Below are 56,826 nucleotides of genomic sequence, written 5' to 3' on the forward strand. Positions count from 1 at the left end.
TGAGTGGTACCTGCGTCAGATGCTGGGTAGCGCGAACATCTCAGGCGGCAAGCTGCTGCACTTCATGTCCGGCAACCTGAGCCACCAGATCGAACACCACCTGTTCCCGGATCTGCCGTCCAACCGGCTGGCCGATATCGCGGTGCGGGTGCGCGCCATGTGCGACAAGTACGACCTGCCGTACACCACCGGTTCGCTGCCGGTGCAGTACTTCAAGTCGTGGCGCACCATCATGAAGCTGTCGCTGCCGAACAAGTACCTGTTCCGCAGCGCCGATGACGCCCCGGAAACCAAGTCGGAGAAGGTCTTCGGCGGCGTCGCGACGGTCGACCCCACCACCGGCCGCCGCACCGGCCTGCGCACCGCCCTGGCCCAGGGCCGCAAGCGCCTGCGCCGCCGCGAGCCCGCCCTCGTCGGCTGACCCGAACAGCACGTGAGTGTGCCCCCGCCCTGACCGGTGGGGGCACAGCCATATCAGGGGCGGTTTCGGGGCGGGGTGTGGATCCCGGCCAAAAGCATGCCGGGATGACGAGGGGGCATGCGTGCCAAGACTGCGGTGCGGGCGTGTGTGGGCTGCCAGGAAGGCGGGGTGTGCGGCCTGGTTCACTGGTCGGCGTGTGTGCTGAAGGTCCGATAGCCCCCGAAGAATGTCTCAGCGTCTACGACGCCATCCGCCTGCGCCGCGATGTCCGCGCGGAGTTCACCGGCGAAGTCGTGGACGACCCCACGCTATTGCGGATTCTCGAAGCGGCGCATCGTGCCCCCAGTGTCGGCAACTCCATGCCCTGGGATTTCATCGTGATCCGGGATCGGGCGATGCTGTCGAAGTTCGCCGATCACGTCGCCGATAAGCGCCGCGAATTCAACGACGCCCTCCCCGCCGATCGCTCGGAGACGTTCAACCCGATCAAGATCGAGGGCATTACCGAATCCGGCACCGGAATCGTGGTGACCCACAATCAGGCTCGCGGCGGCACGCATATCCTCGGCCGCGCGACGGTCCCCGAAACCGGCATCTACTCGACGATCCTCGCCATCCAGAACCTATGGCTCGCGGCTACCGCCGAGGGCATCGGCGTCGGCTGGGTCAGCTTCTACGACACCCCGGTCCTGGCCGATCTCCTCGACCTCCCCGACCACATCAAACCGGTCGCCTGGCTCTGCGTCGGCCCGGTCACCGAATTCCAGCAGATCCCCGACCTCGAGCGCTTCGGCTGGCGCACCCGCCGCCCCCTCGAATCCGCCATCCACTGGGAGCGTTTCACCCCCGGCCAGGGTGCCGACTAGCGATCCCCGTCATCCCGCAACAACGACCTCCGTCATCCCGGCGCATTTTTTGGCCGGGATGACGGGGGAGATTCCCTTCCCGCGCAACGTTTCCGGACGCGGCGTCAGCGTGCCGCCCGTGGGGCGGCGAGCCATGGCACGTGCTGGGTCAGACGCGTTCGAGGACTGCCGAGGCGCCGATGCCGCCCGCGGCGCAGATGCCGAGGAGGGCGGTGGATTTGCCGGACCGGGCGAGTTCGTTGGCCATGGTGGTGACCATGCGGGCTCCGGTGGCGCCGAAGGGGTGGCCGAGGGAGACCGAGCCGCCGTGGATATTCAGGGTGGCGGGGTCTATCTCGCCGACGGCGGTGTCGCGGTCGAGGCGCTGTTTGGCCCAGTCGGTGCTGGCCAGGGCCGAGACGACGGACAGGGTCTGGGCGGCGAAGGCTTCGTGGATATCGACGAAATCGATGTCCGCCAAGGACAATCCGGCCTTGTCGAGGGCGCGGGGCATGGAGATGGCGGGCCCGATCAGCACCTGGTCGCGGGGGTCGACCGAGACGTAGCTCCAGGAGCGGAAGGCGGCCAGGGGTTCGAAGCCGAGGGCGCGGGCCTTCTCCTCGCTCATGAGCAGCACCGCGGACGCGCCGTCGGTGAGCGGGCTGGCATTGCCCGCGGTGACGGTGCCGCCCTTGGCGAATACCGGTGCGAGCGTTGCCAATTTCTCCACGCTGGTGCCGGGCCGGACCAGGCCGTCGCGGGTGACGGACTTGCCCTCGGGCGTGGTGACGGACAGGACTTCGCTGTCGAACCGCCCGGATTCGATGGCGGCGGCGGCGCGATGGTGTGAGCGCGCGGCGAACTCGTCCTGCGCGGCGCGCGAAATGCCGTGGATGCGAGCCATTTTCTCGGCGCTCTCACCCATGACCTCGCCGGTGGTGCGCTCCTCGATCTTGGGCCGGCGCGGCACCAGATCGATGAACGGCGCCAATTGCGCTGCGGCCGTGAGGTAATCCTTGGCCTTGGGCTTGCCCAGCGCGAGCGGCGCGGCGGCGTGCACCACCTTCTGCGGCAGCTTCACTTCCGCATTGCTGGTGGAGTCACTGCCACCGGCGATCATGATGTCGTATTCACCGCGTTCGATGGCCGCGGCCGCCGAGGTGACGGCCTGCAGCCCCGAAGCGCACGCCCGTGTGACGGTGTACCCCTCGCACCCCGGATCCAATTGCAGATCCAGCGCGATCTCGCGCGCGATATTCGGCGCGGCACTGGGCAGGATCACCCCGCCCCACACGATCGCCTGGACGAGTTCCTTCGACAGCCCGGTCCGTTCGAGGAGTCCGCGCACGGCGATATCCGCGAGGTCGATGGAGTCCATCCGGGTGTAGTCGCTGAACGCCCGCACGAACGGGGTCCGCGCACCGGACACGATTACTGCGCGACGAGCGCCCTTGTTGCTCACGAATCAGTTGTATCTGATACGAGTTGTAACAGCAAGGGACCGGGGCTTGGGTGAAGCCCCGGTCGAACCAGAGTTCACCTGCCGCTATGCGAGACGGATTATCCCGTAGTCGAAGGCGTGGCGGCGGTACACAACCGACGGTCGGTCGGTCTCCTTGTCCTGGAACAGGAAGAAATCGTGGCCGACGAGCTCCATCTGGTAGAGGGCGTCGTCAACCGTCATGGGGATGGCGGGATGGGTCTTGGTGCGGACGACGTGTCCCGGACCGGCTTCGCCGTCCAGTTCCTCGGCCGCGTGATCATGCACGCCGGACGACCCGTTCGGTGACATGAACAGCGAATCGTCGATGAGCCCGGCCGTCGCTTGCGACACCGAGATCGGTGTCTTGTCCCCATGATGTACGCGACGACGGTCCTTGAGCCGGCGCAACCGGCCCTCCAGCCGCTCTACCGCCAATTCGAGGGCGGCGTAGAAGCTGTCCGCGCAGGCTTCGGCCCGGACGACGGGCCCCTTGCCGCGGGCGGTGATCTCTATTCGCTGGCAGTTCTTACGCTGACGACGATTGCGCTCGTGGGTGAGCTCCACATCGAACAGATAGATACTGGGATCGAAGCGCTCGAGCCGAGAGAGCTTGTCCGCGACGTGGATTCGGAAATGTTCGGGTACGCCGCCCTCGCCGAGCGTGCGTCCCTTGACGACGACTTCCGCCTGGGTGGCCCCGGTGGGTTGGTCGTCTGGAATGAATTCGTCCAGCAGCGCAGTGTCTGCGTTTTTCGCTGAAGGTCGTGAAGATGTCGTCACGCGTACCTCCCGGATCTGGCCGCACAATCCGCTCGTGCGGCGGGATTGAAACGTGTGCCGATCGAAATCGCTCGGCACATCTTGGTCCGAGGCGCCACCTCCAAACTTCGAGTTCGGGTGTCTGATCGCCACGCTAGTTCGCCAGCGACCTGTCCGCCAGTGTTCACGCAAATTTCGAAGAATCAAGCGTGGCAGGTAACCAGCGCGGCACGAACGGTCACTCGCGCCTCGCGTAGCGCACGGACCGATTCCGTCACTGTGGCACCGGTGGTCAGGACGTCGTCGATGAGCACTACCTCGGCATTTGCCGGAAATGGGAGGGTTTGGGCACGGCTCGGCGCTACGATGATCCGCCCCCGCAGATTGTGCTGGCGGTCGCTGCGATTCAGGCCAACCGAATCGCGCACACCTGGTCGTAAACCCAATACGCGCACCAATCGGCAATCGGGCAGCCAACTCGCCGCGACGTGCGCGGAACGCAGGACCGGGTCACCGCCGCGCCTGCGAGCAGCGGCCCTGCGGGTGGGTGCGGGGATCAGAATCAGCGGCCGAGTGCCGTCGCGTAAAAGATCCAGCCCCCTGGCCAGGGCCACCCCCATCGAGTGTGACAAATCGGCGCGGCGCTGTTCCTTGGCGGCCAGCACCGCGCGGCGCGGCGCACCCCGGTAGGGCGCGAGCGCCCAGCACGGCACGCCGGGATCGGCCCTGGGGCGCAGGCGAATCGGCGGACCGGACAGCGCGGCCGCGCAATCGGCGCACCACGCCGTGCCACCTGCCCCGCAACCGCCACAGGCGCGCGGCAGGATCAGATCCAGCAGTTCCCCCATGGGGTCAGTGTGCGCCTAGCCGGGCAGGACCGGGACCGCATTGCCGCCGAGACCCGGAACTTCGCGCCAGTAGTATTCGCCGCCTTCGGGATTGCGGGTCAGTTCCAGCACCGCGCGCGAGTCCGCGACGTATTCGTGGTCGGGTGAGACGCTCACGACGCGCACCGGCGGGGTGAGGTTCTGGGTGGTCTGCGGGGTGAAGCCGGAGCCGTCCACCAGGACGCCCGCAACGGGGTCCACATTGCCTTCTCGCGTGACAATGACACGCTCATCGGTCTGCCAGTCCACCGAGACGGCATTGGTGCTCAAACCGACCGCCAGGGGCAGCGGCGCGGTGAGCGCGAACTTGGTGCTCGACTGCGGTGACACCACCGCGACGTAGACCTTGCCGTTGGCGATCAGGGCCGCGCGAGCCCCCGAGGGCGAGATGCGCAGTTCGGTGATCGGCCCGCGCGGTGCGTTCGCATTGGCTGCGGCCGCGGTCAATTCGGTGATGTCCACATCCTGCACCGAGACATTGCCGGTGCTGCGATCGTGCACCGCGCGGATCACCCGATCACCGTCCACCACGGTCCACGCGGAGGTGCCGTCGGCGGGCCAGGAGGGCCGGGTGAAGGTGCCGCCGGTGGCGACCGGGAAGCCCTGTCCGTCATAGGTGCCGATGATGAGGGTGCGTTCCGGTTCCGGTTCGGGGCGGCCGGATTTGGCGACGGCGGCGACCAATTGCCCGTCCGGGGACAGCGCCACCGATTGCAGGGTGTGCGTGGTGCCGAAGAATCCGGGCGCGGCGGTGATGCCGTTCTCGGTGACCGCGACCAGTGAGCCGTCTCGGACCGCGTGCAGTCCGGCGCGGTTGTGCGCGATGGCGTCCGGGCTCATGGCTTCCACGTCGGCGCGGTTCCAGCCGGTGGCGGCGTAGCGGTCGTCGAGGGGTTTGCCGTCGGCGAGCAGGATGTACGGGCCGAGTACTTCCGCGCCCGCGAGGGTGAGCACGATCTGGGTTGCCAAGAGCTCCTTGGCCTTCGGGTCCAGCGCGGACGCCCCGGCCAGATCGACGGTCACCCCGCCGGCGCCGACCCCGACATTGTCGGTCTCGCCATTGGCTTTGGTGATGGGCCCGCGCAGGGTGACCGGGCCGGAGAGCGGATTGCGCACGGCCGGGGCCAGCGCCTCCTGGGAGCCCTCGACGAGCAGGTCCATGAGTCGTTGCGGCAGTTGGTCCTTGCGCGCGGAGATCCAGCGCAGGTCCGGAACCATGGCCATTCCGGCGAGATTCGGGAAGAACAGCGAATACCGCTTATAGGACTTGGCGAACGCGTTCTGTTCGATGATGACGCCGGGCGGTAGTTCGTCGACGCGCCATTCGCCGTCGACCTTCACCATTTCGACCTTGTTCTCCAGGGTGCCGTCGCTGGCGCGGTAGGCGCCGTCGGCGGCGAGCTCGCCGATCTTGCGGGCGCGGATCACATAGGTGGCCGAATCGGCGGTGCGGGATTCGCGCAGGGTGTCCGGCCGGTCCACGACGGTGGTGCCGGCCGCGTCGTCCCAGCGCACATTGGCGGCGGGCGAGAGGAATTGCCGCGCCGCCTGATGCCGATTGGTGGGATCGGAGGTGGCCTGAAGGAAATCGCGGAGTAGCTGATCCGGTTCTCTGCCCGAAATGGGCGGTGTCGGACCGGCACTGGTGGGCTGGCGGTCCAGCGTTCCCAGGGCCTGCGGTGCGGAGGAATCCGGTAGGTTCGCGCACGCGGTGAGGCCCACCAGGCATGCGACAACCACCAGCGCCCTCGCGAGGCGCGATTGCAGTCCCGCCTCTCCGCGCCTTCTGCCGGTCGCCGGGCGCGGCGAGACTCCGACTCCGGACCGGCGGTAGCTCCTACGGTTGCGTCCTGGGGTGGTTGGGAAGTTACCCACATCTCGCGAGATCAGTGGGTCACGTTCCCTCATGTTCCTCCATCCCCAGAATCCGCGTGCACTGTGCCATCGGTGGAGCCGGTTTTCGGTGAGCCGTTGCCATCAGGTGTCAGTGGTAGTGCAGTTTGTGGATCGTCACCGGGTTCGGACTCCGGTGTGGGAGTGACAGTTTCGTAGGGTTCGGCGACGGCGAGTTCGTAGGGTTCGCCGGTGGCCGGGTCGATGGGTTCGGCGGCAGCGAGTTCGGATTCGGTCGGGGTGGAATCGGTGTGGTCCGGGGTGGCTTCCACGGTGCCGATATCGAGGGCGAGTTGTTCGGGGGTGATGCCGCCGCGAGTCTTGGCCGGTTCCAGCGGGAGTGGGCTGACGCCGAGTTTCCTGCTGCGCACCAGCGGCAGGGTGAGGCGGAAACTGGCGCCGACGCCGATCTCACCCCAGGCCTCGAGTTTGCCCTCGTGCAGGTTGGCGTCCTCGACGCTGATGGACAGGCCCAAACCCGTTCCGCCGGAACGGCGCATCCGCGAGGGGTCCGAACGCCAGAAGCGGTTGAAGACCAGTTTCTCCTCACCGGGCCGCAGGCCGACGCCCTGATCGCGCACCACGATGGCGACGGCATTGGCATCGGTGTCGCCGCGCATGCGCATGAGGACGGGCTTGCCCTCGCTGTGATCGATGGCGTTGGCGAGCAGATTGCGCAGCACTCGCTCGACGCGGCGCGGATCGACCTCTGCCACAAGGGGTTCCTCGGGCATGTCGACGACCAGTTCGACGCCGGATTCCTTGGCCAGATGCCGCACGGTGGAGACCGCGGCCCGCGCGCACATGCGCACGTCGAGCGATTCCACCTGCAGCTCGGCCACACCCGCGTCGTGGCGGCTGATCTCGAGCAGATCGTTGAGCAGTCCTTCGAACCGATCCAGTTCGTTCACGAGCAGTTCGGCCGAGCGCGCGAGCGCCGGATCGAGGTCATCGCTGGAACCGTGGATGAGGTCGGCGGCCATGCGCACGGTGGTGAGCGGTGTGCGCAGCTCATGGCTGACGTCGGAGGTGAAGCGGCGCTGGAGGTTTCCGAACTCCTCGAGTTGGGTGATCTGGTTCGACAGACTCTCGGCCATCTCGTTGAACGACATGGCCAGCCTGGCCATGTCGTCCTCCCCTCTGACGAGCATTCGCTCTTTCAGACGGCCGTCGGCGAAGCGGGAGGCGATCCGGGCGGCGGATCGAATGGGCAGCACGACCTGCCGGGTCACCAGGGCGGTGATGGCGGCGAGCAGCACCAGCAGCACGATGCCGCCGATGAGCATGGTGCCGCGCATGAGGTCGAGGGAGCGTTTCTCATTCGTGAGCGGGAAGATCAAATAGATTTCCAGCGTCGGAATGTCGGCCGCGGGGCTGCCGATGACCAGTGCCGAGCCGCGATAGCCGTCCGGATCGGACACCGTCGCGAACTGGTAGCTGACCTGGCGCTCCTGCACGAAATGCCGTAGCTCCGGGGGTATTTCCTGAATCGGCCCGGCACTCAGCTCCGATTGCGAGTCCCCGACCATGGCCAGCGCGGAGTCGTAACTGCCTGCCGCGCCGCCGGATTGGGAGCCGCCGCCCCCGGCCAGGGCGCGGCGGGCATCCTCCAATCGTGCCAGCTGGGTGCTGGAGTCGTGCACGCCGGTGAGCGTGGCCTGCACCGTATTTCGGGCGCGGCCCATCTCCTCGACGGCCGCGTTGATCTTCGCGTCCAAGAGCCGGTCGGTGATCTGCGAGGTGAGCACGACTCCGAGAATCGTGATCACGATCAGCGACAGGGTCAGGGTGGACACGACAACGCGCAGTTGCAGCGAACCACGCCACACGTGGCCCAGTCGCTCACCTACGGTGCGAAACCAGGCCACCACTACTGCCAGCCACCGCTGTACGCGGTTTCTGGAGCCAGCGATCACGGCGGTCCGGCCTTGTAGCCCACACCTCGTACGGTCAGCACGATCTCAGGGTTTTCCGGGTCCTTCTCCACCTTGGCGCGCAACCGCTGTACGTGCACATTGACCAGGCGGGTATCGGCGGCGTGCCGGTATCCCCAGACCTGTTCCAGGAGCACTTCACGGGTGAACACCTGGCGCGGCTTGCGGGCGAGCGCGACCAGGAGATCGAATTCCAGCGGGGTGAGCGAGATCTGCTGACCGCCGCGGGTCACCTTGTGCGCGGGCACATCGATGACTATGTCCGCGATGGACAGAAGTTCTTGCGGCTCTTCCTCGGTGCGGCGCAGGCGGGCTCGCACGCGAGCAACGAGTTCTTTCGGCTTGAACGGCTTGACGATGTAATCGTCGGCGCCAGACTCCAACCCCAGGACGACGTCGACCGTATCGGTCTTCGCCGTCAGCATCACGATGGGCACTCCCGAATCGGCTCGCAATACCCGGCATACGTCAATTCCGTTCATGCCGGGCAGCATGAGATCCAGCAACACGAGATCCGGGCGCAGCTCCCGGACCGCTGTCAGCGCCTGCGTGCCGTCACCGACGGTGTGAGGATCGAATCCCTCACCCCGCAAGACGATCGTGAGCATCTCAGCGAGAGCCATATCGTCGTCGACGACCAGAATCTTGGGCTTCATAAGACTATGTTGTCACCTCTCCGGCTCCAATCAGGCCGCCACGCCAACACTCGTGACCTGTCGGCGCACATCCAACCCTATCCACCAACGATTTCCGCGAGCCGCGCGACAAGTGTTGCCGGATCGTCACCGCTCCGATGCACCCACCACGTTCCGTGCCAGTTGGTTTCGGCAAGCTCACGGTAGACGCTTCCGGTGCGGCGTTGCAGCCCACCATCTTTTTCATAGGCGTCGAGTGCGCGAGTCGCGTCCTGCGCGCCGCGTTGCCGGGCGCGCTCTTCCGCCAGTTCTACCGGAACATCCAGGAGAATCTGGACATCTGGGACAGGTAGGGCGAAGCGTGTGAATTCCAATTCGGCTATCCAGGCCACGATTTCGCCGGAGGCGTCCTCTTTCAACCGCGCGGCGGAGTAGGCCGCGTTGGAGGCGACATAGCGGTCCAGTAGCACGATGTCGTTGTCCGCCAGCAGTTTCGAGAGTTCGTCGCGTGCGTCGGCGCGATCGCGGGCGAACAGCAGCGCCATACCGTTGACCGAATCGGCGAGATCACCGTGCCGTCCGCGCAGGGCCTCGGCGGCCAGATCCGCGTACACCGAGACGCCGTAGCGCGGGAACGCCAGGGTCGCCACGCGCAGGCCGCGGGCGCGTAGGCCAGTGACGACAGCATCGGTCAGCGTGCGTTTACCCGCACCGTCGAGCCCTTCCACCGGAACCAGCGCACCCATGGCCGCGAGCGTACCGAATCCCCCCGACATGGGCTCCCGCGGTTACCTGCGGAATGTCGCTATAGTCCGGCAATGGGGTTTTCGAGGGTGGGATCGAAGCAGCTCGGGCACGCTTTTCTGATCTTGGGAGTGGTGTTCGCCGCGTCCGCGTGCGGGGACGGCGGCGAAAAGCCGGTCCCGTCGTCGAGCTCCGCGCCGTCCCATACCGACCCCGGGCGGGCTTTCGACCTGCAAGCCCATCGCGGCGGGCGCGGGATGACCATCGAGGAATCGCTGCCCGGGTTCGCCAAGGCCATCGAACTGGGCGTGAGCACCCTCGAACTCGATATCGTGCTGAGCAAGGACAAGGTCCCATTCGTCTGGCACGACCCGAAAATCCTGCCGGAGAAATGCACCGACACCGGCCCGGCATTCCTCGACGATCTCCAGTTCCCCTATGTCGGAAAACCGGTACACGACCTCACCTCCGCCCAAATCGAGAAACTCGACTGCGGTAAGAAGCTCGCCGGTTATCCGGAGGCGCAGGAACTTCCGGGCAACAAGATCGCCCGCCTGCCCCAGGTCTTCGATCTGGTGAAGACCTATCCGGGCGCATTCGACGCCCTGCGCTACAACATCGAAACCAAGATCGAGGCCGAACACCCCGAACAATCCGCCACCCCAGCCGAATTCGTCGATGTCATCCTCGGCGCGATCGAGGGTGCCGGAGCCACTTCGAAAGTCGAGATCCAAAGTTTCGACTGGCGCAGCCTCCCGCTGGTGAAGGCGAAGAATCCGACCATCCCCACGGTCGCCCTCTATGACAGTTCCACCTTCAAACCGGAAAGCCCGTGGCTGAGCCCGATCAGCTACGACGACCATCCCGACGACCCCCTGGCGGCCATCAAGGCCCTCGGCGCGGACATCTCCTCCCCCAGCTACCTGAACCCCTCCGACAGCACCGCCACGCCCGGCGACGCGAATTTCAAGCTCACCACCACCGAGGCGTATGTGGCCCGCGCCCACGCTCTGGGTATCAAGGTGATCCCCTGGACGGTCAACGACAAGCCCTCGATCGCCCTCGTACTGGACCAGGGCGTCGATGGCATCATCACCGACTACCCCAACCGCGCCCGCGAGGTCATGACCGAGAAGGGTTATCCGCTGCCCCGCGCTTTCCGCAAGTGACAGAAATGCATCCGCTTCACCCGATAGGGTCGGGCCATGCAGCACCGCCATGTCACGCGAATCACCTTGGCCGCCATCGCGATAACCGCCGCGGTAGCGACTACCGGCACCGCCGCCGCCTCCGCGCCCGGTATCGACCCCGCCGCGCCGATCGCCGGCACCGGCAGCAGCTCCGGCTCGGCCGCCCTCAGCTTCCTGGACCCGATGATCTGCACCCTGTCCGGCGGTCACTGGATCCGCTATCAGGGCGACCTCGAATGGGGCTGCTATTCGGGCACCTAGAGCCCCGCAGACCCATCCGACGAAAACTGAAACGCACATGATTCATCTCTTGTAGGGTGCGACGCACTGGTTTCCCCTGCAAGGAGCACACCTGATGAATTCCCGCTTCGCACACCACATGCCGCGTGCCGCGGTAGGCGCGTTCGCCATCGCCGCCGCCATCGCCACCGCGGGCACCGCCGCCGCGGCCCCGGTCACCCTCGACCCGGCCCCCAACGCCGCCCCGGTCGCCACCAACAGCTCCCCCACCGGCTCCGCCGACTCCGCCTCCGGCGGCTCCGGCTCCAGCAACGTGGGCGGCACCGGCTCCAGCGCAAGCGAACTCATCAACGCGGCCCTGTGCACCCTCAAGGGCGGCAAGTGGGTCCCGATCCTGGACATCTGCCTGTAGGTCGCGGCCCCGACCTAGGAACGGCCACCGCCCGCCAGTGCGACCGGTGGCCGTTCGCATATCCGCACCCGGGAAACCCGGGGCACCCGTTGGACATCACCCCCCTGCGCCGCCGACCCTCCCGACTCGGTGGGCCGCTCAAGTCCCGATCGGGAACAACGAAATCGATTCCGGCTCAATACAAATCGCCATCCCCACGGTGACCCCGAATCCTGGATCGGGCTCGATCAGCACGGATCCAGCACCGACCTGCAGCGCGAAGACCCCATCGTCGTAGACACGCGAAACCGTCCCCCGAACGGTCAAGCAACCATCGACCCGTTCGATCCCGCTCACGGCGTCGGCCCCATCGATCGCGACGATAGAATCGATCGAGTCGATATCCATCTCGACATGCACTTGCGTTCCGGCACAGATGGATTCGCTACCCATCCAGATGGCAGGCCACGACCCACCATCCACCCGAAACCGCGCCTCGCCACCGGGTTCCGCATCCGACAACACTGTCACCCGCAACGAACCGATCCTTCGATCGCGCGTCGAAACGATGTGGCGACCACCGAGTTGATCAATCGGACCACTGTGTTCAGTTGTGCGGTAGGCGGGGCCAGGCGGCCGCGGCGAGGGTGCGGACGGTTCGGCAGGCATCGGTGGCGGTTCCGGTGCCGGTGTGGGGCAGTTGGACGTACAGGCGGGTTACCTCTACGAATTTCGAGACGTCGTCGTTGTAGGCCGCGGTGTAGTTGGAGTGGCTGCCCAGCCAGGGGTCCCAGCTGCGGCCGTAGAAGGTGGCTCGGCAGGTGGGCTTCTTCGACGAGGGTTCTATGACGGTGTTCCGGCCCGCGATGGTTTCGTCGGTTCCGGTCGCACGCGAATCGGAGGCGGACATCAGCCCGGAGGACACGGTGATTCGGTAATCACCGGTGTCCCAACGGCATTCGGAGACGGGACCGGCGGGGGATTTCGTTACCGACGCGGCTTTGGTCGCGGCGGTGATCTCCGCGTTTTCGAGGCGGGTGCAGGGATCGACGCCGCCGATCGAATCCTTGGGATAGGAGATCCGATCGCCCCGGTTGTTGTCGAGCGCGTCGACGACAGCGTTGGTGGCGGCGTCCCGAATCTTGCACAGCGTCTCGAGGCTGTCCGACTGCTGCATCGAGAAGGTGTCGACGCTGAGCCGCACACCAACCCCGTCAGCGCGGAAGACATACTGCAGGCACTTGGGCTGCCCGGCATCGGCGGTGGTGACCACCTGCAACGATCCGCGCTGGAAAGTCGTGGTCAATCTCCCCAACTCGCCCTGCACCATCCGCCCGGCCTCCAGATGCACGGACACCGCATTCCCCGCCCCGGATGCCTTGGACCGCTCCAACTCCACATCACAGGTACTGAATCCGGACGGCTCGATCCGAATCATCGGCGCCGACGCCCCCTCATCCGCGAACTCGGCGAACTGCTTCGGCTGCAGATACGAGCAAGGATCAAGCGTCAGCAAATTATCGAACCCACCGCCCTTACCGCTCACACTGGTTTCGCTATCCCCACCATCCCGCAGCACAGCGAAGTACACCCCCACACCCGCCGCAATCGCAACCGCCGCAACAACTCCGAGAATCAGCGCCAACCGCCCCTTCCCCGGAGGCGTACCCCCGGGCGCATTGAAAGGCGGCTGCCCAAACCCCTCCTGCGGCCCATACGCCGGCTGACCACCGAACTGCTGCGGCGAAAACCCCTGCGGCTGTTGCGGATACGGCTGCTGCGGCCCCGAATATCCTTGCGGCGGTGGATAAATCCCCTGCTGCGGAGCAGCATTCTGACCAAACGGCGGAGTACTCACAACGTTCCCCCACCCATCCGCGCACCAACCAACAACTCGCCCATAGCGACTTCCCCCTCCAGGACCGCATCCGAAACCGCCCCGATCCTGTCCGGAATCGCCCACGTTGTCCAATCAGCCCGGAATGCTCGCGACCCTGACCTCCCCGGAGAACAGATTCTCGAGCAATACGGACCTGTCCGGCGAGTAGATCCAGAACTCGGGAATACGCTCCACGATCTCGCGAAGATGAACTGCCAGTGCAGATCCCGAGACTTCCACACTCGGAAGCGTCAAAGTTCCCCAGAGAAAGACATAGGAACCCGACCCCGCCATGAATCGATCCACCAAAGCTTCGATCTCCAAATACTCACCAACCGCAAGAACAAGTTCCTCCGGAGTCCGACTCCAATCAACAGTGCCGTCCATCTTCCTCGGGAATCTCCCCAGGCTGCCACACTCATACTCGCGGTCCCGACCAAAGTCGAGAAGCGTCACCCCTTCTCTCCCAACCCATTTCAACAGCCGCCCACTACCAGCCTCAGCACGAACAACACGGACCATGGATTTCGGCAGATGATGCGGGCTCATACCGTACCCGCGCTCGGCATTCCCCGACCCGCCCACAACTACTTCCTCGACCGCTTCTTCGGCGGCTGCACCCTGATAAACGTCTGCGGAAGCTCGCCCTCATCCCAGAGCTTGTCGAGCTTCGGGAGAAGTTTCGCGAGGCTGCGGCGATAGATCTCACGCTCCGGCTCCGGGAGGGGTTCTATGGGGTCGGAGTACGTGAACTCGCCGCTGTCGGCGCCCGTCCAGCCCTTGAAGCGCCGACAGAGTTTGCACCATGAGTACGTAATCAAAACCGAACGACTTGCCCCGCCGTATCGATAGACATACGTCCGCACCCCGACCAGTTCGCATGCGGGGCATTCCCTTTCGGACTGATCATCGACAAAGCTGGTTCCGAAATCAAGCTTCGCAACCTCATGACTGTCGTACTGCCTCATCGGCCATCCCCCACCGCGACGCCTGGTCACAACCGTGCAAGCCCCTTCGGAACGTCCCGAACACCGTCGAGGAGACCATCTGTACTTCGCGGATCAATGCGCACCCACAGGCACCGCATGGATCTGCCCAGTTCACAGCGCCGAAAGCTGGCATCAGGATCACCATGCTAGTCCCAGTTTTTCAGATTTCGCCTGACAACGCTTAATGATTAGTCGGAATATATTCCTTGACCCAAACCCACTCTTCACCTATCTCGAGAAGCCTGGAAAGCGCTACTTCAAGACACATTTTCAGCGTGCGCTCCTCGGCGCGAACGAATCCAAATTTCTCAGGAATTCCACTACCCGAGATCACCACCGTCCAGCACTCGCCATTCTCTGCATATCTCTCATGATCCGCTTTCAACAACATCGACACCCCACAAGCGGCGAGCCTTTGCATCAGCTGTTCAATTTCCAACATTCCACATCTCGTCTGTAGATCTCTGGGCTATCCAAGCCTTCCGGCCATTACAGCCGATAGGAACGTGTCCCATTGAGCTGCGTCGACACCGATAACCGGCTGCGCGGCAAGATCATTCGTCGGCTCGCGGCGGTACTTGCTGTCTCGGATCAGAACGAAGTTGTCTTCCAGACAGACCTCGACGCAGTTTCCACCGCCGCCGTCCCCGCTGTAGCTACTCTTCCTCCAGTTGCGGCGACCGGAGGGCCGCGCGGTCGAATCAGGGAGTCTGGTCCCGGTCAGCGCATCATCCATAACGACTTCCAGCATAGGCGCGTGGGCGCCACCTCACCGGTCCGGTTTCCGCAGCGCCGCGACCGAGTCTGCGGGGGTGAGCGCGACAGCATCGAGCCGATCGAAAGCTGCCGTGAACCGAGTTATTCCATCATCCTCGACGTAGATGACCCCGGCGGGCGTCTCAACGCACGCCAGCGTCGGATATGGGTCCGGCAAATCGAAGATCTTGAACGATCCATCCGGCGCGGCATGTGCGCCAACGGATTCCGGGAGCACGCGAACTACGACATTGGATCGCTCAGCCAAGTTCGCAAGGTGTGCAAGCTGTTCCGCGCGTACTCCAGCACCACCAATCGGACGCCGAAGAATCGATTCGTCCAGGATCGTCGTCAAATGCACCGGCTTCGGTCGGCTCAGCACCTGTTGGCGAATCATCCGAACCTCGAGCCAGCGATCGACCTGAGCGTCGGAGGCATCCGGATCGACAGCCCGGATAACCGCCTCCGCGTACGCAGGGGTCTGCAAGAGCCCGGGTATCACCACCGTATTGAACGACTTGATCTCCGACGCTCGCGCTTCCAGCCACGCATAGTCGACGATCGATCGGTCGACGTCTTGCGTGTACCCCTCCCACCAACCCTTCTGCCAGACATCGAGGCTCAGCCTGCGCAGCGACTCCCGAACATGCTCGTCCCCAACGCCATACAGCGTGAGCAACTCCTGTACGTCGTCCGTGCGCGGCGGAAACAGCCCTGCTTCGAACCGGCTGACCGTCGACGAATCCCGCTTCAGATATGCCGCAGCCTCTTTGAGAGTTATGCCCGCCTCGTCCCGATAGCGTCGAAGCAGCTGCCCAAGCCACTGCGCCCGAAGCGTCGGCCCCTGCCCACCTGCCACAGCACACCTCCGAAGCGACCCGCGATCTTGGCCCAAACCCTACCTTGCAAGAGCATTGCAAAATTGCACGACTCGAGCAAAACTGAGTGTCTAGTCCAAATCCGCACCTTGGAGTGGTCATCATGACGCACTTGCCCTCAAAGGATTTGATTCTCGAAGCCTGCTCAGGCCACGTCCACGAACCCCATCCGATCCTGCTGGCCGCCTACGAACTCGCCAGCCTCCATGAGGCGAGACCGACTCTCGACTACCCAGCCGCAGACGAAATCGATTGCTGCCGTAGCCAATTGATCCACGACATCGACGTCTGGGTCGCGCAGACCCTCCCCGCCACCTTGGCCGCGCCCAGCATGCACACCGAAACCATCGGCACCGTGGTGGACCGCCTCGCCGAGCTCTCCGTCGTCGCGTTCACCGCCCTGCGTACCAACACCACAAACCAAGAACTGCACCGAGCCTGGCAATGCCTGGCCGAACTCGCCCTCGGCTACAACGACCTGACACACGACCTCATGACCGGCCGCCGCCGACTCCCAACTCCCAAGCCGAACGAGGAAACCCAATGACCCCCTTGATGATCCTGTTCTTCCTCGGCATGGCAACCGGAGGCTTCACAACATGGGCTCTCGAATTGTTCCATCCCACAACCAAACCCATCGATACTAACGGATGGACTGTCGCGAGTATTACCGCCCGCATTCAGCAGGAGCGGCCCAGCCACACGGTGACGCGAATTCCAGGAAAGCACCGCAGATGGGGTGGCGCTGAACTCGGGAACTGAGCCGAGCTACTCGCGCCCAACCCATCCACCCCAGCGCCTGATCATAATCGCGCCAGTTCCTTCAGAACATCTCGAACGTTGTCGATGAGTCCCTCGTCGGTGATGTCCCCGGATTCCCGCAGGGAGTGATCGATGGGGTAGTCCGCCAAGTCGTAGAACACTCGGGTGAGCAGCCGCTCGAATGGCTCTCGTACCCGCTCACCGTTATCGAGCGAGCGCCGTCGAGCGTCGTACCACGATCTGGCGAAGGTCGGGCACGTAATCTGTCTGCAGGCAAGGGATTTCATCAGACTCAATTGCTCGGCGACTCCGCTGCCCGGTGGGACGTCGGCGGGTTTGGCCCACGTTCGCATAGCTTTCCGAGCAAGCTGAACCTCCGGCCGAGGCTCGTGATCGATGTCCACGTTCTCGACGTATTCATCGCCTCGGAAATCCCACCTCCCCGTCAACGGCCGGACTCCGATCAACCTGCCGCACGCAATCAGCACCTCACACTCGCCGAGCTCGAATTCACAGTTCGGGCATTCACACGCATAGCCTTCGACAACAGCGGTTTCAGCCGTGGCGTCACCGATTCCGGCAGCCGCCCAAATCAGCTCGTCGCCGATCTCGTATCTGTACTGCCGCACCTGGCCATACTTGAACTGCACCTCGCGGGTCCCAACGCACCCGCAGGCACCGCATTGATCTGTCCAATTAACGGAGTTGAAAGCGGAAATCAGAAACCTCTCGCGCAAAGGAACAGCGGAACAAACCACTCTCCGCAGAGACTATTGCGAACTATTCGTACACACACGCCGCATTGAAGATCATCCCGATCAACGACCAGTCCGGAGTTTCCGGCACTTCCAGGCCATTATTCGCAAAGAATCCAGGGCTGTCATTTATCCAATATGCCGCAGCTTTCATATAGGCAACCGCCGTGGCATTCTCAAGAGGCATAGCCCCACTCTCCACCCGTTCGACCAACGCGAGAATATGCCTAGCCAGCTCTTCCCTCGAATTTATCTGCGGAGTAAGAGACTCAGATTCCGTCATTTTCTTGACCACACTTCCTCTGTTTGCCGTACCAAAATAGATTCTCCACCCGTTTGCGTGGTAAATTTCCACGCCTCGCCCAGAGCTTCCTCAACTGTCGCCATCCTGAACGGTACCGTCATTCCAGCTTTCTGGAACGCAATTAGGCGACGATTGTCGAGTGTAAACAGATCACCGCCTCTTGCCACAAGTCTAATTGGTGGGAAGTCGGCAGGATTGAGCCAACCAGATCTTAGGCCAGAGGCGACATGTTCGATGGTCATGCCGTTCGAGAAATGAGAACTAGCCGTCTTCTGAGAGAACTTCACGAGTTCGGGCTCAATGCCGGGCCTGTACTGATTGCCGAAACCTGAACATCCCACCGGGACCAACCCGAGCGGATCCGTCCACGCGGTCGGGTTGTGAGGGTAAGCGTTCGGGTTGGGAGCCGGCGCGAGTCCGAGTGGGTCCTGTGTGAGGAATCGTCCGGTAACTGGGTCGTAAGTTCGGTGCAGGTTGTAGTACAAGCCGGTTTCTGGGTCATGGATCTGGCCAGGGAACCGGAGGGGCGTGTCGGCATTGCCGCGCCATGAGGTCGTCCCCCAAAGTTCGGTCGTTGCGGTGGAGACGATTTCGGCACTGTCAGGATCGACGAGCTCGACGGGTGTGCCGACCACATCAGAGATGATGGCGTAGAAGGCACGGTCTGCAGCCCGATCTGTGGTCTGTGTGATCGGAACCCGTGAGGTCGGCTGGTAGTGCCAGCGAGTAGTCGCACCGGCGGTAGCCTGCTCAACCAAATACGTCGAGTCCCAGGTGTAGTTGGCACGTTCGTCGACAGTGCCGTCGGAACTGACGCGTCGTTTGCTGGTGCGGCGTCCCAAGGCGTCGTAGGTGTAATGCCAACACTGACCGTCGGGGGTGGAAACGTCGGTGAGCTGGTCGAAAGCGTTGTAGTGAAAGTGCCAGATGTCCGGTTTGCGCGACAGGCGGGTTCGGGTTTTGCGGATCAGTCGACCGGCGGCGTCGTAGTGGTAGCGGGTTCGCCCGTCACGGATCAGGAGATTGTCACGGTATTCGCGGTTCCCGGAGGTGTGCGGATCTGTTGGAGCGGAGGAGGTGTCGGAGGTTGCGATACCGGCAGCCGCAGACTCGGGGGATGGAGTTCGACTGCTGAGGATATTGCTCAGTGGGTCGTAGGTGTATTGCTCTGCGACGGTGTCGTTTCGGGTGAGGGTTTCGACTCGTCCGAGGGGATCCAGGTCGTATCGGCGATCGGTAGGACCGGCATTCAAGTGGAGGGTCGTGTGGGCGGTGATGTATCCGTCTGGACGCCAGGAATATTTGTCACTGCGGAGGATGCGGGCGGGTTCGGGTCCGAGGTTGAGAAGCGCACCGGGGTTCGCGGAGACATCGTTGCGAATGACCAGTCCGGCGGGATCGTAGGCACGGTCTACCGCGAGTTCGCCTGTCTGCCAGCGGGTTAGGCGTCCGACGGCATCATGGGTGAAGGCGAGGTCGTGGCCGTCGGCGATCATGCCCGACGTGAGACCGAGGTGGTCGTAGTGCCAACGGGTTTCCGCTCCGGAAGGGAGGGTTCGGCCGACACGACGACCGAATCGGTCCAGGGTGAGGACCATTGGGTGTTGGTCGTCGAGTTGTTGCGTCGCGAGTTGCCCGGTCGGCGTGTGGCTGAATCGAAGGGTGTGGGTCGTGTTTGCGGCGTTGCCGTTTACCGCGGTCAGGAGACGCCCGGCGGGATCATGGGCGTAGTGGATCCAGTCGCCGGAATCGGCGGTGACGGCGGTCAGTCGGCCGAGGATGTCGTAGGTGTTGTGACGGGCGATGCCGGTCGCGGGTGTGACAGTGGCGGCTCGACCAGCAAGGTCGTAGGTGTAGCCGGTGGCCGCGCCGGTGTAGTCGGTCTCGGTTACCAGTTGTCCGGCAAGGTTGTAGGCGTAGCGCCAGGTTTGGCCATTGGGGTTGGTGACCGTTGTCGGGCGGAGTTCGGTGTCGTGGGTGTAGGCGGTGGTGGCACCGGCTGGGTCTGTGCGCGCGGCGAGGAGGTCGAAGGCTCCGTAGCGGTAGGTGGTGCGGCCGCCTGCGGGGTTGGTGTGGATGAGGATGTTGGCTTCGCCGTCGTACGTCCAGGATTCGGCGTTGCCGTTGGGGTCCGTTTGGCTCAGCGGTTTGCCGTCGGGGGTCCATGTGGCGATTGCGGTCGCGCCGAGAGGGTTGGTCGAGTGGATGACTCGGCCGAAAGCGTCACGGTTGAAACGGGTTTGGGCGCCAGAAGCGTCGATGATGAGGGTGGGGAGTCCTGCGGCGTCAACTTCGACGGTCGTCCTGGCGCCGGTAGGTTCGGTGATCGTGGCCACGGAACCGTTGGGGTGGTGTGTGTACTCGGTGCGGGCACCCAGCGGATCCACTTCGGCGCTGAGGTTGCCGATCGCGTCCCATTCACGTTGGCGCACAGTGCCGTCGACATCGACGATTCGAGTCGGGCGGTGATACGTCGGGTATTCGAGGGTGAGGGTCGCACCGTCGGGGCGAGTGATGCCGGAGACGTCGCCGTACGGCGTGTACGAGTAATGAGTCGTCGCACCGTCGGGAGCGATTACACGCAGCGGGTTGCGGTCGGTGTTGTAGTCGAAGCGGGTGTGGGCACCATCAGGGGTGACCAATTCGCGGAGGCGGAGGTCGGTGTCGAAGGTGCGGTGGGTTTGGGCGCCTTGGGAATTGGTGACCGTGGTGACGCTGGTGCCGTCGGGTTGAGTGGCGTAGGCGAAGGTGCAGCTCATCATGTCGGCGGTGCCGACTTGGCGGATGATGCGGCCTGCCGCGTCGTAGGTGTTGTGCATGCTGTTGGTGTTGGAGTCGGTCCAGGAGAGCATGCGGTGGGCGGGGTCGTAGGTGTAGTGGGTGGTGCCGTTGTGGCAGTTGGTTGCGGCGGTTAGTTCGCCTGCGGTGTAGGCGAAATGCTTTACGGGGATGGTGGTTCCGGCTTTGGTGTCGATTACGGCCAGGCTGGTGATGCGGCCGGAATCGGTGGTGACGCGGACTCGGTAGCCGCCGGAGTGGGTGATTTCGGTGGGGTTGCCGTCCGCGTCGTAGTGGAAGCGGATGTGGTTGTTGTGGCGGTCGGTGAAGGCGGTGAGGGCGAAATTGCCCAGGGCCGTGTCCAATCCGCCCATACTTGGGTCGGGGGCGAAGTGGAGGAAGACTTCGCGGTCGGGGTTCCAGATGCGGTAGCCGCCGGATTCGGTGCGGGTCAGGCTCCAGCGCAGTGCTGTTGAGTGTGGGGCGGTGGGCTGGTCGGTGACCGGGTGGGGGTAGGTGAGGACCAGGCCGTCTTCGCCGAGGAGGGTTACGGCATGGTCGGTGACCACCAGGCGGGTGTCGAGGGTGGCGGACCAGGAGGGGCCGAACCAGCGGCCCAGGCGGTAGTTGGAGCGGTGGCGGCGGACCAGGATCAGGGGGAGGACGCCGGGGAGTTCGAGATCTGTTTCGGGGACGAAAAATTCGCCGGTCGCCGCGTCTACCGGGTCTTGGCAGCCGTTGACGTCCTCGGCATTCTGGGTGTTCGCAACCTCCTGATTCGTGCCCTCGGAGAGCTGAGTGGCGTCGGACGCCGCGCGTTCAGCCGGTGAGTGCTCCTCGGGCTGGGACTCACGACCGGGGTGCTCGGCCGGAGGTTCACCGTTGTGCTCCGGCGCGGGCTTACCCTCGTGCTCGCCGTTCGGCTTACCCTCGTGCTCGGCGTTCGGCTTACCCTCACGCTCGGCGTTCGGCTTACCCTCACGCTCGGCGTTCGGCTTACCTTCATGCTCGGAAGTTGGCTTGCCGTCGTGCTCCGTCGCCGGTTTGCCACTATCGGTGTTGTCCCGGGGCGAATTCCGTTCCGGCTGTCCCGAATTCGGTTCCTTCCCGGAAGGATTCGGCTCATGGGTCGGCTCGAGGGGTTTGGCGACCTCATGTGCCACGGGACTTTGCTCGTGCGGACCCGCGCCGCGGCCGGTCTCCGCCGACGGGCGTTCGGCGGCCGGTCGTTCATGTTGTCCGGCAGCGAGATTCGTCGGCCGTTCCGCGCCGTTGCCGGACAGTCCGGCGCGGGCGGGTTCGGTCACCGGCCGCGGGCTGACTGCTGCCGGGAGCGTCACGACGTTCGGGTGTGACACCTGCGGGGCGGTCGGCGGCGGGAGCGTTGCGTGGGCTGCTCTGGTCGCCCGCGAGACCAGTGGGGGCGCGATCGACGGGTGCGGGGCGGCCATCGGTGGTGGCCTTGGCGGGGGAATCGGTTGTCGCCGCCCGCGATTCGACCGCGGCCGGTGTCTCGGTGTGCGGGCGGGCCGGGTTCGCGTCGGTGCCCGCCGGTGCCGATTCCGCGCGAACGTTGTTGAGTTCGTTGGCGTGTGAGCCACCGGCCAATTCCTTGCCGCCGGTGGCGGCGGGTTCGGCACCGGCCGGGTGCGTGGGTTGCACGCCCTCCGGATGTGGTTGTTGCGCTTCGGTTTTGATCTCGGGCTTGAGCCCGCTCGGTTCGGAAGCCTGCGGGCGCGGCGTACCGCCTTCGGCATTGAGTGCCTCACCGTGCGTGCGCCCGCCGCCACGAACCCCGTGTGCGGCCCCCATGCCGAATCCGGCCGCGAGCATCGACGGATCAAGTTTGGTATTGACCTTGCTCCAATCGAGCCCGCCGTTCGCGAGCTGACTGCCGACCTGCCAGCCGATATCCGTGCCGTACATGCCGAGACCACCCGCCAGCCCGGACAATCCGCCACCGAGGAAGCGCTGTGTGCCCAGACCCAGTGGGGTGTGGCCCAAGAGCGATGTCAGGCCGGGCTTCACGCCCGCCGCGACCGCGCCGCCGATCCCCCCATTCGAGCGCGGTACGGGCGGCCTGTGAGACATCGATGTTGTTCCGGTGACCGTCCAGCACCTGGTAGCCCTGAATACCGGTGTCGAGCGCCAACCCGGCACCACCGGCTTTCAAAGCCGTGATGCCGATTTCCTTGAGGTACGGCTTGATGATGTTGCGCAGCCCGGCCTTCGCCACCTGCGCCGCCAACTGTCGCGCACCCTGCTCCGCGGCCAGCGTGACGGCTTCACGTCCGGCCGCCAGCGCGACCGGCACCGCCGCGGATCCCCATGGCCAGGCCGCAATCAGGGAGATCACACTGTACGCCGTGATGGCGGCGAACGTCGCCTCCATGATCTTGGTGTATTCGACCTCGGTCCCGGCCTCGCGCGTCTTCTCGCCGAGATCCTCGAGCCCTTTGGCGAGGTTGTGCACCGATTCCGGGTTGTCGCCGAACAGCTTGGCGAATTCGGCCGCGACCTTGTCCGAGCCGTCGCCGATATAGAACTTCTGCGCGGAATCGGTGGCGGCCTTGATATCCGGGATCAATGCCTCGAGGTCGGCCGCCGCCTGTTTCCAGGCATCGCCGAGGGCCCACAGATCGTCTTCGTCCCCGTCGGGATACGCCATCCCGAAATTCAGCATGGTCAGGATCCACGGCGGAATCCATTCCCACATAGACGTCACTTTTGACATGAGCCCCCGCCCCCGAACCGAAAGTTATTGCAGGTCGGGCCGGTCGCATCAGCGACCGGCCCGATCAGGTTGTGCTACAGGGTATTCGACTCAGTAGCGGTAGTGCTCGGGCTTGTAGGGGCCTTCGACGTCCACGCCGATGTATTCGGCCTGGTCCTTGGTGAGCTTGGTCAGCGTGCCGCCGAGCGCCTCCACGTGGATGCGGGCGACCTTTTCGTCGAGGTGCTTGGGGAGGCGGTAGACCTCGTTGTCGTATTCCTCGGGCTTGGTCCAGAGTTCGATCTGGGCGATCACCTGGTTGGAGAAGGAGTTCGACATGACGAAGGAGGGGTGGCCGGTCGCGTTGCCGAGGTTCAGCAGGCGGCCTTCGGACAGGACGATGATGGCGCGGCCGGTGTCCTGGAACGTCCACAGGTCGACCTGGGGCTTGATGTTGAGGCGGTGTGCGCCCGAACGCTCCAGGGCGGCCATATCGATCTCGTTGTCGAAGTGGCCGATATTGCCCAGGATGGCCTGGCCCTTCATCGCCTTCATGTGATCGAGGGTGATGATGTCCTTGTTGCCGGTCGAGGTGACCACGATGTCGGCGTCGGCGATGGCCTGCTCGACGGTGACCACGTCGAAGCCGTCCATCAGCGCCTGCAGCGCGTTGATCGGGTCGATCTCGGTGACCTGGACGCGCGCGCCCTGGCCCTTCAAAGACTCCGCGCAGCCCTTGCCGACGTCGCCGTAACCGCAGATCAGCACCTTCTTGCCACCGATGAGAACGTCGGTGCCGCGGTTGATGCCGTCCACCAGCGAGTGCCGGGTGCCGTACTTGTTGTCGAACTTGGACTTGGTGACCGAGTCGTTGACGTTGATCGCCGGGAACGACAGCTCACCCGCGGCGGCGAACTGGTACAGCCGCAGCACGCCGGTGGTGGTCTCCTCGGTGACGCCCTTGACGCTGTCGGCGATCTTGCCCCACTTGCCCTTATCGGCTTCCAGGCTCGCGCGCAGCAGGTTCAGGAACACCTTGTATTCGTCGGAGTGCGTCTCGTCCTCGGGCGGAACGACTCCGGCCTTCTCGAACTGCGCGCCGCGCAGCACCAGCATGGTGGCGTCGCCGCCGTCGTCGAGGATCATATTGGCGGGCTCACCCGGCCAGGTGAGCATCTGCTCGGCGGCCCACCAGTACTCCTCGAGGGTCTCACCCTTCCACGCGAACACCGGGGTGCCCTTGGGCTCTTCCTCGGTGCCGTTGGGGCCCACCACGATCGCGGCGGCGGCGTGGTCCTGGGTGGAGAAGATATTGCAGGACGCCCAGCGAACCTCCGCGCCGAGCGCGACGAGGGTCTCGATCAGGACGGCGGTCTGCACGGTCATATGCAGCGAGCCGGAGATGCGCGCGCCGCGCAGCGGCTGCACATCGTGGTACTCGCGACGCAGGGCCATCAGACCCGGCATCTCGTGCTCGGCGAGCCGAATCTCCTTGCGGCCGAACTCGGCCAGCGACAGATCCGCCACCTTGAAGTCGATCCCGTTGCGGACGTCGGCGGTCATCATGCTGCTCACTGCGGTCGTCATCTGCCTCTCCTGGTCGGCCTGCTTCCCCTGGCAAGGCTAGTCGGTGCCCTGGGCGGGCGACACAACGACGGCAGGGTCACCGCCTTGAAGGGAGGTGACCCTGCCGTAGCCGGGGGTTATGCGCGATTCAGGCCGCGGCCGCCATATCGCCGCCGTGCTGGGCGAGGATGCGTTCGCGTTTGCGCGGCTGGATATTGGCCTGCCCGATATCCCCGCCGTAGTGCGCGAGTAATCGCGCGTCCATGACATGACGCCACAGCGGCGGGAACATGGCGAGCAGGATCATGGTGGCGTATCCGGCCGGTAGTTGCGGGGCCTCATCGGAGGTCCGCAAAGTCTGGTACCGCCGACCGGGATTCGCGTGGTGATCACTGTGCCGCTGCAGATGGAACAGGAAGATATTGGTGACCAGGCGGTCGCTGTTCCAGCTGTCCCGTGGCGAGCAGCGCGCCCAGTTGCCATTGGGTCGCCGTCGCCGCAGCAACCCGTAGTGCTCGACGTAATTGACGGTCTCCAGCAGTGCGATGCCGATGACCGCCTGCAACAGCAGATACGGCAGGATGCGCGGCCCGAACACCGCGAGCAGCACACCGAACAGCACCACCGTCATGGACCACGCCTGCAACACGTGGTTCTGAACACTCCACCAGCCCTTGCCCTTTCGCCGCAGCCGCGCGCGTTCCAGCGTGATGGCGGACCGGAATCCGCCGATCACGCTGCGCGGCAGGAACTCCCACAGCGTCTCCCCCATGCGCGCGCTGGCCGGATCGTCCGGTGTGGCGACGCGCACATGATGCCCGCGGTTGTGTTCGACGAAGAAATGCCCGTAGGCCGACTGCGCCAGCGCCAGTTTCGACAGCCAGCGCTCCAGCTTCTCCACCCGGTGCCCGAGTTCGTGCGCGGCATTGATACCGATACCGCTGACGAAGCCGAGCGTGGCGGCGAGCCCGAGTTTGTCGATGACGGACAGCTCGTCGCCGGCCCACATCACGGCCGCGATGACCAGGCCGACCAGTTGCACCGGCAGGAACAGATAGGTGCACCACCGGTAGTACCGGTCATTGCTGAGTAGTTCGTAATCCTCGTCGCGCGGATTGGTGCCGTCTTCCCCTACGACCCAATCCAGCACGGGTATGACAATCAGAACGATGATCGGTCCGATCCACCAGAACACCTCGGCTTTGGTGTGCAGCACCAGCTGTGAAGGCAACAAAGCACTCGCAGGGGCGATGAGCCCCAACACCCACAGGTGTCGTTTAGGGTCCGGCGAACCCGACCGTTTGCCGACCATTTGCACGTTTGCCCCGCTAATTAGATACCTCAGAACTTCGCAGGTAGATATGTACAGACTCTATCCCCGTTACAACACTGATTGGCCGCCAAAGGTGGCAACCGTTACACCATGGGCAGAACCCAGTCGGGCAACTGACCATGTGAGCGCAGTCACCGCACATCACAGGCAAACCGGTGGTGAACCGGAGCTCAGTGCAACCACACGTAGCGAACCTGTGGCCGCCCGGTGCGACCGTAGTCTGTTCGCCGTTCCACCACGCCGTCTTCGGCGAGACGTTCCAGGTATCGCCACGCGGTAACCCGCGAAACGCCGACGACTCGCCCAGCCTCACCCGCGGACACCCCCGAAGGCGCCGCGCGCACCGCCTTCGACACCTCCTCCATCGTCTGCGGCGCAATACCTTTCGGCGAGGTAGCCCGCTGATCCGGTGTGCGCAGCACCCCGAAGGCGCGGTCGATCTCCTGCTGTGAGATCGCGGCCTCGCCCGCGGGCAGTGCCGCGCGATAGTCGAGATAGCGCTCGAGCTTCTCCCGGAACGCCGAAAAGGTAAACGGTTTAAGGAGATACAGCACCACCCCGTGCGCGACGGCGGCGCGCACCATGGCGAGATCGCGCGCGGAGGTGACCGCGATGACGTCGGGACGCGGCCGCAGCCCCGCCAGCGCCGCCGCGACGGCCAGACCGCTCATATCCGGTAAACCGATATCCATCAGGACGAGGTCTATCGAATCGTCACCGCGCTGTGACCTTCCGGCGGCGGCGATGGCATCGCGCCCGGTGTGCGCGACCCCGGCAACCCGAAAACCGGGCAGTCGCTCCACATATGACTTATGCGCCTGTGCGATAGCCGGATCATCTTCCACGATAAGGACATTGATCATCGCCGACCGCCTTCGCCGACACTCGCGGATTCGTTCGCCGGCGGTGCGTGCAGCGAAAACCGTACTATGACAGCGGATTCCGGCTCCCGCCCGGCACGCAATTCCCCACCGTGCCGGGCCACCAAACGCCGCACCAGCGCCAATCCCAAACCGTGGTGGTCGGTTTTCGTGGAATAGCCACGTTCGGTCGCGCGGCTGAACAATTCCTCCGACATGCCCGGCCCGCTATCGGCAACCCGCACATACAGTTCGGTCTCATCCCGGCGTACGGTCACCTCCACCCAGGCGTCCTCGTCACGGCCGACCGCGTCCAGCGCGTTGTCGACGAGATTGCCCAGCAGCGTGACCATTTCGTGTGCGGTGAGCGGTTCGGTGGAGTCCAGCAGGGTGTCACCGGTGACCGTCAACTCCACCCCGTACTCCGCGGCCTGCTCCACCTTGCCCAGCAGCAGCGCCACCACGGCCGGTTCGGCGACCGCAGCGGCCAGTCGGTCGATGAGCGCCTGTGACAGTTCGAGTTCCGCCGTTGCGAACACCACCGCCTCCTTGGCTCGGCCCAGTTCGACCATGGTCACCACCGCGTGCAATCGGTTCGCGGCCTCGTGCGCCTGGGCACGCAGCGCGTCGGCGAAACCGCGCACCGAATTCAATTCCCCCATCACATCCCGCAATTCGGTGTGATCGCGGAGAGTGAGCACGGTGCCCGCGCGCCGCCCGTTCTGCTCCACCACATCCTGATTCACCACCAGCACCCGATCGGCGGTCACATGCATCTCATCGCGCACCACCCCGGATCCCAACCGTTGCAATGAGATCGGCAGATCCGTGCGGGCAACCGCACCGGGCGGTAATTCGAGCAGGCGGCGGGCCTCGTCGTTCACCACCTCGGCGCGTTCCCCGCTGCTGTCGAACACCAGCAGGCCCTCATGTATCGAATGCAACACGGCGTCGTGATGGTCGTAGAGTGCTCGCAGCTCGCCGGGGGCCAAGCCGACGGTTTGCCGTAACAGCCTGCGCCGCAACAGCAGTGCGCTCACCGTCGCCAGCAGCAGTCCGGCCGCGGCGACGATCAGGATCATCGGCAGCTGTTCGCGCACCTGCGCGCCGATATGGGTGCGGGTGACCCCGGCCGATACCAGCGCCACGATCCGGCCGTCCGCATCACGCACCGGCGTTACCGCGCGAATGGATGGACCCAGCGTGCCCGCGAACGTCTCGGTGAAGGTCTCCCCCGCCAGCGCGCGATCGATGGTGCCGCTGAACGGTTTTCCGATCCGCTCGGGATCGGTATGGGTGTACCGGGTGCGGTCCGGGGCCATCACCACGATGAAATCGACCTCGGTCTGTTTGCGGATGGCCTCGGTCACCGGTTGCAGCAGCACCGTCGGATCCGGAGTCCGCACGGCCGCGAGCGTGGCCGGGGACTGCGCCACCGCCACCGCGATATCGGTGACCCGATCGCGCGTGGCGTCATCCTGCGCCCGCCGGGTCTGGAGCACCACCAGCGCGGTCGCGACCCCGATGACCACGGCCAGCACCAGCAGCTGCACCACGAACACCTGCCCGGCGACCGTGCGCCCGCGCCTGGGCTCCGTTCTTCGACCGATCACTGCGCCTCCGTGAACAAAACTTACGAAACAGTGACCCGCGTCACTGTCCGGGGACATCATTCTTCACGCAGCGGCGTGAGCGGGCTCACACCCGCGGAAGATGGGGACCGAACAGTAATGAGTACGACGACACCGAACGACACCGGCGGGACGCCGGGCAACGCGACACCGAATACCGCGCCCAAGCGCGATCGGACGCACTGGCTGTACCTGGCCGTCATAGTGGCCGTGCTGGCGGGCATCCTGGTCGGCTGGCTGGCACCGGGATTCGGCAAGCAGGTCGGCGAACTCGGCACGCTGTTCGTGAACCTGATCAAGATGATGATCTCGCCGGTCATCTTCTGCACCATCGTGCTCGGCATCGGGTCGGTGCGGGCGGCCGCGAAGGTCGGCAAGGTCGGCGGTATGGCCCTCGGGTACTTCCTGATCATGTCGACGGTGGCCCTGGCGATCGGCCTGGTGGTCGGCAATCTGCTGCATCCGGGCAGCGGGCTCGATATCGCCGGGCACGCCAAGGAAACCGCCAAATACGTGAAGGACGCGCAGGGCGCGGGCGGCACCTGGGACTTCCTCAAGGACATCGTCCCCACCACGCTGGTGTCGTCGCTGACCGCCGGCAAGGTGCTGCAAACCCTGTTCGTGGCACTGCTGGTCGGCTTCGGCATCCAGGCCATGGGGACCACCGGCGAACCGCTGCTGCGCGGTATCGGACTGGTGCAGAAACTGGTGTTCCGGATTCTCACCATGATCCTGTGGCTGGCTCCCCTCGGCGCGTTCGGCGCGATCGCGAATGTGGTGGCGCGCACCGGATTGGACGCGGTGAAGGAGCTCGCGCTGCTCATGGTGGCGTTCTATCTCACCTGCGCCGTCTTCGTCTTCGGTGTGCTGGGCGTACTGCTGCGGGCGGCGGCCGGGGTGTCCATCTTCAAGCTGGTGCGCTACCTGGCCCGCGAATACCTGTTGATCGTGGCGACCTCCTCCTCGGAGTCCGCGCTGCCGCGATTGATCGCCAAGATGGAGCATCTGGGCGTGGAGCGCACCACCGTGGGTGTGGTTGTGCCGACCGGATATTCGTTCAATCTGGACGGCACCGCCATCTACCTGACCATGGCCACGCTGTTCGTCGCCGACGCCATGCACAAACCGCTGTCCTGGACCGAACAGCTCGGACTGCTGGTGTTCATGATCGTGGCGTCCAAGGGCGCGGCCGGGGTCACCGGCGCGGGCCTGGCCACCCTGGCGGGCGGTTTGCAGAGCCATCGCCCGGAACTGCTGGACGGAGTCGGCCTGATCGTCGGCATCGACCGGTTCATGTCGGAAGCCCGTGCGGTGACCAACTTCTCGGGCAACGCGGTCGCCACGGTGCTCATCGGCACCTGGACCAACACCATCGAACCGGCACGGGTGCGGGCGGTATTGGATCGGCAGCTGCCATTCGACGAGACCACCATGGTGGACGATCATCCCGCCGCCGCACCATCTTCGGAGAAGAGCCCGGTTCCGGTCTAGCTGCCCGCGTACGCGACCGGAACCATATCCGCTGCGGCGCAATGCCGTACCGCCGCAGCGCGGCAGTCCCGCACCCCGCCTCCGAACTCCGAACCGGAATCGACCCGGTTCGGAGGGCCGCGGGTGCGGGACTGCGTCGTCTCAGCCGAGCAGCCGGATCAGCTGAGCACGGCGTCCAGCGCGAGCGTGGCGGCGATGGCATTCGCCAATTCCGCGCCCTTCACGGTGAAATGCCGTGCGTAGTAGGTCAAATGCTCTTCGTGCTCATGGAAATGATGCGGGGTGAGCACCGCCGAGAACACCGGCACATCGGTGTCCAGCTGCACCCGCATGAGCGCGTCCACCACGGTCGAGGCCACGAAATCGTGCCGGTAGATACCGCCGTCGACGACCAGCGCGCACGCCGCGACCGCGGCATAGCGCCCGCTCTTGGCCAAACGCTGTGCCTGCAAAGGGATTTCGAAAGCGCCGGGCACCTCGATCACATCGATCTCGGTGTAGCCGCGATCGGCGAGCCCGATGCGGGCGGCCTCGACGGCATTGTCCACGATCTCCGAATGCCAGCGTGCGGCGATGATCGCGACCCGAGCGGAATCGGTAATGGGTGACATGAGTGTTCTCCTGTTCGCGTTGTCACCCAGGGCATGACGACGCGAACTCACCCGGCCGGACTGCGGCCGGGTAGGAACCGTCGCGTTCTCTTTCCTCCGGACTGTGACCGTCGGCTCCGGGCTCACACCGGAATCTGCTGACCCGCGCGATTCTCGCGAATCGCGCGGCGCTCGCGGGCTCATGCGCACCGGATAGGCCGGACGCCATGACCGCCGGTGGGGATTTCCACCCCGCCCTGAGAACGTCTTACGAATCCGGACTCTATGCGGTCCCCCGGCCGGAATCAACGCGAGGGGCCGCTGAGTGAGCGGCCGAACAGACCGGGCACCGCAGGTCGGCCACCGCGGGTACGACCACGCGGACGAGCGGAGCGATCCGGTCCACTCAGCGCAGCAGCACGTCCGCGTCGACGGGTAGTCCGTCCACCGGCCACCAGCGCAGGTCGGTGGATTCCGAACTGCGCACGGGCACAGCGCCTTCCGGGGCCTTGATCTTGAACAGCAGATCCAGGTGCCGGGTCGGCACGCCCAGTGAGCATTTGATCGGATGCGCCTGCGCGCCGTACAACCCGGGCTCCAGGGTCAGCCCCGCGATCCCGGATTCCTCGGTGGCCTCCCGGAACGCCGCCGCCGCGACCGTATCGTCCGATTCCTCGCAATGCCCGCCCAGCTGAATCCACCGCCCGACCCGGGGATGCAGCGTCAGCAGCACCTCGGACTCGTCATGCGAGAGCACGATCGCCGAGGCGGTGATATGCCCCGCCGCGTGCTCGCGCAGGCACCCGCGCGGCGCGGACCCCAGGAACGCCAGCATCGCCTCCCGCAGCGACTGCTCCGGACCCGTTGCCGGAGACCAGGTTTCGAGCAACTCCACCGCGGACTTGTGCAACGACTCCGCGCTCACAGTTCGACCAGCCCCATGCCCGGCTCGCGGGGATCGCGCGGCGCGAGCTCTTCCAGTGGGTAGCCAATGGCGATGGCCCCCAAGGGATTCCAGTCCGGAGCCAGACCGAGCACCTCGCGGGTGATCTCCGGGGCGAAGATGGTGGAGCCGATCCAGCAGCTGCCGATGCCCTTGGTGGCGAGCGAGACCAGCAGGCCCTGCACGGCCGCGCCGACCGCCACGTTGAACATGGTCGCCTCATTGGCGCGGCGGCGCTCATCCGGATAGTCGTGCGCGCCGTCGGGAACGCAGAACGGGATGATCACCTCGGGGGCGTCGAACAGGATGCGGCCCCGGGAAACTCGGCGTTCGGCACGCTCATCGGAGAGGCCGTCACCCTTCAGATCCGCATGCCATTTCTCGGCCATCGCCTCGAGCAGCTGATTGCGCAATCCACGCTTGCGGACCCACACGAACCGCACCGGGCGGGTGTGATGCGGAGCCGGAGCGGTGAGCGCCTCACCGACGGCGGCGCGGATCAACTCGGGTTCGACCGGGGTGTCGGCGAATTGGCGCACCGAACGGCGCATGAGCAACGCCTGACCGCGACCGAGGTCGATGGCCTCCTCGGTGCCGAGCCAGAACAGATCCTCGACCCCGCGCCGCAGCAGATCCGCCGCCGTCGACCCGTCGTCCACATAGTCCAGTCCGCGCACCACCGCGATCGGGACGCCGCCGAGCTTGCCCTTCACCAGATCCGCCGCGGCCGCCAGTTCATCGGCGATGGCGACGAGGGTGACGTGCAGTTCATTGCCCTGACCGTCGATCGCGCCGTCGTAGTCGTGCATGACGCGCAGTCCGGAAGATCCGATGGCAGCGTCGATTTGGCCGTTTCGCCAGGCTCGTCCCATGGTGTCGGTGATGACCACCGCGACCTGAATACCGAGCCGTTCGGCCAGCGCGGTGCGCAATGCCTTGGCGCTGGCGTCCGGATCGACCGGCAGCAGCACCAGTTCATTCCGCTCCACATTGGAGCCGTCGATACCCGAGGCGGCCTGCACGATGCCGAGCTTGTTCTCGGTGATGAGCGTGCGGTTCTTGCGCGCGACCACGCGCACCGCTTCCTGCCGCACCAGTTCGCGCCGCGCGGCATCGCGCTCGTCCGGATCGGTGGGCGCGGCCACGATGCGCCCCTCCACCTTGGAGATGATTTTGCTGGTCACCACCAGCACATCCCCGTCCCGCAGCCAACTCGCCTGCGCCGCAATATGTTCGGCGATGTCATCGCCGGGCCGGAACTCCGGCAGCCCCTCGATCGGCAGGATGCGCAACTCCCCGCCCGACGCGTGGTCCCCGAATTCGGGCAATCCCGTTGTCTCACTCATGGTTTCACCCCGGCGATGTCCAGGGCCTGGCGCACCATCTCCGCGGTGGCGGCCGGATCGGTCATGAGCAGGGGCACCGCGCGCACCTCCACGCCGGGGACGTCGGCGGTATCGGTGTCGTGGATGAGCCAGCCGTCGAGGATGCCGGTGCCGGTGCGCGCGCCGTAGTAGTTGCCGACCGCTTCGGCGGTGGTTTCCACGCCGATCACCGAGAGGCATTCATCGGCCATGCCGCGCAATGGTTTTCCGTCCACCACGGGTGAGAGGCCGATGACCTTGGCGTCGGTGGTGCGCAGCGCGCCGCGGATTCCGGGGACCGCGAGGATGGATCCGACACTCACCACGGGGTTCGAAGGGGCCAGCAGAATGACGTCCGCGGACTCTATGATTTCCGTCACACCGGGGGCCGGTTTTGCTTGATCCGCCCCAATAGTCACGAATCCATGGGTCTCTACGTTTGCCCGATAGCGGACCCACCACTCCTGGAAATGGATCGCGCGACGTTCGCCAGGGTTCTCCGGGTCGCCGATAACAACGTGCGTTTCGGACCGATCGTCGGTTGCGGGAAGCAGGCGCACACCCGGTTCCCAGCGTTTGCACAGGGCCTCGGTCACCGCCGATAGCGGATACCCCTGACGCAGCATTTCGGTGCGAATGAGATGGGTGGCGATATCGCGATCACCCAGTCCGAACCAATCGGGCTGAGCGTTGTATTTCGCCAGCTCCTCCTTGGCGTTCCAGGTCTCGTTCGCATGTCCCCAGCCGCGTTCCGGATCGATGCCGCCACCCAGCGTGTACATGCAGGTGTCCAGGTCAGGGCAGATGCGCAGGCCGTGCATCCAGACGTCATCGCCGACATTGACGATGGCAGTCACCTCGGCCCCGGGGACCAGCTCTCGCACGCCCATCAGGAACCGCGCGCCGCCCACTCCGCCGACCAATACCGCGATGCGCAGACCGGTTCCGGGTGCGGTGTCCGCTTGTTCTCGAGTCACATCCGCACAGCCTAAGCGTTTCGGGCCGGAAGAACCGTCACGGGATATTTGCTGTGAATTTGCTGTTTGATCTGCGGGAACCTTGCCGAACGGGGTCGCGGATGGTAACGGAATAGCTTCGGCGGCTTGACCACCGCCACGCCCGGCGTGTCTAATCACAGGCATGTCATTCCGGGTCCGTGCGAGAGCTCAAGGCGCGGACAGCATTTCGAACACGCGTTCGCATCATCGGAATGGCGAACAGCTCGGGGATGGCCGCGGGACTACGTCGCGGTGTTGGGCCGTCGGTGGGATCGGTTCCGGCGGATTAATCATTCTGCGCTAACACACAGTGAGGAGGCGGAGCGATGGCCGATGAGCTGGCCCCGTCAGAAATTCCAGGCGGTGTATCGCAAACCGATTCCACAGCTGGCGCAGCACCTGGCTTCTGCGCCGATGCTTGGAACGGAATCGAGGGGGGTGAACCGATGACGACGCGGCCGGGGGGCGGCCAATGGGCGAGAGCGCAATATCAGCCCGAACCGCCGCGCCTGAGCTTGATCGTCACGGGCAATGATGAAGCGTTCGACAGTTTTTCCCGCGGTGGCCGCCAGATGACCGAAGCGGAGCAGTGGCAGGAACGGGCGCTGTGCGCCCAGACCGATCCGGAGGCGTTCTTCCCCGAGAAGGGCGGTTCCACCCGCGAGGCCAAGCGCATCTGCTTGGGCTGCGAAGTTCGCGATGAATGCCTGGAATACGCCCTCGCCAATGATGAGCGGTTCGGCATCTGGGGCGGGCTTTCCGAGCGCGAGCGTCGTCGCTTGAAGCGCGGAATCATCTAAGTCGACCTTGCTGCGTACCCAGCGCAGCAAGTTTCAAGCTCCCCCGCCTCCCCGCGACTTCAGCGCCCGGGTAAGAGCCGTCAGCCGTACCATTCGCGTGCTGACGGCTAGGTGCGCAGCGAGTTCCGGGGGTGCCCCCGGAGTTACCCCGAACTCACGAAATCAGTTGTCGCGAGGGGTATCTCATTCTCCGGGTTCGGGGTCGATCACATCCGGGTCGACCCCGAGGTAGGTCGCGATCTGCTGGACGAGAACTTCGCGCAGCAGGTCCACCAGGTCGTCAGGGTCGCCCGCGCGTAGTTCCAAGGGTTTGCGGAACAAGACAACTCGGGCGCGGGTCGCCTGACCGTATCGGTCCACCCCTGCCGGGATGAGGCGCGACAGGGGCACCGGACCGTCGGCGACGACCTCATCCGGCCAGGTCACCGAATCCGGGTGCAGCGGGCGGATTTTCGGCACATCATCGACCGCGATATCGAGTTTGGTCAGCTGGTCGTGCCAGCGACTCTCCACGGGCGCGAACGCCTCCAGGACGAGCCGATCGAATTGCTGCCCGCGCGTGCGCCGCGCCGGAACCGTCGGCGGCAACATCGGCCCGCGCACACCCCGCCCGCGGCGGATCACCGAGCGCGCGGTCGGCGCCGGTCGTTTACGTGAACGGGTCATAACACTGAATCTAACCGCAATCCACCCTCGAGTTGGATTCGCCTCGGCGTCGCTCGCGCAACACCCGGCGAACCGGACATCGACCGGCCGAACCGGACATCTGCTCGAGTGAGGCCGACCTCATTGAGCGTGTCTATCCCCCTCGGCGCGCCCGGAGGGTTACCCTGCATGGCGTGATTCCCATGCGTCGTTGCTGCCGTCCAGGCTGCAAGAATCCGGCCGTTGCGACGCTGACCTATGTGTACTCGGACTCGATGGCAGTGGTCGGACCACTGGTCACCGTCGCCGAACCGCACTCCTGGGACCTCTGCGAGACACATGCCTCCCGCATCACCGCCCCCAAGGGCTGGGAACTGGTCAAGCATGAGGGCGGGTTCTCCTCCGGCACACCCGATGACGACGATCTGACCGCGCTGGCCGAGGCCGTGCGCGAGGCCGGATTGCGCCGCCGCACACCGGAACCCGACCCGCGCGGCTACACCGATTACCCGCCCGCCCAGCAGCGCCCGAATCGCACCGGCAGACGCGGGCATCTACGGGTACTCCCGGACCCGCCCAACTGAGCATCGAAGCTTCGCGGACATGCGCAGCAGCGCCGAATTCGATCCCAGAGCGACCTCTACTAATGTGGTCGGCATGACAGAGCCCCGCTCCGCCGAGTCCGTACATGCAGTCATCAAGGCATATGACGTACGCGGGGTCGTAGGTGAACAAATCGACGCGGCGTTCGTGCGTGACGTGGGCGGTTCCTTCGCCCGGCTGATGCGAGCCGAGGGCGCCGAGCGCGTGGTGATCGGCCACGATATGCGCGACTCCTCCCCCGAACTCTCCGCCGCCTTCGCCGACGGCGTGCTGGCGCAGGGCCTGGATGTGGTGCACATCGGGCTCGCCTCCACCGATGAGCTGTACTTCGCCTCCGGCCATCTGGAATGCCCGGGCGCGATGTTCACCGCGAGCCACAATCCGGCCAAGTACAACGGCATCAAGCTGTGCCGCGCCAAGGCGCTGCCGGTCGGGCAGGACACCGGCCTGGCGACCATCTCCGATGAGGTCATCTCGGGCGTACCGGAATTCGACGGCCCGCGCGGCACCGCGACCGAACAGGATCTGCTGTCCGCCTACGCCGAATTCCTGCACAAGCTGGTCGATCTGAGCGGTGCGCGCCCGCTGCGCATCGCGGTGGACGCCGGAAATGGCATGGGCGGCTTCACCGTTCCCGCCGTGCTGGGCACGCTGGCGCAGTTCACCATCGAACCGCTGTTCTTCGAACTCGACGGCAATTTCCCCAATCACGAAGCCAATCCCCTGGATCCGAAGAATCTGGTGGATCTGCAGGACTACGTCCGCAAGACCGGTTCCGATATCGGCCTGGCCTTCGACGGCGACGCCGACCGCTGTTTCGTGGTGGACGAGAAGGGCGATCCGGTCCCGCCGTCCGCGATCACCGCGCTGGTGGCCGAGCGCGAGCTCGCCAAGGAGCCGGGCGCGACCATCATCCACAACCTCATCACCTCGCAGGCCGTGCCCGAGCTGGTGAACGAGCTGGGCGGCAATCCGGTGCGCACCCGGGTGGGTCACTCGTTCATCAAGCAGCAGATGGCCTCCACCGGTGCGATCTTCGGCGGCGAGCATTCCGCGCACTACTACTTCCGCGATTTCTGGGGCGCCGACTCCGGCATGCTGGCGGCGCTGCACGTGCTGGCCGTGCTCGGTGAGAAGGATCGGCCGATGTCCGAGATCGCGTCCGCGTATGCGACGTATTCGTCCTCCGGAGAGATCAACTCGACGGTGGCCGACGCGAAGGAACGAACCACCGCGGTGCTCGAGGCGTTCGGTAAGCGAGCCAAGTCGGTGGACCGCCTGGACGGGGTCACCGTGCAACTCGCGGATAAGGCATGGTTCAACCTGCGGGCCTCGAATACCGAACCGCTGCTGCGGCTCAACGTCGAAGCCCGATCGCAGGAGGAAGTAGACCAACTCGTCACCGAGATCCTGGGCATCGTTCGCGCCTGACTGGAATAGTGGAATCACAGAGCTTGGATTCACCAGCGTCTGGTGACCCGATGAGGGGAGGTGGCAACGCCCGATGATCGCTGGGACACCTGTACTCGACCTCGATGACGTCGCCTCGCTGGAGGCGGCCGACACCGGGGGCACCTTGCGCTCTGCCGCATCCGGCGGTGCGCTGGTGCGAGCGACCGCGGCGGCACTGGCCGAGGACGCGCTCACCCGGTTGCGGGATCTGCGCCCGCGCAGTCTCGTCATGGTTTCCGGTAGTGGCCGAGCCGCGCGCGCGGCCGCCCTGCTGCTCGCCGCGCTCGGCGATCGCACCAGCATGCCGCTGGTCGCCGCCACCGCGATACCGCCCTGGGTCGGCCCGCTGGACGTGGTGCTGGTCGCCGGGGACGACGCGGGCGATCCGCGCCTGGCCGCCGCCGTGGACTTCGCGGTCCGCCGCGGTGCCGAAGTGGTGGTCGCCGCACCCGATGAGGGACCGCTGCGCGCCGCCGCGGCCGGGCGCGCCACCATGCTGCCGCCCCGGGTCCGGGTGCTCGACCACAATCGGCTGCTGCGCTATCTGGCGGTCGGGATGGCGGTGCTGGGCGCGATCGACCCCAATCGCACCGGCCCGAGCCTGCCCGAATTGAACGCGCTCGCCGATCTGCTCGACGCCGAGGCGCTGCGCGACGGACCGCAGCACGAGGCGTTCCACAATCCGGCCAAAACCCTGGCCACCCGCATGCAGCAGCGCAAGCGCATGGTGCTCGTGGGTGATTCGCCCGCCGCGACCGTGCTCGCCGCGCATGCCTCCGAGGTGCTGCTGGCCGGCGCCGGGCAGATCACCGCCGCGGTCACCCTCGCCGAAGCCGTTGCCGCACACGGTCGTCTGGTGCAGGCGGCGGGGACGGCCGCACCGGATTTCGATCCGCTCTTCCACGATGCCGAACTGGACGGCCCGGCTCCGGTGGAGCAGGTGCGGCTGTTCGTGCTCAGCGCCGATCCGGATCAATCCACGGCCCGGCGGCGGCTGGCGATCTTCGGCTCCGATGCCGGACTGGTCGACGCCGAACTGGTGAACCTGGACGCCGAGACCGTCGGCGGGACCGAACCTGAACAGACGGGCGCACCCGCCCAGCCGCTGCCCGGGGCGCGCGGTGAACTGGAACAGCTTGCGGTGCTCGCACTTCGGCTGGAAATGGCCGCCGCGTACCTACGACTACTCGGCGTCAGCCCGGCCTCGAATCCGGGTCGCTATGACGGGGGAAACTACTAGTGCACGAACTCGCTGGTGCGCTGCGATCTTATGCATGGGGTTCGCGCACCGCGCTCGCTCAGCTGTGCGGGCGACCGGTTCCATCCGCACATCCGGAAGCCGAACTCTGGTTCGGCGCGCATCCCGCCGATCCCGCACAGGTGCGGATCAACGGGCACACCCGATCCCTGCTCGAAGTGGTCAGCGCCGACCCGCAACACGAACTCGGCGCTGTCGCGGGCGAATTCGGCGGCCGACTGCCCTTCCTGCTGAAGATCCTCGCCGCCGAGGAACCGCTCTCGCTCCAGGCGCATCCGAGCCTGGAACAGGCGCGGCAGGGCTTCGCCCGGGAGAACCACACCGGGGTGCCGATCGACTCGCCGATGCGCAACTACCGCGACGAGAACCACAAACCCGAGCTCGTGGTGGCGCTGGAACGCTTCGAGGCGCTGGCCGGATTCCGGGAACCGCGCAAGACCGTGCGGCTGCTCAACGCGCTCGATGTGCCCGAACTCAACTCGTACGCCGAGCTGCTTGCCGCCCAACCCGATTCGGCCGGGCTGCGCACGCTGTTCACCACCTGGATCGCGCTGCCGCAGGCCGCGCTGAGCACCCTGCTGCCCAAGGTGCTGGACGGGTGCGTGCGCTATCTGTCCGAGCGCGATGCCGGAAGCAACGGCACGCGTAAGGAATTCACCGCCGAGGTGCGCACCGCGCTCGAACTCGCCGAGGCGTATCCGGGCGATGCGGGGACGCTCGCCGCGCTGCTGCTCAATCGCGTCACGCTGGAACCCGGTGAGGGCCTGTTCCTCGCGGCCGGGAACCTGCACGCGTATCTGCGCGGCGTCGGCGTGGAGATCATGGCCAATTCCGACAATGTGCTGCGCGGCGGGCTCACGCCCAAGCACGTGGATGTGCCGGAGCTGTTGCGGGTGCTGGACTTCGAACCCCTGGACCTGCCGATCATCGAGGCGGAGGAACTGGGCGACGGGGTTTTCCAGTACCACACGCCCGCACCGGAATTCGCGCTCAGCCGGTACGAGCTCGGGGCGGACGGCGACGCGGTGGTCATCCCGCACACCGCCGGTCCCGGTATCGCGCTGTGCACGCACGGCACCATCGCGTTCTCACAGGGCCGTGACGAACTGCGGGTCGAATGCGGGCACGCGGCCTGGATATCGGCCGCGGACGGCGCTATTCGGGCACGCGCGATAGACGGTCCCGCGCAACTGTTCTGCGCGACCGTCGACGAGGACTGAACGCCCTTTCGTCTTCCCGGCCGCGAACATGCCGGGTCGACGGTTGTGGTGCGTCGCCCGGAGCGGCATAGGGTGCATGGCGGGCGGTGTGGATCGGTAGGCTGTCCCCTCGAGTGTTTTTGCGACAAAACGGACATGGGTTCGGGAAGGAACGGCACATTGTCTGCGGGTGGCGGTAAGAAGGCGATCCTGGCGGCGCTCAGCGCCAATGCCGGAATCGCGGTGGCGAAGTTCATCGGCGCGGCGATCACCGGATCGGCATCGATGCTGGCCGAGGCCGTGCACTCGGTGGCCGACACCTCGAACCAGGGGCTGCTGCTGCTCGGGCAGCGGCGCGCCGAACAGCAGGCCGATCAACTGCACCCGTTCGGCTACGGGCGCAACCGCTACTTCTACTCGTTCATCGTCGCGCTGGTGATCTTCGCGCTCGGCTCGGTGTACGCCATCTACGAGGGCATCCACAAGATCCAGCATCCCGAGGAACTGACCAACCCACTCGTCGCGATCGTCATCCTCGGCATCGCCATCGCGCTGGAGAGCTACAGCTTCGTCACCGCCATGCGAGAGTCCAAGCCGCTCAAGGGCGATGCCAGCTGGTGGCGGTTCATCCGCAACTCGCGCAATCCGGAACTGCCCGTGGTGCTGCTGGAGGATTCCGGCGCGCTCATCGGTCTGATCCTGGCGTTCGTGGCCATCAGCCTGACCGTGATCACCGATGAACCGGTATGGGACGGCATCGGCACGCTGTCCATCGGCATCCTGCTCGGCATCATCGCGGTCATTCTCATCATCGAGATGCAGAGTCTGCTCATCGGCGAGGGCGCGACACCCGAAGAGGATCGCGCCATCCGGGCGAACCTGGTGGACGACAGCAGCATCAACAAGGTGATCCACCTGCGCACCCAGTACCTGGGGCCGGAGGAGATGCTGGTCGCGGCCAAGGTGTCCATCGTGCCGGGGCTGGAGATCGCCGATATCGCCGCCGCCATCGACGCCGCCGAGGCCCGGGTGCGCGAGGCCGTTCCGGCCGCGCGGGTGATCTACCTGGAGCCGGATCTGTATCGGACACAACCGGTTCAGAGCTGAGCCCGCCCGGTTCCGAAACGTCCGATCCGCGTGTAGAGCCGGTGCGCGGGCCCGCACGTCGGTAGCGTGGAACCATGGCTTCCGGCAGCAGGCAAGCGGTTCTCGCGGCATTCGCGGCGGACGTCGGCATCACCATCGCGAAATTCATCGGCGCGGCCATCACCGGATCCGGATCCATGCTGGCCGAGGCGGCACACTCCACGGCCGACAGTGCCAATCAGGGGCTGCTGCTGATCGGACGCAAACGCGCCGAACAGGAACCGGATCAATTGCACCCCTTCGGATATGGGCGCAATCGCTACTTCTACGCCTTCGTGGTGGCGCTGGTGATCTTCAGCGTCGGATCGCTGTACTCCATCGAGGAGGGCATCAACAAGATCTGGCATCAGGAAGAGCTGACCGATGTCGGTATCGCGCTCGCCATCCTGGTGGTGGCGATGGGGCTGGAGTCCTACAGTCTGCTCACCGCGACCCGCGCGTCCTCACCGCTGAAGGGGCGCAATAGCTGGTGGCGATTCATCCGCACCACCCGCAATCCCGAACTGCCCGTGGTGCTCCTGGAGGATTCGGGCGCGCTCATCGGCCTGGTACTGGCGTTCGCGGGCGTGGGGCTGACCGCGCTCACCGGAAACCCGCTGTGGGACGGTATCGGCACCATCGCCATCGGCGTGCTGCTCGGCTGTATCGCGGTGGTACTCATCATCGAGATGCAGAGCCTGCTCATCGGTGAGGGCGCGACACCCGATGAGGAGCGGCGCATCCGCACCGCCCTGGTGGACGGCGGCGGCGCGGTGACCGGCGTGCTCAATCTCAAGACGCAGTACCTCGCGCCCAATGATCTGCTGGTCGCGGCCAAGGTGTCGATGACCTCCGGACTGGACATCAATGCCGCCGCACTCGCCCTCGACGACGCGGAAGCGCGTGTGCGCGAAGCGGTTCCGGCCGCCGGGAACATCTACCTGGAACCGGATCTGCACCGCACCGAACAGCGCTGAACCTCAGCGGTCGGCCAGCCGGATGACGAACCGCAGGCCCGACCAGACGGGGTCGATGGCGGCGACCTTGTTGTCGACCAGACCCTGGGCGAGGCCGTATTCGCGGACCATGGTCTCGGTGAGATCGGTGGGCATACCGCCGGATTTCTTCGGCCAGGCGATCCACAGGCCGCCATCGGTGACCAGATGTGTTCGCCACGAACCGAAGTGCCGCAGCAGGGTGGCGCGATCCGGGCAGAAGCCGAGAATCACGTCGTAACCACCGCTACCCGCGCACCGGTGTAATTCGACCGCCCCGGGCAGCTCACCCAGCTCGAAATCCGCGGGCGCACCCGCCAGCAGCACCCGCGCGCCTTCCTTGATTCCGAGCTTGCGGGGCAGCGGCGTACCCGAGTAACCGGCCATACCGTGAGGATAGGCGCTCAGGGGTGGGTGCTGCGGAGCAGGTCCAAGGGGTCGGTTCGCACGCCGAATTCGCGGCGCAGGGCGTGACGGGCGGCGTGCAGGCCGTTCATACCGTGCACGCCCGGACCGGGCGGGGTCGCCGAGGAACAGAGGTAGACGCCGGGGAGCGGGGTGCGGTACGGGTTCCAGCGCGGGACGGGGCGAAAAACGGTCTGGCGGAAGGTCATCGCGCCCGCGGAGATATCGCCGCCGATGTAGTTGGCATTGTGCGCGGGCATGGTGGCGGCGGTACGGACGGTGCTGGCCAGGATGAGATCGCGGAAGCCGGGGGCGAAGCGTTCGACCTGGGCGGTGACGGCCTCGGTCATATCGCGGGTGGAACCGTTCGGGACGTGCGCGTAGGTGTAGAAGGTGCGCTGTCCGGCGGGGGCGCGGGTGTCGTCGACGACACCGGGCTGGATGGACAGTACGTACGGGCGGTCGGCATGATCGCCTGCGGCGACGGCTTTTTCGGCGGCGACGGCCTCGGCGCGGCTGCCGATCAGGTGCAGGGTGCCCGCGCGTTCGCAGCCGCGCGCCTGCCACGGCACCGGGCCCGACAGCGCGAAATCCACCTTGCAGGCCGCGCCGCCGTAGCGGAAGTTGTCCAGCGCCCGGTTGTATCGGCTCGGTAGCCGATTCGCGGCGATGCGCTGGAGTTCGGCGGGGGCCAGATCCAGCAGTACCGCTCGTGCGGAATCGAATTCGTCGATGGAGTCGACCCGGTGCCCGGTGATGACGCGACCGCCGTTGCGGCGCAGATCAGCCGCGAGCGCATCGACGATGGCCTGGCTGCCGCCGCGCGGGACGGGCCAGCCGCGCGCGTGGGCGAGGGTGCCGAGCAGCAGGCTGACGCCCGCACCGGGCAGGCTGCGCGGCGGCCGAATCGCGTGCGCGGCAACGCCGGTCAACAGTGCGGGCGCGATGTCCTCGCGAAAGCGCAAGTCCCACAGCGGTGTCGACTGTTCCAGCATGCGGCGCGCGATGCGCAGTTCGACGCCCGGGTCCACGTGCAGCAATCCGGTCGGATCGATGGGCGGATGGCGCAGATCCGACATGATCAGGCCGACGAGGTCTTCCCATTTGCGCACCAGCGGGCCGAACAGCCGCCGCCAGGAGCCGCCGTCGCGGCCGAGTCCGTCCGCGGTCTGTTCCAGATCGCGCCAGGCCAGACCGGCACGCCCGCCATCGAGCGGATGCGCGTACGAGACCTGCGGGGTAAGCAATTCCACGCCGTGCGCCTTCAGGTCGAAGGCGCGGAAGAACGGGGACGCCACCGCCATGGGATGCGCTCCGGCGCACAGGTCGTGCCGGAATCCGGGCAGCGTGATCTCCCCGGTGCGGCAGCCACCGCCGATCGCGTCGGCGGCCTCGTAGACCTCGACCTCGAGCCCCGCCCGAGCCAGGATCACCGCCGCCGCAAGCCCATTGGGCCCCGATCCGACCACCACCGCGTCAGCCATGACCACAGCCTATGCGCGTGGCGGCCGGGTGTGCCGCGACCGTGACGAACCCCGCCCCCGGTTGCCCGGATCAGGCGGGGCGGACCCACTGGGCGATAAAGATTTCCAGACGCTGATCGCGAAAGTCCGGCCGCAGTCGGCCACCCCGATCGAGGGTGGCGAGGCCGTGCAGCGCGGACCAGGCGACCTCGGTGAAGGTTTCCACATCGTGCGATCCGGCGAACGGGGCGAAGGTGTGCAGCAGTTCCAGGAACGCGTCCTTGAGGGCCTGCGGAGCCTCGGGCCCGAATTTCAGATCGGTGCGCAGCAGGAAGATGGCGTCGTAGAGCGCGGCGCTGTCGCGGGCGAAGGCCAGGTAGTTCTCGGTGACGGCGATGAGTCCGGCCTCGGGGGTGGCGGCTCGTTCGCGGGCCTCGCGGGTGGCGACGGCGAGTTCGGCGCAGCCCTGTTCGGCGACCGCGGCGACGATGGCGTCCTTGCCCGCGAAATGGCTGTAGAGCACGGGCTGGCTGTATTCGATGGCGTCGGCGAGGCGGCGAATGGTGACCGCTTCCCAGCCCTTGGTCTCGGCGAGTTCGCGAGCGGTGTCGATGATGCGCTGATGTCGATCGGCGCGTTCGCGTTCCTTGCGGGTCTGTATAGCGCTCATACCAAGAACTCTAGCATCGCTAGACAAACTACCCGTGCATGATCTAGCGTTATCCACATCAGTTAGCAGCGCTAGATTTTGGAGCAACAGTGAACATCTCCCGCATCGCCACCGCCCCTGTCCGCCATCGTCGCGGGCTGTGACCTCCGCCACTATCGGATGATTTCCGCGCCCGTGCACCGTCTCTCCTTACAACACCGCACACAAAGGAGCGACACCATGACGACCACCAAGCCGCACGGCCCGGCCTCGTACTTCCCGACGATCGAAGCCAAATACGGCCGCTCCGTGGACGATTGGTTCGTCATCCTCACCGCCTCCGGCATCACCACCCAGAAGCCGATGGTCGAATTCCTCAAGACCGAACACGAATTGGGCCACGGCCACGCCACCGCCCTCGCCCAGTTCCACCTCAACCCCGGCAAGTGGGAGCGCTGAAATCCCCTCCCCCACAACGCAAATCGGCCGCTCCCACAGGGAGCGGCCGATTGCGTTATGCCGAAGGCGGTCGATCAGACGTCGGTGCTGAAGCGGATGCCGCCGTCGGGGATGTCGACGCCGGGCCAGACCCGGGCGCCGCGGAGGAGTTCGCAGCGGGCGCCGATGACCGCGCCGTCGCCGATCACGCCGTCGCGGACGAGGGCTCGGGGGCCGATGCGGGCGCCGAAGCCGACGATGGAGCGTTCGACGGTGGCACCGGCTTCCACGCAGGCGCCGTCGAAAAGGATTGCGCCGTCGAGGCGAGCGCCCGCGCCCACCTCTGCGCCGCGGCCTACGACCGTGCCGCCGATCAGCAGTGCGCCCGGGGCCACGCCCGCGCTGGGGTGGACGAGGGATTCGCCGCGCTGGCCGGGCAGGGCCGGGGAGGGGGCGATGCCGCGGACGAGATCGGCGGAGCCGCGGACGAAGTCCTCGGGGGTGCCCATGTCCCGCCAGTAGGAGGTGTCGACGTGGCCCTGGATGTGCGCGCCCTCGGCGAGCAGGGAGGGGAAGGTTTCGCGTTCCACCGAGACCGGGCGGCCCGCCGGGATCTTCTCGATGTATTCGCGGCGGAAGACGTAGCAGCCGGCGTTGATCTGGTCGGTCGGCGGATCCTGGGTCTTCTCCAGGAAGGCTGTGACGCGGCCGGTTTCGTCGGTGGGGACGCAGCCGAAGGCGCGCGGATCGCCGACGCGGACCAGGTGCAGGGTGACATCGGCGTTGGAGGCGTGATGGGTTTCCAGCACACCGTTGAGGTCGGTGCCGCCGAGCACATCGCCGTTGAACACCATGACGGTGTCGGCGCGCAGTTTGGGCAGCACATTGCGGATGCCGCCGCCGGTGCCCAGCGCCTCGGTCTCGGTGACGTATTCGAGTTCGAGGCCGAGTTCGGAGCCGTCACCGAAGTGTTCCTCGAACACCTCCGCCTTGTAGGAGGTGCCGAGTACGACGTGGGTGATGCCCGCATCGGCGATGCGGGCCAGCAGATGCTGCAGGAACGGCAGTCCGGCCGTGGGCAGCATCGGTTTCGGGGCGGACAGGGTCAGTGGACGCAATCTGGTGCCCTGGCCCCCGACCAGGATCACCGCGTCCGTGGACCCGGCAGCATTGCCGCTGTTCGCCATCATCTCCCCTGTGGTGTGGGTTGTCAGTTGAGCGCGTCCGCCTTGTCGCGTTCGCGCAGTGCGGATCGAACCGCAAGCCTGCAGCGGATCGCAAGTCCAGCCTTGAGCGCGACCCGGAGCGGAGCCTGCCACCAGTGCGGATGCCGGTCGGCCTGGAAACGGTAGGCGCTGGCGTGATGCGCCGGGAGCATCGTTTCCGGATGGCGACCCGCGGCGTGCCCCTTGGCATGGGTGACCTCGGCGGACGGCACGAACACATTGTGCCAGCCCGCCCGGCCCATCCGATCACCGAAGTCGACATCCTCCATGTACATGAAGTACCGGGAGTCGAATCCCTCGATGGCGTCGAAGGCGGCGCGGCGCACCAGCAGGCAGGAACCGGACAGCCAGCCCACGGTCCGCTCGGAGATCTGCTCGTTCTCCTGGCGGTAGCGGCGGGTCCAGGGGTTGCCCGGCCAGATGGTGCCGAGGATGGCGTGTCCGGCGCCGTCGGCCAGACCGGGCACCGAACGCGCGGACGGGTACAGCGAGCCGTCCGGTTCGAGGACCTTGGGTCCGAGGGCTCCGGCGCGCGGCCAGCGGCGGGCGGCGGTCAGCAGTTCGTCGATGGAATCGGTATGCCAGCGAATATCCGGGTTGACGATGACGATGAACTCGATGTCCGGATCGATCTCCGCGACCGCGCGATTGATCGCGCCGCCGTATCCGATATTGCCGCCGGTGCGTAGCAGGCGCACATGCGCGTTGGCGTCGGCGATCAATTCCGGCACGCCGTCCGTTGAACCGTTGTCGGCCAGGATGACCTGAGGCTTCTCGCTGGTGGCGGTGGCTAGCGTGCTGATGAAGTGCTGCAGGTGCTCACCGGGCGAGTAGGTCACCGTGACGACGGCCAGCGTCGGCCGTTCAGCAGAATCCGAGGGGCTCACGGACGCCCAGCCTAGTCGGAGATGGCGGACAGCGCGTCGTTCAGTGCCGCTCGCCAATCCCGGAGCGGGGTGAGCCCGGCGGCGGCCCAGGATTTGCCCGAAAGGACCGAATATGCCGGGCGCGGAGCCGGTCTCGGGAAATCCGCGGTGCCACAGGGGAGTACACGTCCCGGATCAGCGCCGATACCCGCGAACACGGCCTGCGCGAGCTCGAACCAGGTGGCCTGTCCGGCATTGGTGGCGTGCAGGACGCGCGGAATCGCGGGATCGTCCGAGCGAGCCGCCAGTTCCAGCAGCCCGGCGGCCAAATCCGGTGCGTACGTGGGTGATCCGAGCTGATCCGCGACCACGTTCACATTCTCGCGCTCACCTTCGAGCCGCCGCATGGTGGCGACGAAGTCGGTGCCCCGCCCGGTGTAGACCCAGGCGGTCCGGACAATGCGCGCATTCGGGTCTAAGTCCAGAACCGCTTGTTCCCCGGCCAATTTCGATCGGCCGTACACCGTCGACGGTCCGGTCGGATCGCCCGGCTCATACGGTTTTTCGGCATCGCCCGGAAAGACGTAATCGGTGGAGACCGTCACCAGCCGCGCCCCGGCTTCGGCACAGGCCGCCGCCAGCACCGCCGGTCCGGTGGCATTGACGGCGAAGGCCGCGTCCACATCGGATTCGGCCCTGTCGACGGCGGTGTAGGCCGCGCAGTTCAGCACCACATCGCCCGGATTCAGCACCGCGCGTACGGCATCCGGATCGGTGATATCGAGTTCGGCACGGCCGTAACCGCGGGCATCGGGTGCGAGCGCCAGCAGCGCGCGGCCGAGCTGTCCGTGCGCACCGGTCACCACGAGCCGCGCGGTGATTGGCGTCACGGCGGGAGAAGTCACGGCGGTCAGTCTGGCATGTCCGAGGTGGCCCGGTCGCGCCCGAGTCTGCCTGCGGTGATGCCCGGCTTCGAGTGCGCAACCCGCGTGCGCGGACGCACGACTCACGGAGCGCGGGCTACACGAACATGTCCGGCCACGCGTCTAGCCTCAGCAATTGGGGGAAGTCCATCGATGTCACCCGGAAACTCGGGTGTGGTCGGCCGAGCACTGAGAGGAAGTCGAGGGTGTCGCAATCCACCAGGGCATCCGCGCCGCTACCGTCGCGCCGCCCCGCAGGGAAGAGGTCGCGGGGCGGCGGACAGCGCGCGAATCCGATGCGTGCGCTCGCGGCGGCGGCCGCGGTGCTGGTCCTGGTGGTCACCGGTTTGGGCTGGCACAGCATGGACGAGCTGGTGTCCAGCATCGAGCGGATCGGCAATCTCGGGCTGGGTGGGGAGAAGGACGGCGCGGTCGACATTCTCATGGTGGGCATCGACTCCCGCACCGACGCGCACGGCAATCCGCTGTCCGAGGATGAGCGGGCCATGTTGCACGCGGGCGATGAGGTGGGCCTCAATACCGACACCATCGTGCTGATCCGGGTGCCGAACAACGGTGAATCCGCGACCGCCATCTCGATTCCGCGCGACTCGTACGTCGATATTCCGGGCATCGGCAAGGGCAAGATCAATTCGGCGTACGGCGCGACCAAGCTGACCGAACAGCAGAAGCTCTTGGACAAGGGCGTTTCCGCGACCGACGCGGACAAACGGTCCACCCAGTCCGGGCGGCAGGCGCTGATCAAATCGGTCGCGAACCTGACCGGTATCACCGTCGACCATTACGCCGAGGTCGGCCTGCTCGGCTTCGTACTGCTCACCGACGCGGTCGGCGGTGTGGACGTCTGCCTGAACAGTCCGGTGTACGAACCGATGTCGGGCGCGGACTTCCCCGCCGGACCCCAGAAGCTCAATGGCCCCGAGGCTTTGAGCTTCGTGCGGCAACGCCATGAGCTGCCTCGCGGCGATCTGGATCGAATCGTGCGCCAGCAGGTGTACATGGCGCAGCTGGTGCATCAGGTGCTGAGCGCCAAGACGCTGACCAGCCCGGGCCGCCTGAAGGATCTCAGTGACGCGGTGGGCCGCACGGTCGTGCTCGACGACGGCTGGGATGTGTTGTCGTTCATGAACCAATTGCAGGATCTGTCCGGTGGTCAGGTGAAGTTCGAGACCATTCCGGTCAAGGATCTCAACGGCTGGACCGATGAGGGCGAATCGGTGGTCCGGGTTGATCCGGTCGCGGTGCAGAAGTACATCGCCAAAACCATCGGTGCGGACAATGACCCGCACGAGGAGACCGGCGGTGTGGACCCCGCCACCATCACGGTGGACATCTACAACGCCAGCGGCACCGGCGGACTGGCGGGCCAGGCCGCACAGGCGCTGACCGGCAAGGGTTTCCGCACCGGAACGGTGGACAATTGGATCGGCGGCCCGATTCAGAGCAGTCGGGTGCTGGCGGCGAGCGGCGGTGACACCAAAGCGCGCGCGGTGGGCAAGGCGCTGGGCGGACTGCCGGTGTTCGCGCAGAGCGGTATGCCGGAGGGCTCGATCCGGGTGGTGCTGGCGAGTGACTACTCTGGTCCCGGTTCGGCGACGAGCAGCACCGCCTTCGACCCCACCACCAGCAACTCCACCACGATGACCCCGGTGCCGCCCGCCCCACCCATCGATGCCGGTAAGAACGGACCGAAATGCGTGAACTGAACGAGACCCTCACCGAAGCGGTGCTCGACCCCATCCTCGCCCGCGATCCCGCGGGCCCGCGCATCACCTATTACGACGACGCCACCGGAGCGCGCATCGAGCTATCCGCGCTCACGCTGGCCAACTGGGCGGCCAAGACCGCCAATATGATTCGCGACGAATTCGGGCTCTCGGCCGGTTCCCGGGTGGCGGTGCTGCTGCCCGCGCACTGGCAGACCGCGGCGGTCCTGCTGGGCTGCTGGTGGGCCGGGGTGGAAGTGGTGTTGCACGCCGACCCGGACGCCGAACTCGCCCTCGTGACCGCCGACCGGATCGCCGAGGCGGGTGATATTCCGGAGGTGGCGGCGCTGTCGCTGGATCCGATGGGCATGCCGGTGCGGGATCTGCCGATCGGCGTCACCGATTACGCGACCGCGGTGCGCGTGCACGGGGACCAGTTCCGGCCCAGCGGTATCGGCTGTGCGCTGGACGGCACCTCGGTGTCGGAGGTCTTCGAGGAGGCCCGCAAATCCGCTGCGCGCCAGGGCTTCACCGCCGAGGATCGGGTGCTGTCCTCGACCCCGTGGGAAACCCCGGCCGAATTGATCGATGGGCTGGTCGCCGTGCTGGCGTCCGGAGCGTCATTGGTGCAGGTCGCGAACCCGGATCCGGCCGCGCGCGAGCGTCGCGTCACCAGTGAGCGGGTTACCGCGCAGCGTTCCTGACTCCTGCCACGGGAGGATTTCCGATTCCCTCTTCGGGATGTTTTTCGTCACACCGGTTTTCCGTACGGTGGAGGCATCCGAGGATGGGAGTTCAGCGATGATGAGCCCGCGATACTGGTTACGGTGGCTGCTGGAGCAGGGCACACCCAGGTACGCGCTGCGTTTTCAGGCCCGGCGGGGTGACCCGTTCGCGCAATTGGTCGGCAGCACCTCCGGTTTGTACGACCCGTACCCGCATATCGAGGAGTTGCGCGGGCGCGGGCGGCTGTACAAGGGTCCGGTCGGCTGGGCCACGGCCGATTACGAGTTGACCCGGGCCGCGTTGCGGGACAGTCGCTTCGGCATTTTCGGTGCGCACAATGTGCAGCTGCCCGGGCCACTGACCAAGCTGATCCGGGCCGCGGAACTGCCGCCGAATCCGGTGGAGCCGCCGTCCATGCTGGTGATCGATCCGCCCGAACACACCCGGTTGCGCAAATCGGTGTCGGCCGCGTTCACCCCGCGCGCCATCGGACGGCTGCGCGAGCGGATCGAATCGGTGACCGCGGAACTGCTGCACGCGCTGCCCGAGGACGGGTCCGCGGATCTCATCGAGGATTACGCGGCGCAGGTGCCGATCGCCATCATCGCCGAAATGCTGGGCTTCCCACAGGAATCCCGGAAGCAATTCCTGGCGTGGGGTGATGCCGCCAGCCCGCTGCTGGACTTCGGCATCGCCTGGCGCACCTGGCGCGCGGCCGCCACCGCCATGATCAATATGGACGGTTATCTGGACGAGCACATCGCGCGGCTGCGCCGCGAACCCGGTGACGACATCCTCAGCAGCCTGGTGATCGCGGGCGATCTGGACGATCGCGAACTCAAGGCCACCGCCAGCCTGCTCATGGGCGCGGGTTTCGAGACCACCGTCAACCTCATCGGCAATGGCGTGGTGCAGTTGCTGGCGCATCCGGAGCAGCTGGCGCGGCTGCGCACCGAGCCCGAACTGTGGCCCCAGACGGTCGAGGAGGTGCTGCGTTTCGACGCGCCGGTGCAGAGCACGGCGCGAACGGCGCTGTGCGATACCGAACTCGGCGGGGTGACGCTGCACAAGGGCAGCGTGGTGGTGCTGTCGCTGGCCGGGGCCAATCGGGATCCGAAGATGTTCGAGAATCCGGATCGGTTCGACATCACGCGCTCGAATGCCAAGGACCACTTGACGTTCTCCAGCGGTATCCACACCTGCCTGGGTGCGAGCCTGGCGCGCATGGAGGCCGGATACGCGCTGCGCGCACTGTTCGACCGCTTCCCGGAACTGGCGCTGTCGGGCACGCCGGAGCGGCGGCCGCTGTACACGCTGCACGGGTACGCGCGGCTGCCGGTCAATTTGGGCCGCCGGGCCACCGCGACGGTGTAACCCGGGCGGGTCGACCCGGGATCCATTGTGGCGGTGGGGATCCCGGATCGAGCTCAGTAGAAGCCGACGACCTCATCGCCCCAGATGGAATTGCGTTCGCCGTCCGGGTCCGCCACGATGCGGTCGGCGGCGTCGATGACCAGGGTTTTGCGCTCGGCGACGGTGTACGGCGGCCAGTGTTTGGAGCCGTCGATGGCCGCGGGCACACCGTGCGTGGCGAAGGCGGTCCAGCGGCGCATGATCCGGCCCGAAACCTCCTGCGCCGCTTTGCGTCCGCCGAGCCAGAAGGTGGGGTCGCGGTCGAAGGAGCCGAAATTGCCGAATACATAGGGCAATTCGCAGGCGTGCCCCGCGCCGACCCGGGCCGCCTTGAGCATCGGCGTGGCATGGTCGAAGCGGTACATCCAGGTCGGCGAATGCGCCGAATGCGCTTCCGCCACCCAGTGCGCGGGCATGCGGAACGCCGCATCGGTGGACATGCTCAGCGCGCCGCGCGCGGAGGTGACCGCGTACGCGGAGGCGATCTCGGCGATGCGCTCCGGTGACAGGCCCGGATGTTCGGCGGCCACGCCGAGCAGCATGGAGTTCACCGCTTCCGGGGTGACCGGCATGATCGGCGAGCGGAACAGCCGGAACATGGACGCCTCGTCCCTATTGGTGCCGATGATCAGCGGCACCCGGTGCGAGCGGCCCTCGCGGAAACGTTCGGTGGGATAGGCGGGCAGCAGATCGCCGTCCACCACGGGGACCGCGGCCAGGCGGCCGGGTTCCTTGGTCGGGACCTCGTCGAACAGCGCCCCGGCGGCCGTGGCTATGCGTTCGATCGGCAATTCCAGCAGTTCACCCGCGCGCGATTCGGGCAGTTCCAGCATCTCCAGATAGCGGCGGGCCACGCCCGCGGTGCGCTCCGGACCGAAAACCGTGGTGGCGGGCGGGGATTCGGCGATGGCGCGATGGAAAAGCCCGGCCGAGCGCGGTGAGGTGAGCAGGGCGGTGACACAGCCCGCGCCCGAGGATTCACCGAAGATGGTGACATTGCTCGGATCGCCGCCGAACGCCGCGATATTGTCGCGCACCCATTCGAGGGCGAAGATCTGATCGTGCAGGCCCAGATTCGGCACGAAATCCGGGCCGAGCGAGGACAGGTCCAAAAAGCCGAGCGCGCCGAGCCGGTAGTTCACCGTGACCACGAGAAGATCGCCGATTTCGGACAGTTTGCGGCCGTCGTAGATGGCCTGCGCGGCCGTGCCCAGGCAGTACGCGCCGCCGTGGAACCACACCATGACCGGGCGGGGTTCCTCGGTGGCGGCGGCCGGGGCCCACACATTGAGCCAGAGGCAGTTCTCGCCCATCCGCAAACCGGAGTCCACCGGGACGAAGCCCGCGCTCTGCGGCGCTATCTCGCCGAAACTCACGCAATCGCGCACGCCATCCCAGCGGTGCGGGGGCTGCGGGGGCCGGAATCGGTTCGGCCCACCCGCGCTCGCGGCGTACGGAATGCCGCGCCAGACCGCGGTCTTACCCTCGCGTCGGCCCCTGACCTCGCCGAATTCGGTCCGTGCGACCGGATCGATGCCCTCGTCCTGCAGTGTCTCGAAGACTCGAGTGCTCACAGCCACCTCCTCGTACTCCGTAAATCGAGAGTACCGAGTGCATCGGTTGAGGTTGCCGGATCGTCACCCGCGATTCGCTACGCTGGGCGGGTGCCGAGTTATGCGTATCGATGCCGCAGCTGCGGCGACACGTTCGAGAAGTCCCGTCCGATGGCGGAGTCCTCGGATCCGGCCGACTGCCCGCAGGGGCATTCGGACACCGTAAAACTGCTGACCACGTTCGGAACGGTAAATCGCGGGGGCAGCGTGCCCGCCGCCGCACCGCAGGTGCCGATGGCCGGCGGCGGGGGTTGCTGTGGTGGCGGTGGCTGCTGCTGAACGTCAGGACTGGTCGATGACCGGTTCGGCGTCCTTCCTATCGGTGTGACCGAGCGAGCGGCCGGGGGCGACCCGGTCGCGCACGCGCTGCTTGAGGACGGCGATATCGGGAAAACCGCCGTCCGCCTTGCGATCCCAGAGCTGCTCGCCGTCCACGGTGATGCGGAACACCCCGCCCTCGCCGGGTACCAGCGCGACCTCGGACAGATCGGTGGTGAAGGTGGTCAGCAATTCCTGGGCCATCCAGCTCGCACGCAGAAGCCAGCGGCACTGGGTGCAGTATTCGATCGCTACGCGGGACATATCGGGCACTTTACCGGCGGCGCGCGGCGCTACCGGGGCACGGTTCGAATTGCCTTTTCACACAGCGCTTTCAGCAAAATAGCGGCTATTGACGTCGCCGCGCACTTGTCGGTGCTCTGCGATAGAAATGCGGTGAACGAACGAAGGGGGCTCGATGACCACCGCCTGGACCGCTGATCAGATCGCGGCGCTGGCTCCGGATGCCACATCACTCACCGCCGCCCGCAAGCTGCGCGGCAAGTGGAACGGCACCGGACAGCACGACACCGCGCTCTGGGGCCTGTGTCAGGGCAGCGGCGGTCGTCCCTACCAAACCGTCGTCGACACCGCCGGGCCCGCATACAAATGTTCTTGCCCGAGCCGTAAATTCCCGTGCAAACACGCGCTTTCGCTAATGCTCGCCTGGTCCGAGGGCGAAATTCCAGCTACCGATACCGTCGCCGATTTCGCGGGTGAATGGCTGGCCGGACGCGCCGCGCGCGAAACCGATCGCGCCGCCCGCGACGCGAAAAAGGCCGCATCCGAATCGAACTCGCCGACCCCGGCCCCCTCCGTGGGCACCGCCACCGCCGATCAACGCCGCGCCCTGGTCACCGCCGGTCTCGCCGATCTGGATATCTGGCTCACCGACCAGATCCGCACCGGCCTGGCCTCGGCAGACCGTTCGATGGCGACCTTCGAGTCCGTGGCCAAGCGCATGGTCGACGCCAAGGCCCCCGGCGTCGCCGCCGTCCTGCGCCAATTGCCGCGCACCGCAACCCATTCCGACTGGCCGCGCCTGCTGCTGCGCGAATACGCCCGCCTGCACCTGCTGGCCACCGCCCACCGCCGCCTGGACGCCCTCTCCCCCGCGCTCGCCGCCAGTGTCCGCACCCATATCGGCTACCAGACCGGCACCGAATCCGTCCGCGCCACACCCCCGGTCCGCGACACCTGGCTGGTCCTGGGCACCCGCATCACCAACGAGGAAGCCATCTACACCCGCCGAATCTGGCTGCTCGGCAGGAAATCCGGCCGCTGGGCCCTGCTGATCGACCACAAACACGGCGGCCCCGGCTTCCCCCAGGACACCCCACCCCCGGGCTTCATGATCGACGCCGACCTGCACTACTACCCCGGCGCGAACCCCCTGCGCGCCCTCTGGGGCACCCGCCACGGCCTGCCGGATCCATTCACAACCATCCCCAGCCGCCGTGCCGAAACCCGAAGCGGTGCGGAACAACCCGACACCGCCGCTGCGCGTGAGACGGAGCAAGACTCCGAAGCCGATCCCATCGGCGGCGCTGTCACGACCGAGCGCACCTGGGGAATCGGTGCGGCACTCACCGCGCACGCACGAGCAGTCGGGGCCGATCCTTTCCTGCGCGCCTGGCCGGTCCTGCTCACCGACGTGGTGCCGGTTCGTGATGAAAGTGGCTGGTACATAGCCGAATCGGACGGCACCGCGCTCCCGATCGCCACCGAGCACGGCGAGCCCTGGCACCTGCTCGGCCTGTCCGGCGGACACCCGGTGAGCGTGATCGGCGAGTGGACCGCCGACGGCCTGATTCCCGTCGCCGCCCTGCTCGACGGGACGGTGATCGATATCGACCTCATGGAGGGAACCACTCCCGCCACTTCACACAGCTCCACCGAATCCGAAGCGGGCAGTGCGGAATTGGTCTCAGCCGCGTTGATCGGCACCGCCCGTCGACCGGCGAACCGGGACGAGCTGGCCGCCCCGGTCGCCGCGCTGGCGCACCGGCTCGACGAGCAGCCGGGCGCGAATTCCGCCGTTCCGCCCCGGCCCGACGAAAGCACCTCGGCCGCACATCAATTCGGCGAGGCCGATCCGGCCGTGCATCAAGCAGCCGGGGAAACCTCGGCATCCGGCGGCCCAGGCAAGGAAAGCGCGGCGGTGTTGCTCGAATCCGCTGCGCTGCAAGAGTGTTTCGCGCGGGGTGGGGTGAGCGCGCTGGCGGTGGAGTTGCCCGCGGCCGCGGATGATGATGGGCGGCTGCGGCTTTCGGTTGCCGCTTCGGCGCGGTTGGCGGAGTTGCTCGCTACCAGTTCGCCGTTTCTGGATGAGTGGCTGGCGGCGGCCGAGGAGCGGGAATTGCGGGCTCCGGACGCGCTGGTGAGTGTGTTGCTGGATCGGGCGAAAGCGCTCGCGTTGCAGCGGGAGCCGCTGTTGCGGCTGGCGGGGGCGCGCGGGCGGTGGCTGGCGGGGCAGCATCCGGGGTGGCGGGCGCTGGTGCGGGCGGACGTGACCGATGATTCGGTGTGGTCGCACGGGCGAGCCGCCGAGCGGCGGGTGTGGCTGGCGCAGTTGCGGCGGCGCGATCCCGTTGCCGCGCGGGATGCGCTCGCGGGTACCTGGGGTACCGAATCCGGGCCGGGTAAGGCGGAATTGCTGGCGGTGTTCGCCGATGGGCTCTCGCTCATGGATGAGGCGCTGCTGGAGACCGCGCTGGACGATCGGCGGGCCGAGGTGCGGCGCACGGCGGCCGATCTGCTGGGCCGACTGCAGGATTCGCATTTCGCGGGGCGCATGACCGAGCGCGCCGCCGCCTGGCTCACCTTCGGCCGCAAACTGCGCAGGCCCGAGTTGACCACCACCGGTCCGGGCGTGCTGGACGATGCCGCCCGCCGCGACGGCGTCGGAGATCCGTACGGCTACACCGTCTATCGCGCCGACGGCGCACCCGATCTGGCCGCCGAATGGCT

At 66.2% G+C, this 56,826-nt stretch carries 56 protein-coding genes and 1 riboswitch (2 of these 57 running past the window's edge); of the genes, 20 read left to right on the plus strand and 36 right to left on the minus strand.

All coding sequences use genetic code 11. The annotated features are described in order from the left end of the window. Both AB0L82_RS22990 and bluB read left to right on the plus strand, forming a co-directional pair. A protein-coding gene (locus AB0L82_RS22990; RefSeq protein ID WP_364639588.1) for a fatty acid desaturase crosses the window boundary here: on the plus strand, window positions 1-421 show its 3' portion. It extends 830 nt beyond the left edge of the window; 421 of the gene's 1,251 nt are visible here — the last part of the coding sequence; its start codon lies beyond the left edge, outside the window; the stop codon is at window positions 419-421. A gap of 194 nt (window positions 422-615) precedes the next feature. Continuing rightward, entirely contained in the window at window positions 616-1,287 is a 672-nt protein-coding gene (gene bluB / locus AB0L82_RS22995; RefSeq protein WP_364639591.1) for a 5,6-dimethylbenzimidazole synthase, read from the plus strand. Between the two features lie 148 nt (window positions 1,288-1,435). Here the strand turns inward: bluB and AB0L82_RS23000 are convergent, their stop codons facing one another. The 7 genes from AB0L82_RS23000 to AB0L82_RS23030 all read right to left on the minus strand — a co-directional run bounded on the left by AB0L82_RS23000 (window position 1,436) and on the right by AB0L82_RS23030 (window position 9,603). Further along, the gene (locus AB0L82_RS23000) at window positions 1,436-2,728 is read right to left on the minus strand and encodes an acetyl-CoA C-acyltransferase (RefSeq protein WP_364639595.1); all 1,293 of its coding nucleotides are present in this window, start codon (window positions 2,726-2,728) and stop codon (window positions 1,436-1,438) included. An 84-nt stretch (window positions 2,729-2,812) separates the two neighbouring features. Next, window positions 2,813-3,484 (minus strand): ribosome-associated translation inhibitor RaiA, encoded by a 672-nt coding sequence (gene raiA / locus AB0L82_RS23005; protein WP_364640470.1) that lies wholly within the window; start codon window positions 3,482-3,484, stop codon window positions 2,813-2,815. A gap of 227 nt (window positions 3,485-3,711) precedes the next feature. Then, a complete protein-coding gene (locus AB0L82_RS23010) occupies window positions 3,712-4,356 on the minus strand; it encodes a ComF family protein (RefSeq protein ID WP_364639598.1) in 645 nt (214 codons plus the stop codon). 15 nt (window positions 4,357-4,371) lie between these two features. Next, the gene (lpqB, locus tag AB0L82_RS23015) at window positions 4,372-6,135 is read right to left on the minus strand and encodes an MtrAB system accessory lipoprotein LpqB (RefSeq protein WP_364639600.1); all 1,764 of its coding nucleotides are present in this window, start codon (window positions 6,133-6,135) and stop codon (window positions 4,372-4,374) included. A gap of 164 nt (window positions 6,136-6,299) precedes the next feature. Beyond that, complete coding sequence (gene mtrB, locus AB0L82_RS23020; protein ID WP_364640473.1) at window positions 6,300-8,156, minus strand: MtrAB system histidine kinase MtrB; 1,857 nt, start codon at window positions 8,154-8,156, stop codon at window positions 6,300-6,302. Between the two features lie 44 nt (window positions 8,157-8,200). Beyond that, on the minus strand, window positions 8,201-8,878 hold the full coding sequence (mtrA, locus tag AB0L82_RS23025; RefSeq protein ID WP_364639602.1) for an MtrAB system response regulator MtrA: 678 nt from the start codon (window positions 8,876-8,878) through the stop codon (window positions 8,201-8,203). Window positions 8,879-8,955: 77 nt separating this feature from the next. Beyond that, on the minus strand, window positions 8,956-9,603 hold the full coding sequence (locus AB0L82_RS23030) for a dTMP kinase (protein ID WP_364639605.1): 648 nt from the start codon (window positions 9,601-9,603) through the stop codon (window positions 8,956-8,958). A gap of 72 nt (window positions 9,604-9,675) precedes the next feature. Between AB0L82_RS23030 and AB0L82_RS23035 the strand changes: the two genes are divergently transcribed. The 3 genes from AB0L82_RS23035 to AB0L82_RS23045 all read left to right on the plus strand — a co-directional run bounded on the left by AB0L82_RS23035 (window position 9,676) and on the right by AB0L82_RS23045 (window position 11,443). Then, entirely contained in the window at window positions 9,676-10,770 is a 1,095-nt protein-coding gene (locus AB0L82_RS23035; RefSeq protein ID WP_364639608.1) for a glycerophosphodiester phosphodiesterase, read from the plus strand. A 36-nt stretch (window positions 10,771-10,806) separates the two neighbouring features. Beyond that, the gene (locus AB0L82_RS23040) at window positions 10,807-11,052 is read left to right on the plus strand and encodes a hypothetical protein (RefSeq protein ID WP_364639611.1); all 246 of its coding nucleotides are present in this window, start codon (window positions 10,807-10,809) and stop codon (window positions 11,050-11,052) included. A gap of 94 nt (window positions 11,053-11,146) precedes the next feature. Beyond that, window positions 11,147-11,443 carry a hypothetical protein gene (locus AB0L82_RS23045; RefSeq protein WP_364639614.1) on the plus strand — a complete coding sequence of 99 codons (297 nt, stop codon included), beginning with the start codon at window positions 11,147-11,149 and terminating at the stop codon, window positions 11,441-11,443. A gap of 138 nt (window positions 11,444-11,581) precedes the next feature. Here the strand turns inward: AB0L82_RS23045 and AB0L82_RS23050 are convergent, their stop codons facing one another. The 7 genes from AB0L82_RS23050 to AB0L82_RS23080 all read right to left on the minus strand — a co-directional run bounded on the left by AB0L82_RS23050 (window position 11,582) and on the right by AB0L82_RS23080 (window position 15,905). Further along, window positions 11,582-11,959, minus strand: coding sequence for a hypothetical protein (locus AB0L82_RS23050; RefSeq protein ID WP_364639617.1), 378 nt, complete (start codon window positions 11,957-11,959; stop codon window positions 11,582-11,584). Window positions 11,960-12,029: 70 nt separating this feature from the next. Beyond that, complete coding sequence (locus AB0L82_RS23055; RefSeq protein ID WP_364639620.1) at window positions 12,030-12,860, minus strand: hypothetical protein; 831 nt, start codon at window positions 12,858-12,860, stop codon at window positions 12,030-12,032. A gap of 534 nt (window positions 12,861-13,394) precedes the next feature. Then, window positions 13,395-13,757 (minus strand): hypothetical protein, encoded by a 363-nt coding sequence (locus tag AB0L82_RS23060; protein ID WP_364639623.1) that lies wholly within the window; start codon window positions 13,755-13,757, stop codon window positions 13,395-13,397. Window positions 13,758-13,888: 131 nt separating this feature from the next. Further along, window positions 13,889-14,269, minus strand: coding sequence for a hypothetical protein (locus tag AB0L82_RS23065; RefSeq protein WP_364639626.1), 381 nt, complete (start codon window positions 14,267-14,269; stop codon window positions 13,889-13,891). A gap of 202 nt (window positions 14,270-14,471) precedes the next feature. Continuing rightward, complete coding sequence (locus tag AB0L82_RS23070) at window positions 14,472-14,732, minus strand: hypothetical protein (protein WP_364639629.1); 261 nt, start codon at window positions 14,730-14,732, stop codon at window positions 14,472-14,474. Window positions 14,733-14,759: 27 nt separating this feature from the next. Continuing rightward, a complete protein-coding gene (locus AB0L82_RS23075) occupies window positions 14,760-15,026 on the minus strand; it encodes a DUF397 domain-containing protein (protein ID WP_364639633.1) in 267 nt (88 codons plus the stop codon). A gap of 33 nt (window positions 15,027-15,059) precedes the next feature. Next, the gene (locus AB0L82_RS23080; RefSeq protein WP_364639636.1) at window positions 15,060-15,905 is read right to left on the minus strand and encodes a helix-turn-helix transcriptional regulator; all 846 of its coding nucleotides are present in this window, start codon (window positions 15,903-15,905) and stop codon (window positions 15,060-15,062) included. A 122-nt stretch (window positions 15,906-16,027) separates the two neighbouring features. Here AB0L82_RS23080 and AB0L82_RS23085 point away from each other — a divergent pair, with 122 nt between their 5' ends. Continuing rightward, window positions 16,028-16,471 carry a DUF4254 domain-containing protein gene (locus AB0L82_RS23085; RefSeq protein ID WP_364639639.1) on the plus strand — a complete coding sequence of 148 codons (444 nt, stop codon included), beginning with the start codon at window positions 16,028-16,030 and terminating at the stop codon, window positions 16,469-16,471. Window positions 16,472-16,727: 256 nt separating this feature from the next. Here the strand turns inward: AB0L82_RS23085 and AB0L82_RS23090 are convergent, their stop codons facing one another. From AB0L82_RS23090 to AB0L82_RS23130, 9 genes are all read right to left on the minus strand, one after another. Beyond that, entirely contained in the window at window positions 16,728-17,336 is a 609-nt protein-coding gene (locus AB0L82_RS23090; RefSeq protein WP_364639642.1) for a hypothetical protein, read from the minus strand. A gap of 130 nt (window positions 17,337-17,466) precedes the next feature. Then, complete coding sequence (locus AB0L82_RS23095) at window positions 17,467-17,736, minus strand: hypothetical protein (RefSeq protein ID WP_364639644.1); 270 nt, start codon at window positions 17,734-17,736, stop codon at window positions 17,467-17,469. Continuing rightward, window positions 17,721-21,830, minus strand: coding sequence for an RHS repeat-associated core domain-containing protein (locus AB0L82_RS23100; protein WP_364639647.1), 4,110 nt, complete (start codon window positions 21,828-21,830; stop codon window positions 17,721-17,723). The genes AB0L82_RS23095 and AB0L82_RS23100 overlap by 16 nt, the downstream gene beginning before the upstream one ends. Beyond that, on the minus strand, window positions 21,754-22,449 hold the full coding sequence (locus AB0L82_RS23105) for a hypothetical protein (protein ID WP_364639650.1): 696 nt from the start codon (window positions 22,447-22,449) through the stop codon (window positions 21,754-21,756). Before AB0L82_RS23105 ends, AB0L82_RS23100 begins: the two co-directional genes overlap by 77 nt. After that, window positions 22,364-23,239 (minus strand): hypothetical protein, encoded by an 876-nt coding sequence (locus tag AB0L82_RS23110; protein WP_364639653.1) that lies wholly within the window; start codon window positions 23,237-23,239, stop codon window positions 22,364-22,366. The genes AB0L82_RS23105 and AB0L82_RS23110 overlap by 86 nt, the downstream gene beginning before the upstream one ends. Before the next feature lie 108 nt (window positions 23,240-23,347). Continuing rightward, window positions 23,348-24,823, minus strand: a complete 1,476-nt coding sequence (gene ahcY, locus AB0L82_RS23115; protein ID WP_364639656.1) for an adenosylhomocysteinase — start codon at window positions 24,821-24,823, stop codon at window positions 23,348-23,350. Window positions 24,824-24,950: 127 nt separating this feature from the next. Beyond that, window positions 24,951-26,114, minus strand: a complete 1,164-nt coding sequence (locus AB0L82_RS23120) for an alkane 1-monooxygenase (protein ID WP_364639659.1) — start codon at window positions 26,112-26,114, stop codon at window positions 24,951-24,953. A gap of 191 nt (window positions 26,115-26,305) precedes the next feature. Further along, complete coding sequence (locus AB0L82_RS23125; RefSeq protein ID WP_364639662.1) at window positions 26,306-26,998, minus strand: response regulator; 693 nt, start codon at window positions 26,996-26,998, stop codon at window positions 26,306-26,308. After that, a complete protein-coding gene (locus AB0L82_RS23130) occupies window positions 26,995-28,608 on the minus strand; it encodes a sensor histidine kinase (protein WP_364639664.1) in 1,614 nt (537 codons plus the stop codon). Before AB0L82_RS23130 ends, AB0L82_RS23125 begins: the two co-directional genes overlap by 4 nt. Window positions 28,609-28,725: 117 nt before the next feature. Between AB0L82_RS23130 and AB0L82_RS23135 the strand changes: the two genes are divergently transcribed. Next, window positions 28,726-30,117 carry a cation:dicarboxylase symporter family transporter gene (locus tag AB0L82_RS23135; RefSeq protein WP_364639667.1) on the plus strand — a complete coding sequence of 464 codons (1,392 nt, stop codon included), beginning with the start codon at window positions 28,726-28,728 and terminating at the stop codon, window positions 30,115-30,117. 158 nt (window positions 30,118-30,275) lie between these two features. Here the strand turns inward: AB0L82_RS23135 and AB0L82_RS23140 are convergent, their stop codons facing one another. From AB0L82_RS23140 to cofD, 4 genes are all read right to left on the minus strand, one after another. After that, window positions 30,276-30,728, minus strand: coding sequence for a 6,7-dimethyl-8-ribityllumazine synthase (locus AB0L82_RS23140; RefSeq protein WP_364639670.1), 453 nt, complete (start codon window positions 30,726-30,728; stop codon window positions 30,276-30,278). Between the two features lie 80 nt (window positions 30,729-30,808). Continuing rightward, a riboswitch (FMN riboswitch) is annotated at window positions 30,809-30,976 on the minus strand. A gap of 137 nt (window positions 30,977-31,113) precedes the next feature. Beyond that, window positions 31,114-31,632, minus strand: coding sequence for an NUDIX domain-containing protein (locus AB0L82_RS23145; RefSeq protein WP_364639673.1), 519 nt, complete (start codon window positions 31,630-31,632; stop codon window positions 31,114-31,116). Then, window positions 31,629-32,996 (minus strand): coenzyme F420-0:L-glutamate ligase, encoded by a 1,368-nt coding sequence (locus AB0L82_RS23150; RefSeq protein ID WP_364639687.1) that lies wholly within the window; start codon window positions 32,994-32,996, stop codon window positions 31,629-31,631. The genes AB0L82_RS23145 and AB0L82_RS23150 overlap by 4 nt, the downstream gene beginning before the upstream one ends. Then, window positions 32,993-33,952 (minus strand): 2-phospho-L-lactate transferase, encoded by a 960-nt coding sequence (gene cofD / locus AB0L82_RS23155; protein WP_364640476.1) that lies wholly within the window; start codon window positions 33,950-33,952, stop codon window positions 32,993-32,995. Before cofD ends, AB0L82_RS23150 begins: the two co-directional genes overlap by 4 nt. A gap of 632 nt (window positions 33,953-34,584) precedes the next feature. Between cofD and AB0L82_RS23160 the strand changes: the two genes are divergently transcribed. Further along, a complete protein-coding gene (locus tag AB0L82_RS23160) occupies window positions 34,585-34,812 on the plus strand; it encodes a WhiB family transcriptional regulator (protein WP_033089244.1) in 228 nt (75 codons plus the stop codon). A 183-nt stretch (window positions 34,813-34,995) separates the two neighbouring features. Here the strand turns inward: AB0L82_RS23160 and AB0L82_RS23165 are convergent, their stop codons facing one another. Beyond that, window positions 34,996-35,478: a metallopeptidase family protein gene (locus AB0L82_RS23165; RefSeq protein ID WP_364639707.1), complete on the minus strand. Its 483-nt coding sequence runs from the start codon at window positions 35,476-35,478 to the stop codon at window positions 34,996-34,998. Window positions 35,479-35,651: 173 nt separating this feature from the next. Between AB0L82_RS23165 and AB0L82_RS23170 the strand changes: the two genes are divergently transcribed. The 6 genes from AB0L82_RS23170 to AB0L82_RS23195 all read left to right on the plus strand — a co-directional run bounded on the left by AB0L82_RS23170 (window position 35,652) and on the right by AB0L82_RS23195 (window position 42,071). Then, complete coding sequence (locus AB0L82_RS23170; RefSeq protein WP_364639710.1) at window positions 35,652-36,041, plus strand: DUF3499 domain-containing protein; 390 nt, start codon at window positions 35,652-35,654, stop codon at window positions 36,039-36,041. 73 nt (window positions 36,042-36,114) lie between these two features. Beyond that, complete coding sequence (locus AB0L82_RS23175; protein WP_364639713.1) at window positions 36,115-37,491, plus strand: phosphomannomutase/phosphoglucomutase; 1,377 nt, start codon at window positions 36,115-36,117, stop codon at window positions 37,489-37,491. Window positions 37,492-37,564: 73 nt separating this feature from the next. Then, a complete protein-coding gene (locus AB0L82_RS23180) occupies window positions 37,565-38,752 on the plus strand; it encodes a tobH protein (protein ID WP_364639716.1) in 1,188 nt (395 codons plus the stop codon). After that, complete coding sequence (gene manA, locus AB0L82_RS23185; protein WP_364639719.1) at window positions 38,752-39,990, plus strand: mannose-6-phosphate isomerase, class I; 1,239 nt, start codon at window positions 38,752-38,754, stop codon at window positions 39,988-39,990. The genes AB0L82_RS23180 and manA overlap by 1 nt, the downstream gene beginning before the upstream one ends. Window positions 39,991-40,149: 159 nt before the next feature. Then, complete coding sequence (locus AB0L82_RS23190; protein WP_364639722.1) at window positions 40,150-41,076, plus strand: cation diffusion facilitator family transporter; 927 nt, start codon at window positions 40,150-40,152, stop codon at window positions 41,074-41,076. Between the two features lie 74 nt (window positions 41,077-41,150). Further along, window positions 41,151-42,071 carry a cation diffusion facilitator family transporter gene (locus AB0L82_RS23195; RefSeq protein WP_364639725.1) on the plus strand — a complete coding sequence of 307 codons (921 nt, stop codon included), beginning with the start codon at window positions 41,151-41,153 and terminating at the stop codon, window positions 42,069-42,071. A gap of 3 nt (window positions 42,072-42,074) precedes the next feature. Here the strand turns inward: AB0L82_RS23195 and AB0L82_RS23200 are convergent, their stop codons facing one another. From AB0L82_RS23200 to AB0L82_RS23210, 3 genes are all read right to left on the minus strand, one after another. After that, window positions 42,075-42,476, minus strand: coding sequence for a DUF3052 domain-containing protein (locus tag AB0L82_RS23200; RefSeq protein ID WP_364639729.1), 402 nt, complete (start codon window positions 42,474-42,476; stop codon window positions 42,075-42,077). Between the two features lie 17 nt (window positions 42,477-42,493). Continuing rightward, window positions 42,494-43,978: an NAD(P)/FAD-dependent oxidoreductase gene (locus AB0L82_RS23205; protein ID WP_364639732.1), complete on the minus strand. Its 1,485-nt coding sequence runs from the start codon at window positions 43,976-43,978 to the stop codon at window positions 42,494-42,496. A 70-nt stretch (window positions 43,979-44,048) separates the two neighbouring features. Then, on the minus strand, window positions 44,049-44,627 hold the full coding sequence (locus tag AB0L82_RS23210; protein WP_364639735.1) for a TetR/AcrR family transcriptional regulator: 579 nt from the start codon (window positions 44,625-44,627) through the stop codon (window positions 44,049-44,051). 219 nt (window positions 44,628-44,846) lie between these two features. On the opposite strand from AB0L82_RS23210, the gene AB0L82_RS23215 reads away from it, so the two are divergent. After that, window positions 44,847-45,065 (plus strand): DUF4287 domain-containing protein, encoded by a 219-nt coding sequence (locus tag AB0L82_RS23215; protein WP_364639738.1) that lies wholly within the window; start codon window positions 44,847-44,849, stop codon window positions 45,063-45,065. 74 nt (window positions 45,066-45,139) lie between these two features. Here AB0L82_RS23215 and AB0L82_RS23220 read toward each other — a convergent pair whose 3' ends face one another. Genes AB0L82_RS23220 through rfbD form a run of 3 tightly spaced genes read right to left on the minus strand, consistent with a single transcriptional unit; the run spans window position 45,140 to window position 48,041 of the window. Further along, window positions 45,140-46,234, minus strand: a complete 1,095-nt coding sequence (locus AB0L82_RS23220) for an NDP-sugar synthase (RefSeq protein ID WP_364639741.1) — start codon at window positions 46,232-46,234, stop codon at window positions 45,140-45,142. Between the two features lie 20 nt (window positions 46,235-46,254). Then, window positions 46,255-47,157: a glycosyltransferase family 2 protein gene (locus tag AB0L82_RS23225; protein ID WP_364639744.1), complete on the minus strand. Its 903-nt coding sequence runs from the start codon at window positions 47,155-47,157 to the stop codon at window positions 46,255-46,257. Window positions 47,158-47,168: 11 nt separating this feature from the next. Then, complete coding sequence (gene rfbD, locus AB0L82_RS23230; RefSeq protein ID WP_364639747.1) at window positions 47,169-48,041, minus strand: dTDP-4-dehydrorhamnose reductase; 873 nt, start codon at window positions 48,039-48,041, stop codon at window positions 47,169-47,171. Between the two features lie 314 nt (window positions 48,042-48,355). Between rfbD and AB0L82_RS23235 the strand changes: the two genes are divergently transcribed. From AB0L82_RS23235 to AB0L82_RS23245, 3 genes are all read left to right on the plus strand, one after another. Continuing rightward, window positions 48,356-49,786 carry an LCP family protein gene (locus AB0L82_RS23235; protein WP_364640479.1) on the plus strand — a complete coding sequence of 477 codons (1,431 nt, stop codon included), beginning with the start codon at window positions 48,356-48,358 and terminating at the stop codon, window positions 49,784-49,786. Next, the gene (locus AB0L82_RS23240; RefSeq protein ID WP_364639750.1) at window positions 49,774-50,490 is read left to right on the plus strand and encodes a TIGR03089 family protein; all 717 of its coding nucleotides are present in this window, start codon (window positions 49,774-49,776) and stop codon (window positions 50,488-50,490) included. Before AB0L82_RS23235 ends, AB0L82_RS23240 begins: the two co-directional genes overlap by 13 nt. A gap of 100 nt (window positions 50,491-50,590) precedes the next feature. Beyond that, window positions 50,591-51,886, plus strand: coding sequence for a cytochrome P450 (locus AB0L82_RS23245; protein ID WP_364640482.1), 1,296 nt, complete (start codon window positions 50,591-50,593; stop codon window positions 51,884-51,886). Window positions 51,887-51,939: 53 nt separating this feature from the next. On the opposite strand, the gene AB0L82_RS23250 is transcribed toward AB0L82_RS23245, so the two are convergent. Next, window positions 51,940-53,475, minus strand: a complete 1,536-nt coding sequence (locus AB0L82_RS23250) for a carboxylesterase/lipase family protein (RefSeq protein WP_364640484.1) — start codon at window positions 53,473-53,475, stop codon at window positions 51,940-51,942. Between the two features lie 114 nt (window positions 53,476-53,589). Between AB0L82_RS23250 and AB0L82_RS23255 the strand changes: the two genes are divergently transcribed. Next, window positions 53,590-53,817 carry a zinc ribbon domain-containing protein gene (locus tag AB0L82_RS23255; RefSeq protein ID WP_364639753.1) on the plus strand — a complete coding sequence of 76 codons (228 nt, stop codon included), beginning with the start codon at window positions 53,590-53,592 and terminating at the stop codon, window positions 53,815-53,817. A gap of 3 nt (window positions 53,818-53,820) precedes the next feature. Here AB0L82_RS23255 and AB0L82_RS23260 read toward each other — a convergent pair whose 3' ends face one another. Further along, on the minus strand, window positions 53,821-54,120 hold the full coding sequence (locus AB0L82_RS23260; RefSeq protein WP_364639756.1) for a SelT/SelW/SelH family protein: 300 nt from the start codon (window positions 54,118-54,120) through the stop codon (window positions 53,821-53,823). Window positions 54,121-54,274: 154 nt separating this feature from the next. Between AB0L82_RS23260 and AB0L82_RS23265 the strand changes: the two genes are divergently transcribed. After that, window positions 54,275-56,826, plus strand: partial view of an SWIM zinc finger family protein gene (locus AB0L82_RS23265; protein WP_364639759.1) — the 5' portion only. Its footprint extends 595 nt past the window's final position; the window shows 2,552 of its 3,147 coding nt (coding positions 1-2,552); its start codon is at window positions 54,275-54,277; its stop codon lies beyond the right edge, outside the window.

It is taken from the genome of Nocardia sp. NPDC052001 (assembly GCF_040680615.1).
GTDB lineage: Bacteria > Actinomycetota > Actinomycetes > Mycobacteriales > Mycobacteriaceae > Nocardia.

What these genes read in the sequence shown, in the direction of transcription:
- AB0L82_RS23210 (WP_364639735.1), bottom strand. Translation starts at nt 44,627, where the DNA reads ATGAGCGCTATACAGACCCGCAAGGAACGCGAACGCGCCGATCGACAT.
- AB0L82_RS23040 (WP_364639611.1), top strand. Translation starts at nt 10,807, where the DNA reads ATGCAGCACCGCCATGTCACGCGAATCACCTTGGCCGCCATCGCGATA.
- AB0L82_RS23105 (WP_364639650.1), bottom strand. Translation starts at nt 22,449, where the DNA reads ATGTACGGCACGGATATCGGCTGGCAGGTCGGCAGTCAGCTCGCGAAC.
- AB0L82_RS23160 (WP_033089244.1), top strand. Translation starts at nt 34,585, where the DNA reads ATGACCGAAGCGGAGCAGTGGCAGGAACGGGCGCTGTGCGCCCAGACC.
- AB0L82_RS23120 (WP_364639659.1), bottom strand. Translation starts at nt 26,114, where the DNA reads ATGGTCGGCAAACGGTCGGGTTCGCCGGACCCTAAACGACACCTGTGG.
- AB0L82_RS23200 (WP_364639729.1), bottom strand. Translation starts at nt 42,476, where the DNA reads ATGGCCGGTTACTCGGGTACGCCGCTGCCCCGCAAGCTCGGAATCAAG.
- ahcY (WP_364639656.1), bottom strand. Translation starts at nt 24,823, where the DNA reads ATGACGACCGCAGTGAGCAGCATGATGACCGCCGACGTCCGCAACGGG.
- AB0L82_RS23220 (WP_364639741.1), bottom strand. Translation starts at nt 46,234, where the DNA reads ATGATGGCGAACAGCGGCAATGCTGCCGGGTCCACGGACGCGGTGATC.
- AB0L82_RS23180 (WP_364639716.1), top strand. Translation starts at nt 37,565, where the DNA reads ATGATCGCTGGGACACCTGTACTCGACCTCGATGACGTCGCCTCGCTG.
- AB0L82_RS23140 (WP_364639670.1), bottom strand. Translation starts at nt 30,728, where the DNA reads ATGTCACCCATTACCGATTCCGCTCGGGTCGCGATCATCGCCGCACGC.
- AB0L82_RS23165 (WP_364639707.1), bottom strand. Translation starts at nt 35,478, where the DNA reads ATGACCCGTTCACGTAAACGACCGGCGCCGACCGCGCGCTCGGTGATC.
- AB0L82_RS23240 (WP_364639750.1), top strand. Translation starts at nt 49,774, where the DNA reads ATGCGTGAACTGAACGAGACCCTCACCGAAGCGGTGCTCGACCCCATC.
- AB0L82_RS23035 (WP_364639608.1), top strand. Translation starts at nt 9,676, where the DNA reads ATGGGGTTTTCGAGGGTGGGATCGAAGCAGCTCGGGCACGCTTTTCTG.
- AB0L82_RS23010 (WP_364639598.1), bottom strand. Translation starts at nt 4,356, where the DNA reads ATGGGGGAACTGCTGGATCTGATCCTGCCGCGCGCCTGTGGCGGTTGC.
- AB0L82_RS23085 (WP_364639639.1), top strand. Translation starts at nt 16,028, where the DNA reads ATGACGCACTTGCCCTCAAAGGATTTGATTCTCGAAGCCTGCTCAGGC.
- AB0L82_RS23030 (WP_364639605.1), bottom strand. Translation starts at nt 9,603, where the DNA reads ATGGGTGCGCTGGTTCCGGTGGAAGGGCTCGACGGTGCGGGTAAACGC.
- AB0L82_RS23135 (WP_364639667.1), top strand. Translation starts at nt 28,726, where the DNA reads ATGAGTACGACGACACCGAACGACACCGGCGGGACGCCGGGCAACGCG.
- mtrA (WP_364639602.1), bottom strand. Translation starts at nt 8,878, where the DNA reads ATGAAGCCCAAGATTCTGGTCGTCGACGACGATATGGCTCTCGCTGAG.
- AB0L82_RS23070 (WP_364639629.1), bottom strand. Translation starts at nt 14,732, where the DNA reads ATGTTGGAAATTGAACAGCTGATGCAAAGGCTCGCCGCTTGTGGGGTG.
- AB0L82_RS23055 (WP_364639620.1), bottom strand. Translation starts at nt 12,860, where the DNA reads ATGATTCGGATCGAGCCGTCCGGATTCAGTACCTGTGATGTGGAGTTG.
- AB0L82_RS23150 (WP_364639687.1), bottom strand. Translation starts at nt 32,996, where the DNA reads ATGAGTGAGACAACGGGATTGCCCGAATTCGGGGACCACGCGTCGGGC.
- AB0L82_RS23125 (WP_364639662.1), bottom strand. Translation starts at nt 26,998, where the DNA reads ATGATCAATGTCCTTATCGTGGAAGATGATCCGGCTATCGCACAGGCG.
- AB0L82_RS23215 (WP_364639738.1), top strand. Translation starts at nt 44,847, where the DNA reads ATGACGACCACCAAGCCGCACGGCCCGGCCTCGTACTTCCCGACGATC.
- AB0L82_RS23195 (WP_364639725.1), top strand. Translation starts at nt 41,151, where the DNA reads ATGGCTTCCGGCAGCAGGCAAGCGGTTCTCGCGGCATTCGCGGCGGAC.
- AB0L82_RS23045 (WP_364639614.1), top strand. Translation starts at nt 11,147, where the DNA reads ATGAATTCCCGCTTCGCACACCACATGCCGCGTGCCGCGGTAGGCGCG.
- AB0L82_RS23245 (WP_364640482.1), top strand. Translation starts at nt 50,591, where the DNA reads ATGAGCCCGCGATACTGGTTACGGTGGCTGCTGGAGCAGGGCACACCC.
- AB0L82_RS23065 (WP_364639626.1), bottom strand. Translation starts at nt 14,269, where the DNA reads ATGAGGCAGTACGACAGTCATGAGGTTGCGAAGCTTGATTTCGGAACC.
- AB0L82_RS23175 (WP_364639713.1), top strand. Translation starts at nt 36,115, where the DNA reads ATGACAGAGCCCCGCTCCGCCGAGTCCGTACATGCAGTCATCAAGGCA.
- AB0L82_RS23205 (WP_364639732.1), bottom strand. Translation starts at nt 43,978, where the DNA reads ATGGCTGACGCGGTGGTGGTCGGATCGGGGCCCAATGGGCTTGCGGCG.
- AB0L82_RS23110 (WP_364639653.1), bottom strand. Translation starts at nt 23,239, where the DNA reads ATGTGGGAATGGATTCCGCCGTGGATCCTGACCATGCTGAATTTCGGG.
- AB0L82_RS23260 (WP_364639756.1), bottom strand. Translation starts at nt 54,120, where the DNA reads ATGTCCCGCGTAGCGATCGAATACTGCACCCAGTGCCGCTGGCTTCTG.
- AB0L82_RS23235 (WP_364640479.1), top strand. Translation starts at nt 48,356, where the DNA reads ATGCGTGCGCTCGCGGCGGCGGCCGCGGTGCTGGTCCTGGTGGTCACC.
- AB0L82_RS23075 (WP_364639633.1), bottom strand. Translation starts at nt 15,026, where the DNA reads ATGGATGATGCGCTGACCGGGACCAGACTCCCTGATTCGACCGCGCGG.